The following is a 56,579-nucleotide window of genomic DNA, read 5'->3' as shown; positions in this document are numbered from 1 at the left end:
TCGTGATCGGCTGGGTGATCATCGGACCCGCGCTGCTCGATCTGGACGTCGCCGCGCCCGCGGCCGCGATGTTCGTCTTCTACTTCTCGGTGCTCTCGGAGGTGACGCCGCCGACCGCGCTGGCCGCCGTCGGCGCGGCCGCCGTCACCGGCGCGAAGGCGATGCCGACCATGTGGGCGGCCCTGCGCTACGCGCTGCCCGCGTTCCTGGTGCCGCTGATGTTCGTGCTCACCGACGCCGGTCAGCACCTACTCGGGCGCGGCGCGCTGATCGACGTGCTGTGGGTGAGCGCGGCCGCCTGTGTCGGTGTCGCGGCGCTGGCGGCGGCCACCGGGGGCTGGTTGTTCGGGGTCGGCGCGGTCGGGCCGGTGCCGCGCGGCCTGGCCGCCGCGGCGGGGCTGACGTTGCTCTACCCGGACCCGACCGCGACCGTCCTCGGCCTCGCGGTGCTGCTCGTCGCCGTGCTCGCGGGCGTCGTCGACCGGCGGCGACGCCGAACAGCCACGGCCACACCGTGAGTCGTGGATCCACGCAGACGAGAGGGGACCTCATGGTCAGAACAGTTGTCGCCGTGGTCGCGGTGTCCGCCGCGGCCGCGCTGCTCACCGGATGCGGTGGCAGGCAGGACGCCCCGACCACCGACGCGGGCGGCGCCGTCACCTGTGAAGTGACGCAGGACACCAGGATCGGCATCGCGACCGGCAATGCCACCGGCGTCTACTTCGCGCTCGGCAATGCCTACGCGGAGCAGATCTCCGCCGCCACCGACGGCAAGGTCAAGGCCACCGCCGCCGAGACCGGCGCCTCGGTGCAGAACATCCAGCAGGTGGTCGGCGGCACCTACCAGGTCGGCTTCTCGCTGGCCGACTCCGCGGCCGACGCGGTGGCGGGCAAGGGCAGCTTCACCAGCGCTCAGCCGATCCGCGCGCTGGCCCGCCTCTACGACAACTACACCCAGGTCATCGTGCGGTCCGACGCCGGGATCAACTCGCTGGCCGACCTGCGCGGCAAGCGGGTCTCCACCGGTTCGCCGAAGTCGGGCACCGAGGTCATCGCGCAGCGGGTCCTCCAGGCGGCGGGGCTCGACCCGGACAAGGATGTCGCCGCCCAGCGTCTGGATCTCACCAAGACCGTCGACGGGCTGAAGGACGGTTCGATCGACGCGATGTTCTGGTCCGGCGGCCTGCCGACCCCCGGCATCACCGACCTGTTCACCACCGCCAAGGACAAGGTCCGGTTCCTCGACATCACCGGGGTACTGCCGAAACTGAAGGAGATCAACCCGGTCTACGAGACCGCGCCGATCCCCGCCGCCACCTACGGCCTGGCCGCCGATGTGCCGACCATTGTGGTGCCCAACCTGCTCGTCGTCCGCGACGACCTCGACGCGAACCTGGCCTGCGTGCTGACCGAGACCCTGCTCGAGCGCAAACCGCAACTGGTCCAGGCGAATCCGGCCGCCAAGGGCATCGACGCCGCGACCGCGAGCAAGACCGCGCCGGTGCAGCTGCATCGCGGATCGGAGGAGGCGCTGCGCTGAGCGGGCGGCCGCCCGTCGCGTGTCGTGGCACCGTCGGCGGGTCCGGCGCACCGCGACAGCGGACAATCACGGCATGAGGCAGTGGTGCCGGGTGCTCGCGGCAGTGGTGGTGCTGGTCGGCGGGGCGCTCGTGAGTGGGCCGGACGCGCTCGCGCAGCCGGTGTGCGCGCCGGCGGTGAATGTCGTGCCGGTGGCCATCACCGTCGACGGCGAGCGCGCGACCGGGCGGGTGTACGAGCCGTATCGCTGTGCGCCGGGCGACATCTCGGACGACCAGCTGGTGGTCGCCGTGCACGGGCACGGCGGCTCCGCGGCCGACTTCGCGCCGTACATGACCTCGCTGGCGCTGGTCGGCGGCTCGCCGATCCTGCTGATGGACCTGCGCAGCGCCGACGGACCGTGGCGGGCCGGGGAGTGGAATCTGTGGGCGGGCTGGCACGATGTGGTCGCCGCGACCCGGTGGTACCGCGACACCCACCCCGCCGTGGCGACCACGGTGCTGTGGGGCTGGAGCCAAGGCGGCATCACCAGCGGCCTGGCCGTCGCGCACGGGCCCGCCGGACTGTTCGACTACTGGGTCGACAACTACGGTCCCGCCGACGATTTCACGATGTGGGCCCAGGGCGCGGCGGTGGATCCCGCGCTGCCACGCCAGATCGAACGCGACGCGGGCGGGTGCACCCCGATCCGCTGCCCGCTCGCCTACGCCGAGCGCTCACCCGCCCTGCTCGCCGACCGCATGAGCATGCGCCGGGCATTCCTGATCCACGGCACCGCCGACACCGTCATCCCCTTCACCAGCAGCGTGGAACTGCGCGACGCGCTGACCGTGGCGGGCAAGCCGTTCTCGTTCTACACCGTCGTCAGCGGGCGTGACCTGTCCGGCGCGGTCGTGCCCGGCAACCACGACATCGGGCCCGCGTTCTTCGAGGGCGGGTGCGTAGTGCTGCGCCTGCTCGCAGGCACCGAACCGCTCACGCCCGCGGTCGGCGACTACGTCGTCGACGTGGCGGCGGGGGTGGTCACCGCGCCCGCGACGCCCGCGGGCGCGAAATGCGCGGCCTGACCCGCGCCGCGGTCGGCGGTGGAACACCGGGCCGGGCCGGCGCGTTGTCGGGGAAGGTGCCGAACGGATGTCGACCGGAAAGAAGGACATGGTGACCGAACCGACGCAGCGGGCCGACCGCTGGCAGGGCGAAGACCTGGATCTGGACGCCTACCTGGCCCGGATCGGCTACGACGGGCCACGGACACCGACCGTCGACACCCTGCGCGCGCTGGTCGCCGCCCACACCACGGCCATGCCGTTCGAGAACCTCGAGATCATCCTCGGGCGCGGCATCCCGCTCGACCTGGCGACCCTCCAGGACAAGATGGTGGCCCGGCGCCGCGGCGGCTACTGCTACGAGAACGTCACCCTCTTCGCCGCCGCCCTGGAACGGCTCGGTTTCGGCGTCACCGGGCTCAGCGGCCGGGTGACGATGGGCTCGCTCGACTCGGGCGCCATCCGGCCCGCCACCCACGCCCTGGTCCGGGTCACCACCGCCGACGACGAGCGGGTGTGGATCTGCGACGTCGGTTTCGGCCACGGGCCGCTCGCCCCGTTCGAGCTGACCGACGCGCACGGTGAATTCGCGCTGGGTGCGTGGCGCTTCCGGCTCGAGCGCCGCACCGGCGCGCTGGGCGCGGACCTGTGGGTGCTGCACCAGTTCGGCCGCGACGGCTGGCAGGATCGCTACGCCTTCACCCTGGAACCGCAGTACCGGATCGATTACGCCGTCGGCAATCATTTCGTGTCGACCTCGCCACGCTCGCCGTTCACCACCCGGCCGTTCGTGCAGCGTTTCCTGCCCGACACGCATCACGTCCTCGACGACCTGACGCTGACCACCGAATACCCGGACGGCACCTCCGCTGCGCGCGAGCTCGACCCCAGCGACCTGCCGAAAGTCCTGACCGAGGTGTTCGACATCGACCTCGACGACACCGACGCCGCGGTCCTGGCGACCGCGCCCTGGCGCATCGACTGACCCCTCACATCGACGACCCCGCGCACGGCTCGGCGGTTTGCTTCCACGGTGTCGCTACGGCAAATTGATGGTTACTTGCCGGGAAACACACCCCTGCGCTGTGGTGTGGGGACGAATCTGTGGGGTCGTTGGTGCCGAAGGTGCAATCCGCGTTGCCGGTTCAGCCGGAGGCGACAGTTCAACCCGGACCGCTCGCCGGTCCGGCCGTCCGGCGTCAGGATCTGGACGGACTGCGCGGGGTGGCGATCGCGCTGGTCGTGGCCTTCCACGTGTGGGCGGGCCGGGTGTCCGGCGGCGTCGACGTGTTCCTGGTGCTGTCGGGATTCTTCTTCACCGGAGCGGTGGTCCGCGGCGTCGAACGGCGCGGCGGGGTGGCCGCGGGCGCGACCGCGCGCCGGACCGCCCGCAGGCTGATGCCCTCGCTGGTCGTCGTCCTGGCGGCGATCGCTGTCGCCACCGTGGCCCTGCGGCCCTACACCCAGCTGGGCGAGACCGCGGCGCAGACGCTGGCCTCGATGTTCTACGCGCAGAACTGGTATCTGGCCACCGCCGAACTCGACTACCTCGCGCCCGACCCCTCGGTCAGCCCGCTCCAGCATCTGTGGTCGATGTCGGTGCAGGGCCAGTTCTACGTGGTGATCCTGGCGGTCCTGGCCGGGTGGGCGTGGCTGCGCCGCCGGGGCGGGGCGGGGCGGCCCACCCTGCTGATCGCGCTGACCGGACTCGGCCTGCTCTCGTTCTGGTACGCGGCGTTCGGCACCGCGCAGCATCAGGCGTGGACCTACTACGACAGCGTCGCGCGCGGCTGGGAACTGCTGGCGGGCGCCGCGCTCGCCGTCGCCGCGCCGTACCTGCGGGTGCCGCGCGCGCTGCGCGGACTCGCGGCCGCGGCCGGGCTGCTGATGGTGCTGTCGTGCGGCCCGATGTTCGACGGGGCCAACCAGTTTCCCGGCGTCGCGGCGCTGTGGCCGGTGGCCGCGGCCTGCCTGGTGATCGCCTCCGGCTTCGGTGCCGCGACGGTGACGGCCTGGCCGAACCGCCTGCTGGCCGGGCGGGTCTGCACCGAACTCGGTGCGCTGGCCTATCCGCTGTACCTGTGGCACTGGCCGATCCTGATCTTCTACCTGGCCGAGACCGGCCGCGCGCACGCCGGACTCGTCGACGGGCTCGTGGTGATCGGCGTCTCGCTGGTGCTGGCCTACCTGACGACCCGGCTGATCGAGACACCGCTGCGGCTGCCCGCGAGCGGGCAGGCGATCGCGGCGGGCGGGCACCGGGTGACCGGTCCGCTGGTCACCGCGCTCGCCGTCGCGGTGCTGATCTCGGCGGCGGGCTGGCAGGTGGTGCTGCGGGCCAATCCGGCGGTGCCGCCGCAGGCGCTGGACATCGCGCGGTACCCGGGGGCGGCGGCCCTGCTCTCGGGCGCGGAGTACTCGCCGGAACCGATGCGCCCCACCGTCTTCGAAGGCCAGGCCGACACGCCGCCGCCGACGACCGACGGCTGCATCACCCCCAACCGGGAGGTCCGCACCTGTGTCTACGGCGATCCCGACGCGGCCCGCTCGATCGCGGTCGTCGGCGGATCGCATTCCGAGCACTGGATTCCCGCGCTGGAACTGCTCGGCGCCGAACACGGCATCCGGGTGATCTCCTATCTCAAGGAGGGCTGTCCGGTCACCCTCGCCGACCAGCCGTCCTACGCCGAATGGCCGTTCCCCGAGTGTCACGAGTGGTCGCAGGAGGTGCTCGACCGGCTCGCCGCCGAGCCGCCGGACTGGGTGCTCACGCTCTCGACCCGCTACCGCAAGGACGGGCTCGGCGACGAGGTGCCCGGCGAATACCTCGAGGTGTGGTCGGCGTTGCAGGATCGCGGGCTGAATGTGCTTGCGCTGCGCGACACTCCGCGCCTGCGCCGCGACGGCGTGCTCTACCGCGCCACCGACTGCCTGGCCCACCGCGGCGATCCGGACAGCTGCGGGCTCGATCGCGCCGCCGCCCTCGACGCCCGCGACCCGGCCGAGGAACCGGCGGCGGGTTATCCGAATGTCTACCTGCTCGACCTCTCCGATGCCGTCTGCCGGCCGCAGCGCTGCCGGGTGGTGGAGGGCAATGTGCTGATCTACCGCGACGAACACCACCTCACCGCCAGCTACGCGCGCTCGCTCGCCCCCGAACTCGGTCGTCAGATCGGCGCGATCACCGGCTGGTGGTAGCGCGAGCCAGCTACGGCCGCCGCGACTCCGGCTACCCTCGGTCGCGTGCGCCTCTCCCGCAAGACACCGGTCCTGCTCCTCGCGCTCGCCCTGCTGCCCGTCGCGTGCTCGTCCGGACCGGATCAGCCGCAGACCGTCGCCGAGTCCTTCGCCGCGGCGCTGAGCAGCGGTGACGCGGCCGCCGCCGCGGCGCTCACCGACGCGCCCGACCAGGCCCGCGCGACGCTGACCACCCTGTTCGACAACCTCGGCAAGAACGACACCGTCCGCGTCACGGCCACCGACGACACCACCTTCACCCTCGAATCCACCTGGAAATTCGGCCCCGAGGGCCGCAACGAGTGGACCTACACCAGCAGGGGCGCCGCGGCCGACGCCGACGGCTGGAAGATCACCTGGAACCCCGCCACGGTCGCGCCCGGCCTGGAACTCGGCCCGCTCGGCTACAGCCCGGTCTACCCGAAACCCGCGCGGGTGCTCGACGCCTCCGGCGGTGACCTGATGACCCAGCAGGTGGTGACGCTGGTGAACGTCGCCCCCGACGCCGATCTGCCCGCCGTCGCCGCGCTGCTCGCGCCGCAGGGCGTCACCGAGGCCACGCTGCGGGCGGATCTGGCCGCCGCGCAAGGCAAACCGGTGGTCGCGGTCGCGCTGCGGGACGCCGACATCGCCCCGGTACAGCAGGCGCTGACGGGCGTGCGCGGGGTGACGCTCGCGCCGCAGACCCGGCTGCTCACCGTCGACAAGAGCCTGGCCGGACCCACCACCGCCGGCCTGGCCGACCTGTGGCAGCAGCAGGCCGACAGCGCGGCGGGCTGGGCGATCCGCGCGCAGACCGCCGAGGGCACCCAGCGCATCGCCGGACCCGACGCGACCCCGACCGCCGACATCGCGACCACCGTCGACATCGACCTGCAGAACGCCGCCGAGGCCGCGCTGACCCCGCTCGCGCAGCCCGCCGCGATCGTCGCGCTGCGTCCGTCGACGGGGGAGGTGCTCGCCGTCGCGCAGAACGCCCCCGCCGACGCGCAGGGCCCGATCGCGCTCACCGGCCTCTACCCGCCGGGCTCGACCTTCAAGACCGTGACCGTCTCGGCCGCGCTGCAGGCGGGCGGGGTCTCCGTCGACACGGTGCTGCCCTGCCCGGGCCGCGCGACCATCGAGGGCCGCACGATCCCCAACGACAACGGCTTCGATCTCGGGCAGGTGCCGCTGCACACCGCCTTCGCGCGGTCCTGCAACACCACGATGGCCGAGCTGGGGGTGCGCATGCCCGCCGACGGGCTCACCGCGGCGGCCGCGCAACTGGGTCTCGGGGTGGATTATGTGACACCCGGGTTGACGACTGTCACCGGGAAGGTTCCGCCCGCGCAGAATCCCGCCCAGCAGGTCGAGTCGAGCATCGGGCAGGGCAGCGTCACCGCCTCGCCGTTCGGGATGGCGCTCGTCGCCGCCTCGCTGGCACACGGTTCCGCGCCCGCGCCCGCCATCGTGCGCGGGCGTCCCGGCACGGCCGACCGGGCCGCCGCGCCGGTGCCCGCGACGGTGACGTCGCAGATAGAGACCATGATGGGCGAGACGGTGACCGCCGGAACCGCGACCGCGCTGCGCGATATCCCGGGGCTGCTCGGCAAGACCGGCACCGCCGAATACCTCGACGACAAGCACGCGCACGGCTGGTTCGTCGGCATCGACGGCGACCTCGCGTTCGCCGTCTTCGTCGCCGACGCCGGCAGTTCGGGCCCCGCGGTCGAGGCCGCCGGACGGATGTTACGAGCCAAACGATGATCTATGTCACGCTCTGTGGGCGAGCAATACCCACTCTGCCGCACGCGGTCCGCACCGGGCCAGCTACACTCGTCGACGGACCATATCCATGGTCAATACGCGGGATGTCACAATTTCGAGAAGGTTCGGAGTAGGCGCCATCGATACCGGTCAGAAGATCGCGGAGCATTACCGCCTGGTCGAGCGTATTGGTAGCGGCGGCACAGGCGTTGTATGGCGCGCTGTCGACGAACGCCTCCAACGCTCCGTGGCTGTGAAGCAGATCCACATCAAGCCCAGCCTGCCCGAGGGCGAGCGGGATGTCCTGCGCCAGCGCGCGATTCGGGAAGCCCGCAACGCGGCACGCTTCCAGCATCCCAACGCCATCGTGGTTTTCGACATCACCGAGCACAACGGTGATCCGTGCCTGGTGATGGAGTACCTCAAGTCGGTCAGCCTGGCCGCCGAACTGGGGCAGAAGGGTCCGCTGCCGCTGACCGAGGTCGCCCGCATCGGCGAACAGGTCGCGTCCTCGCTGATCGCCGCCCACCAGGCCGGCCTGGTGCACCGCGACGTGAAACCGGGCAACATCCTGCTCGGCGACCACGGTGAGGTGAAGATCACCGACTTCGGCATCTCCCGCGCCGCCGGTGACGTCACCCTCACCGAGACCGGCTTGATCTGCGGTACCGCCGCCTACCTGGCCCCCGAGGTCGCGCGCGGCTCCGATCCCACCCCGGCCGCCGACGTGTTCGCGCTCGGCGCCACCCTGTTCCACGCGCTCGAGGGCGAGCCGCCCTACGGCGCCAACGCCAACCCGCTGGCGGTGCTCTACGCCGCCGCCAACGGCCAGGTGCGCGAGCCGCGCAACGCGGGCCCGGCGACCGACTTCCTGCTCGACCTGCTCAGCCCGGACCCGCTGGACCGGCCGACGATGACCGAGGCCCGCGACGCACTGGCCGCGTTCGCCGACGCCGACGCGGTGCCCGCCGGCTTCGTGCCGGCCAGCGAGGCCTACGGCCGCCGCAACTCCGCGGCCGCGACCCAGGTCATCCGGCAGTCCGGCAACCGGACCTCGCACGCGGGCGCGTCCACCGCGACCACCCGTCAGATCCGGTCCAACCCGCGTCCGCCGGTGCGCCACGACACGGCCGCGCATCCGCCGACCGCGGCCCAGCCCGCGCCGCTGCCGCGCAAGCAGGCGGGCAAGGGCCGGGCGGTGCTGATCGGTTCCGGTGTCGGCGCCGTCGTCGCCGCGATCGCCGTCGCGGTCAGCGCCATGAGCAGCTCGGACTCGGATTCCCCGCAGGTGCAGGCGAATCCGTCGACCTCGGTGCAGTCCTCGGCCGGTCCGGCGTCGAGCAGCGCGCCCTCGGTCGCGCTCGGGCAGACCGCTAATGTGGGCACCGTCGACATCGGCTCGGCGGGCCTGCTGGTCGAGGACTTCTTCAGCAACCCGGCCGGGTCCTGGTCGCTGCTGACCCCGGCCGCGCAAAAGGTCTACGGCAGCGAGGCCGCGTTCCGGCAGTACTGGAACGACCGCACCGTCGACACCTTCGCCAGCATCACCGCGGTCAAGGGCAACAACGCCGACGGCTCGACCGACATGCGCCTGGCCAGCATCACCATCAACGGCCAGACCAAGGCCATGGTCATGCGCGTGGTCAACGCCGGCGGCAGCCTACGCATCGACGGCGACACTCGCTGAGGACGGTCGTCCGGTGGTCGGGCCCGCGTCGGGCACGGTCGCCGGAGGGCCGCACGGCGGCGCCCGCCTGAGCGACAGGCGTGATCCGAGCTGTGGTCCAGCACGGCCGGGTGCACGCTCGCGGACGGGTTGATCCGGTACCGTCTCGGTAGCTGATGGATTGCTCTTCCGATTCGGGCCGGGCCCTGAATTCGTAGTGGCCTCGTGCACCGACTTCCGCGACGGAGGTGTGGGTCATGGCGACGACGGTGATCACCGGGGCGACGGTATGGGACGGTCTGTCCGAGTCCGCCGTGGCGGGCACGATCGTGGTGAGTGGTGACCGGATCGTCTCCTGCGGTCCCGCGGTCGACCTGCCGGACGGGGCGGAGGTCGTCGACCTGTCCGGTCACACGGTGACACCGGGATTCATGGACTGCCACACGCATGTCACGATCAACCCGGACATCGGTCCGTCGGCGTTGATGCGGGGCAGCGCGCAGAAGGCGCTCGGCGCGCTGCCGGTTCTGAAAGAGTTGCTGGGCAACGGTTTCACCACGATTCGTGATCTCTGCGGGACCGATGTCGATCCGACGACGCTGTATCTGCGTGACGCGGTCGCCGCGGGACTGATCGAGGGACCGCGGATGCTGGTCGCGCCGCATCTGATCTCCGCGCGCGGCGGACACGGTGATTTCAGCGGGGCGATGGCCGGGGAGTTCCAGTGTGATCACCGGGCGCTCGAGCTCGCCGCCGCGGACGGTCCCGACGAGATCCGCACCCGGGTGCGCCAGCAGATCCGCTACGGCGCGGATTGGATCAAGTTCGCCGCGTCGGGCGGGTTCAGCACCCCGTCCGACGATCCGGCCCTGCCGACCTACAGCCAGGACGAGATGAACACCCTCGTCGCCACCGCGAAGGACCTGGGCGTGCCGGTCACCCCGCACTGTGTCTGCGACGAGGGCGTCAAGCGGGCGGTGCGCGCCGGCGTGCGCAGTATCGAGCACGGCAACCTGGCCTCCGCCGAGGCGTTGACGATGATGCAGGACCACGGCGTGTTCCTGGTCCCGACGCAGTACACGATGCTCGACGACGCCCGCCGCGTCGACGACGACGCGTACTGGAAGGGCCAGCCGGTGTACAAGCGCCGCAAGTATCAGCGGTATGCGAAGGATTTGCTCGACTCGGCCGAACTGGTCGCCGACAGCGCGATCAAACTGGCGTTCGGCACCGACGCGGGCATGTTCCCGCACCGCGACAACTGGCGGGAGTTCCCGATGCTGGTCGCCAACGGCATCAGCGCCCACCGCGCCCTCACATCCGCGACCAGTGTCGCGGCCGAACTCCTCGGGCTCGACGACCTGGGGACGATCGCGCCCGGCAAGATCGCCGACCTGGTCGCGATGCCCGGCGACCCGTTCACCGACATCGCCGTCACCGGGCAGGTCGATTTCGTGATGAAGGAGGGCGTGATCCACAAGCGTCCGCCGTCCCCGGCGGGATCTGCCGGATAACCGGTGGCGGGTGACCGATAGGCTGGTAGCTGACCTGAGCCCAGCACAGACAGGACTGCACCCCGATATGACTCCCCGCATCGAGCTCGCCCGCGTCGATCTGCGCGGTCGTACTCCTTCCGCTGCCGAGCTGCGCACCGCGCTGCCGCGCGGAGGAGTCGACGTGGACTCGGTGCTGCATCACGTGCGGCCGGTCGTCGAGGACATCCGCGACCGGGGTGCCGAGGCCGCGCTGGACTACAGCGAGAAGTTCGACGGTGTGCGCCCGAGCGTGGTGCGCGTGCCGGTCGCGGAGCTGGCCACCGCGCTCGCGGAGCTGGACCCGGCCGTGCGCGCGGCGCTCGAGGTCGCGATCGAGCGGACCAGGAAGGTGCACGCCGATCAGCGCCGCACCGACACCGTCACCGAGGTGGTGCCGGGCGGCACCGTCACCGAGAAGTGGGTGCCGGTCGAGCGGGTGGGCCTCTACGTGCCCGGCGGCAATGCCGTCTACCCGTCCTCGGTCGTGATGAACGTCGTCCCGGCCCAGGCCGCGGGCGTGGAGTCGCTGGTGGTCGCTTCGCCGCCGCAGGCCCAGTTCGGCGGTCTGCCGCACCCGACGATCCTGGCCGCCGCCGCGCTGCTCGGGGTCGACGAGGTGTGGGCGGTCGGTGGCGCGCAGGCCGTGGCGCTGCTGTCCTACGGCGGCACCGACACCGACGGCGCCGCGCTGGCGCCGGTCGACCTGATCACCGGTCCCGGCAACATCTACGTCACCGCGGCCAAGCGGCTGTGCCGTGGCCTGGTCGGCATCGACGCCGAGGCCGGCCCCACCGAGATCGCGGTCCTGGCCGACGCCACCGCCGACCCGGTGCACGTGGCCGCCGACCTGATCAGCCAGGCCGAGCACGACGTGCTCGCCGCCAGTGTGCTGGTCACCGACTCGGTGGCGCTCGCCGACGCGGTCGACGCCGCGCTCAACGCCCAGCTCGCCGTCGTCAAGCACGACGCCCGGGTGCGGGAAGCGCTGAGCGGCAAGCAGTCCGGGACCGTCCTCGTCGACGACATCGCCCAGGGTCTGCGCGTCGTCGACGCCTACGCGGCCGAGCACCTCGAGATCCAGACCGTCGACGCCGCCGCCGTCGCCGCGCGGGTGCGCAGCGCGGGCGCGATCTTCGTCGGGCCGTGGGCGCCGGTCAGCCTGGGCGACTACTGCGCCGGGTCCAACCACGTGCTGCCCACCGCCGGCTGCGCGCGGCACTCCTCTGGCCTGAGCGTGCAGACCTTCCTGCGTGGCATCCACATCGTGGAGTACACCGAGGCCGCGCTGAAGGACGTCGCCGGACACGTCGTCGCCCTGGCCAACGCCGAGGACCTGCCCGCGCACGGGCAGGCCGTGCAGGCGCGTTTCGAGGCACTGTCGTGAGCACTCCCACCGTGCCCGGCGCCTCGGCGACCCTGGACCAGCTGCCGCTGCGCGACAACCTGCGCGGCAAATCCCCGTACGGCGCACCGCAATTGACCGTGCCGGTGCAGCTCAACACCAACGAGAACCCGCACCCGCCGAGCACGGCGCTGATCGACGACGTCGCCGAATCGGTGCGCGCGGCCGCCGCCGACCTGCACCGGTACCCGGACCGCGACGCCGTCGCCCTGCGCGCCGACCTCGCCGCGTACCTGACCCGGCAGACCGGCGTCCCCGTCGACGCCGCGAACGTGTGGGCGGCCAACGGTTCCAACGAGATCCTGCAGCAGCTGCTGCAGGCCTTCGGCGGACCCGGCCGCAGCGCACTGGGTTTCGTGCCCTCCTACTCGATGCACCCGATCATCTCCGAGGGCATCGACACCGAGTGGATCGAGGCCAAGCGCAGCGGCGACTTCTCCCTCGACATCGACTACGCCGTCGTGCAGATCACCGAGCGCCGCCCCGACGTGGTGTTCGTGACCAGCCCGAACAACCCGACCGGGCACAGCATCCCGATCGACGAGCTCGAGCGGATCCTCGACGCGGCGCCCGGCATCGTCGTCGTGGACGAGGCGTACGGCGAGTTCTCGGCCGCGCCGAGCGCGATCACGCTGATCGACCGGTTCCCGACCAAGCTCGTGGTCACCCGCACCATGAGCAAGGCCTTCGCCTTCGCGGGCGGTCGCCTCGGCTACCTGGCCGCCTCGCCCGCCGTGATCGACGCGATCCTGCTGGTACGGCTGCCGTACCACCTGTCGGTGGTCACCCAGGCGGCCGCGCGGGCGGCGCTGCGGCACGCCGACGAAACCCTCGGCAGCGTCGCGGAACTGGCCGCCCAGCGCGACCGGGTCGCCGCCGCGCTGACCGCGCAGGGCTTCGAGGTGATCCCCAGCGACGCCAACTTCATCCTGTTCGGCCGGTTCACCGACGCCGCGCGCGCCTGGCAGCACTACCTCGACGCCGGGGTACTCATCCGCGATGTCGGCATCCCCGGCTACCTGCGCGCCACCGTCGGCCTCGCCGCGGAGAACGACGAGTTCCTGCGGGTGAGCGCCGGTATCGCGGCGACCGACCTGACCCACTGACGAATCCCCCTGTGGAGGAACACATCATGAGCAGAACCGCACGGGTGGAACGGGTCACCAAGGAATCGTCGATCCTGGTGGAGCTGAACCTCGACGGCACCGGGCAGACCGAGATTTCCACCGGCGTCCCGTTCTACGACCACATGCTGACCGCGCTGGGCCAGCACGGCGGGTTCGACCTGGTCGTGCGGGCCGAGGGCGATATCGAGATCGAGGCGCACCACACGGTCGAGGACACCGCGATCGTGTTCGGCCAGGCACTGGGCAAGGCGCTGGGCGACAAGAAGGGCATCCGCCGCTTCGGCGACGCCTTCATCCCGATGGACGAGACCCTCGCGCACGCCGCCGTCGACGTGTCCGGGCGGCCCTACTGCGTGTTCACCGGCGAACCGGAACACCTGGTGCACACCATCATTCCCAGCGCGGGACCCGGCGCGTCGTACTCGACGGTGCTCAACAAGCATGTCTTCGAGTCGATCGCGCAGAACGCGCGGATCGCGCTGCACGTGCGCGTGCTCTACGGCCGCGACCAGCACCACATCACCGAGGCCGAGTTCAAGGCGGTCGCGAGGGCGCTGCGAGCCGCGGTCGAGATCGACCCGCGGGTGAGCGGCGTCCCGTCCACGAAAGGCGTGCTGTGAGTTCGAAGGTCGTCCTGCTCGATTACGGCTCCGGCAACCTGCACTCCGCCGAGCGCGCGCTGGTGCGCGCCGGTGCGCAGGTGGAGGTGACCGCCGACCCGCAGGCCGCGCTGGCCGCCGACGGGCTCGTCGTTCCCGGTGTCGGCGCGTACGCGGCGTGCATGGCCGGGCTGCGCGCGGTGCGCGGTGAACGGATCATCGGTCAGCGGCTGGCCGGTGGTCGTCCGGTGCTCGGCATCTGCGTCGGCATGCAGATCCTGTTCGATCGCGGTGTCGAGTTCGGTGTGGAGACCGAGGGCTGTGGCGAGTGGCCCGGCACGGTGGCCCGCCTCGACGCGCCGGTGCTGCCGCACATGGGCTGGAACACGGTGAAGGCGCCCGCCGACAGCACCCTGTTCGCCGGTCTCGACGCCGACACCCGCTTCTACTTCGTGCACTCCTACGCCGCGCAGCAGTGGGAACTGCCGGAGAACGAGCACATCGCGCCCCCGAAGCTCACCTGGGCCGATCACGGTGTGCCGTTCCTGGCCGCCGTGGAGAACGGGGCCCTCTCGGCCACCCAGTTCCACCCGGAGAAGTCCGGCGACGCGGGCGCCCAGCTGCTGCGCAACTGGCTCGGGTCGCTGTAGCCGGAGGTCGTCGGGCGACCGGATCCTGACCATACACACTGTGCCTGATGTGTATGGTCAGGGGATGACCGCCGTACCGCCGCGCCCGAAACACCTCGACTCCCCGAGCCTGCCCACGATCTTCAAGTACATGGGCAAGACGCAGGTGTGGGTCTACCGGCGCACCGGCGGCCGGATCGGCGCGAAGTGGCGGGTCGGCGCGGGCTTCCGCAAGCCGGTCCCCACCCTGTTGCTCGACCACCGCGGCCGCAAGTCCGGCGTCGCCTACACGACGCCGCTGCTCTACCTCGTCGACGGCCCCGACACCGTCGTCGTCGCCTCCCAGGGCGGCCTGCCCAAACACCCGCAGTGGTACCACAACCTGCGCGCGGCCCCCGACACCCACATCCAGATCGGCCGCGACCGCCACCCGGTCCGCGCGCGCACCGCCGACCCCGCCGAACGCGCCCGCCTGTGGCCCCTGCTCGTCGACGCCTACGCCGATTTCGAGCACTACCAGGCCTGGACCGATCGCGAGATCCCGGTCGTCATCCTCGAACCCCGCTGATCGCGGGGGCGATCGGAACCTTCCCGGCTACCCGCGTCCGGCGCGGGCACTGGCGGCGTGGACAGCGGCGAGGTAGCCGAACACGATCGCGGGACCGATGGTCGCGCCGGGGCCCGCGTAGGTGTGACCCATGACCGGTGCGCTGGTGTTCCCCGCCGCGTAGAGGCCGTCGATGGCCGCGCCGTCGTCGCGCAGGACCCGGCCGTGGGTGTCGATGCGCAGGCCGCCCTTGGTGCCGAGGTCGCCGGGGACGAGCTGGGCGGCGTAGAAGGGGCCGGTGTCGAGGGCGCCGAGGTTGGGATTCGGGCGCTGACGGGGGTCGCCGTAGTAGCGGTCGTAGGCGCTGGTGCCGCGGCCGTAGTCCGCGTCGACGCCGGTGCGGGCGAATTCGTTGAACCGGGTGACCGTGGCGTCGAGGCGGTCGGCCGGTACCCCGATCTTGTCCGCGAGTTCGCCGATGGTGCCTGCGCGGGTGAGGATGCCGGTGTCGAACCAGCGCCGGGGCAGCGGTGCGCGCGGGGGAAGGCCGGCGAAGAGATAGCGATTGCGGTAGCGCTGGTCGAAGATCAGCCAGGCGGGCAGATTCTCGGCCGGGCCGTCGCCTCGGCCGTGGGGCCCGCCGTACATACGATGGGTCGCTTCGACGTAGGGCAGGGACTCGTTCATGAACCGCTCCGCGCGGTCGTTGACGATGAGGCTGCCCGGCAGATTGCGTTCGGACACGCAGAAGAACGGCGTGCGTGGCAGCGGTATCGACGGACCCCACCAGGCATCGTCGAGGAACGCGGTGGCCGCTCCGACGGCTTGGCCGGCGCGGATGCCGTCGCCGGTGTTGGCGGCCGCGCCCACGGTCCAGTCCGTGCCGATGGGCTCGCGCTGGTACTGCTTGCGCATGGTGTCGCTGTGCTCGAAACCGCCACAGGCGAGAATCACGCCACAGCGCGCACCGATCACCTGTTCGGTGCCGTGGCGGTGGACGACGGCGCCGACGACCCGGTCATCGGCGACAGCCAGCTCGACCAGTGCGGTATCCAGGAACAGGGGTACTCCGGCGTCGCGCATCCCCTGGCGGAGCATCGCGCTCAACGCCTGACCACGGGCGAGCAGATGCCGACCGCGCAGCAGACCACCGAGCCACCTGGCCCCGATCCGGGCCGCGCGGAACGGACTTCGCGGATTGCGCAGGCCCAGATGGATCTGCCGGAAATCGGCTTGGGTCAGGACGACGTTGCGGGGAGCTCGAAGATAGTCGGGCTCCATGGTGGCCAGCTCGGCGCCGAGACCCCGTGCGTCGAAGGGCTTCGGCTCGACCGACCGGCCACGGGCTCGGCCGCCGGGCGCTTCGGGGTAGTAGTCGCTGTAGCCGGGCACCCAGCGCATCGCCAGTGGCGTGTGGCGGGTCAGGAAGTCGAAGGCCGTCGGCCCGTGATCGAGGTAGGTGTCGAGCATCTCCGGTGCGACGGCGTCCCCGACGATGTCGGCGAGGTAGGCGCGGGCGGCGTCGATATCCTCGGGCCCGGCCAGCCGGCCCAGCGCCGAGTTGCCCGGAATCCAGACGCCGCCACCGGAACGGGCTGTCGAACCACCCCAGCGGCTCGCCTTCTCGACCATGACGACCGACAGGCCGTGGCGCGCCGCGGTGATCGCGGCGGACATGCCCGCCGCGCCGGATCCGACGACCACGACATCCACGGACTCCGGGATTGCCTTGTCCTGCTGCATGTTTGCCTTCTTCTGTTCGATACGGCGAGGGGTCAGCGCGGCGCTCGCCAGCGGTCGTCGAGAACGGCGGCCACCGCCGCTTCGACGCAGACCGGCAGCGAAGCGGAGGGATTCTGCGCGATCCGCAGCCACTGCAGGTATCCGAACTCCGCGGCCGCGAGCATCAGATGCACCAGCAGTCCGGGGCCGCTGTCGGTCCCGGGGTCGGTGTCCATCCGGTGCGCGGCCAGCTCGACCAGGCGTGCGCGATGGTCCGGCGGAATCAGCGCGACCCGGTCGAGCAGATGGGGTGCCGTGGCGAACGCGGCCCGCCACTGCTCCAGCTCCTCGATTCCCAGGGCTGTCGAGCGAGTCAGGATCGCCTGGGCCAGTGCGATATCGGCGGGCTCCTCGGCGGGGCGGCCCTCGAGCAGCGCGGCGATCCCGGCGCCGCCCTCCCGCACCGGGTCCAGCAGCAGATCCTCCTTGCTGCGCACGTGCCGGAAGTACGTGCTCGGTGAGATCCCCGCGGCCGCCGCGATCTGCTCGGTGGTCACCTCGTCGAATCCGGACTTCGCGAACAACGCGAACGCCGCGTGCTGAATCTCGGCTCGCACCTGCTGCCGCTGCCGCTCCCGCAAAGACACCCCACACCTCCGTATCGCCGGACGATCCGTCCATCGACAGTATCAACCTAGTTGACAGAGACTGTCAACTAGGTTGTAGCTGTCGATTCAGGGTCTGGGTGGGGGAAGGGACAGAACGGTATCGATCACCTGACGCGGGGGTCCTCGGCGGTGGATTCGATGGTGGTGCCCGGGGTGTAGAACATTTCGACGAGGTGGTCGACGTCTAGATGGCGGTGCCAGTGGCCCTTCGGGACGATGGCGAATTGTCCTGCGGTGAGCGGGATCCGGTGCCGGTCGGTGTCGGTGAGGATCTCGACGGTGACGCTGCCGCGCAGCACCATCAGCAGTTCGTCGGTGTCGGGATGGAGTTCCCAGTCGGAGGACGCGAGCCCGTCGCCGTGGAACACGCAGAACTCGCCGTCGTTGAACGCGGTGATCGGGCGGAAGTCGAACGGGGGCAGGGCCGTCGCGAGGGCGAGCGGGTCGTGATTACGCATGGTGCTTCCTGTCGGTGGCGGGGAGGTCGGATTCGGTGATCAGCTCGGCGCATCCGGGTGGGTCGTCGAGCCAGGGATTGTGGCCGCCGGGCACAACGGCCAGGTGCGCGCCGGGGATCATCGCGACGGATCGACGGGCGCGATCCGGTGGGCAGAAGACGTCGCGCGCACCCCAGACGAACAGGGCGGGAACGTCGATCCGGGCGAGCTCGGCATCGGTGAGCACGGCGTCCGGCCTGGGCACGCGGCCCTGGATGAGACGGCGCAGCAGCGCTCGGTAGGACGCGGCCTTACCCGGGAGCCGGAGCGGGAGGCGATGCAGATCGAGCAGGTCGTCGGACATGGCGCGCGCGGTCTCCGGTCCCAGCGCCGTGGCCAGGGCGGCCCGGGCGACGAACCGCGGCGACGGCAGCCGCATGGACCATTCGTCCACCCGGCCGCGCACGGCGGCGGCCGTCGACGCCATGGCCGGGGTGGCCCTGGTGCCGGGCAGCGCGGTCGCCGGTGCGCCGAGCAGAACCAGGCGCGTGCACCGGCCCGGCGCGTCCAGCGCGGTCCACAGCGCGAACAGGCCACCCAGCGAACAGCCGACGAGCTGGGCGCGCGCGAGCCCGAACTCGTCCAGCACACCGGTCAGTACCGCCGCCGCCACCTCACGGACCGGTCGGTCACTCCAGTCGTACGCGGGCGCGAGATGGTGGCCGGGCAGATCGATCAGGAGGTGGTGCCGGTCGGGGAACCGGGCGAGCAGGGGTGCGAAGGCCAGCGCCGGGGCCGCGAGGCCGTTGACCCACAGGATCGGTGGGCCGGAGCCGGGGATCTCGACCGTGCGCACGGTCGGGCCGCGGTCGCGCAGCGCGAAAGTCCGTTCGGTGATCCGTAGTCCGTAGGTGGCTGCGACGCGGTGCTCGGTCGCGCGGAGGCGGGCGGCGAGTGCGGTGGACGTGGTCATGACGCCACTGTCACAGGCGCCGGGGTGCGGTGTCTTGGACGAAATTTCCCGCTCAGCGCGGGGCCAGGGCGCCCGGGGTGGTTCCGGCGAACATCGCGATGTCGCGGTGGAGGTGGGACTGGTCGGTGTAGCCGCACGCGGCGGCCGCGGCGGCCGCGGATTCGCCCGCGACGAGCTGGTCGAACGCGCGGCGGAAGCGCACCACCATCGCCGCGCGCTTGGGGGTCACGCCGATCTGGGCGGTGAACCGCGTCCAGAGTCGCTTCTGACTCCAGCCGGTCAGGTCGACCAGCTCCCTGACCCGGACCCGGCCGCCGTGGGCGACGATCCGCTGCCAGGTCGCGGCGACCTCGGCATCCGGGTGCCTGGCCGTCGCGTGGTCGGCGAGGAAGCGGGTCGTCAGCTCGAATCGGGCGGGCCAGGTGGATGTTTCGGCGAGCTGCGCCCGCAGCCGGTCGACCGACGACCCCCAGAGGTCCTCGATGCCGAGCACCGTGCCGGTGATGTCGGGTGGCGCGATGCCGAGCAGGGAGTAGGCGAGGGTCGGCGGCATGCGGAGCTCGACACAGTCGACCCGGTCCGACCGGACCTGGTGGGTACCCGGCGCGATCCCGGCGACGAGGCCGTCCACACCGCGCGCGTCCGCGGTGGTGAATCCGCTCTCGCCGATCTGGACGACCACCGTGACCGCGGGGAGCGCGACGATCCGCAGGTCCGGTCCGCCGCCGCCACCGTCACGAAAACCGGACAGCGACAGCCCTTTCCACACCGGCGAGGCGGCCCGCACCAGCTCCCAGCCCCCGTCCAGCTCGTGGTCGGACATGATCGGTCGCACCCGTCGAGCGTAGGAGCGCGCTTCGGCTTCCCGCAACGGTGCCTGGCCGGCGGGCGCCCGCGTCATCCGGTGAACGGTGTCCGGCCGTTCGCGCAGGTCGTCCCGGCTGCCGGGAGCTGGAGGTCGACGAGGTAGCGCTGGGTCAGGTCGGTGACGCAGTCGCCGTCCGGTTCGTGTCCGTAGCCGTCGGTGACCACGACCAACCGCGCGTCGCCCATCGCCGCGGCGGCACGCTGGGCGCCGGGGAGCGGCGTGGCCGGGTCGAAACGGTTGTTCACCAGCAGTGGCGGGACGGTGGCGCGCTGGGTCCACGGGCCGGTGTAGCGCTGGGGGTAGCCGTCGGCGGGGGCGGGCCAGGTGGCGCACGGCTGGCGGAGATAGAGCCAGAACGGACCGTAGACGGGCGCGGTTTCGGCGAATTCGGCGGCGAATTCCGGCCAGCGCAGGGGTTGCCGGGGGAGGGCGTTGTCGGCGCAGGAGATGGCGACGAACGAGTCGAGGAAGTCACCGGTCGAGGCGATCGCGGTCAGCACCTGCCGCACCACGGCCGGGTTCCCGGCGGGGCCCCGCTCGAGCTCGTTGAGCAGTGCCGCGAGGGCGGGCCATCCCAGGCTCGCGTCGTAGAGCAGCATGGCGTGTGCCTGGACGAGCTCGCTGTAGGTCACCGGCACGGTCGCCTCCCCCTCGCCGACCCGGATCGGCGCCGCCTTCGCCCGATCGAGCAGGGCCGTGTCACGGGCGCGCAGGTCCGCGATCGAGGACGCGTCCGTGGCGAAGGCGCAGCGCCGCGGACCGGCCGCCGCGCACAGGCGCAGGAATTCACCGAGCACCTCCTCGGTGCCGGTCGCGGTGGCGTCGATGACGGCGCGGGTGTCGGTGGTGTACGGCGCGGGGTCGAGGATCGAGGAGAGTTGCAGCGCGCGAACGCGATCGGCGAACAGCGCGCCGTAGACCGTGCCGAGGTAGCTGGCGTAGGAGCCACCCTGGTAGGTCAGGGTCGGGTCGCCGACGGCGCGCCGGAGGAGATCGAGGTCGCGGGCGGCGTCCACGGTGGTGAGGTGGGCGATCAGCTCGCCGTCGTGGCGCAGGCATCCTTCCGCGAGGCGCCCGCTCGCGTCGGTGGTGGCCGCCTGCTGTGCGGTGCCGACGGGCGGCAGCGCCAGGGTGTGCCAGAAGTCCTGCTGGGCAGTGGAATCCGGGAAACAGCGGACCGTGGAACTGCGCCCGACTCCGCGCTGATCGAAGGTGACCACATCGAAGCGCCTGCTCACCTCGCCGGGGAACATCTCACCCTTCGCCGCCCACTCGACGCCGGACCCGCCGGGTCCGCCCGCGGCGGTGAACAAGGTGCCGATGCGGTGGGCGGGGTCGCCCGCGGGTTGGCGGACCACCGCCAGTTCCAGGTGCCGTCCCGTGGGGTTCGCGTAGTCGAGCGGCACCGCCACCAGGGCGCAGTCCTTGCCCTGCAGCGACTCCTCCGCGCACGGCGCCCACGCGATCCGGGGCGTCGGCACGGCATCGGCCTGCGCCACCAGCTCGGTGACCGCGGCGACCGGCTCGGGCGGCCGCTCGGCGGCGACGCAGCCGCCCACAACGGGAGCCAGCGCGACCAGGACACCGCAGACCAGCGATTTCGACGTGACCATACCGATCATCTTCACGGCGTCCCGGGCGTGGCGTCGTCACCCGTTCGATGGAGGCGGACCCTGAAACCGGTCAGGGTTCAGCCGTCGAGGCGGGCGCGATCGGCGGCCTCGGTGCCCGCCTCCCAGCCTTCGGCGCTGCGAATGGTGATGCCGCGCGAGCGGGTGGTGGGGAAGTAGGTCGACAACGCCGTCTCGACGCGGTGATCGTGGGTGGCCAGCAGCGGGAGCAGGGTGGCGCGGTCGGCGGCTTCGGCGACAGTGGCGGCCGCGGCGGTGGTGAGGCGGTCGCCGATCCGGCTGGCGTAGGCGGTGAGGAAGGCCTTGCGATAGGCGCGGGAGCGGGAGTCACCGGCCGTCGACGGGGTGTCGATCATCGCGCGGGTGGCTTGGACGAGCAGCGAGGTCGACAGGAGTTCGACGGCGTCGAGGTCGGGGTCGTCGCCGACGACGGTGACGAAGTCCCAGTCGGCGACGAAGATGGCGCGGCAGCGGTTGGCCCGCGCGACCAGGTCGATGAGCAGGGCTTTGGCCTCGGTGTAGGGGGTGTCGAGCCAGAGGCGGCGGGCGCCGGGCAGGTCGACGTCGACGGTGGGCGCCGCCAGCAGGACGCGGTCGATCGCGTACTTGGTCATCAGTTCCTGGGCCTTGGCCGAGAGGGTCTCGGCCTCCTCGGGGAAGGCGGTGGACTCGGCCTTGGCGAGCAGGCCGCGGACCCGGCCGAGGGCCTTCTCGTCGACGGCGGGTTGCGCGCCCCGGTGCCGGTGCGCGGTGCCGGGCAGCGGGCGGATGGGCTCCAGTTTCGGCAGCCGCAGCAGGAGTGCGAGGGCGTCGAGGACGGTGGTCACGGCGTCGGCGCCGGTGAGCAGCGCGCGGTCGGCCCAGGGGATCAGGTGCGGCGGCGTCCACCAGACGGTGGCGCCGAGGTCGTCGAGCTGGGCCTGCCAGATCTCGTCGACGGTGTCGTCGGCGAACGGGGCGCGATGGTCGGCCATCAGATCGGTCAGATAGCCGACCGCGAACTCGTCGAGGCGGCGCCGCGCGGCCTGGTGGACATCGCTCGGCAGCCAGCCGAAGTCGAAGGCGTGGGCGATGATTCGCCGGCTCGCCCGCTCGACCCCCGCCGCCACCTCCGGGCGCAGCCGGTCCGGGCCCGCCAGCTGCTCGGCGAAGTGCCGGGCCCCGGCCGTGTCGCCCTGGGCCGCGGCCACGGCGGCCGTCGCGATCGCCTCCGCGAGCCGCTCCGGATCGGTCAGCGTGTCGGCGTCGAGCACCGGCCCGGTGGCGGGCACGGCCCGGCGTCCGGTGCGGCGTCGCCGATTCTGTTTGCCCACGGTGTCCGGGCGTCCTCTCCTTCGTGGCGCCGCTCGGGCGGCGCGCGGTGACGGTGCGGCCGGTCGGCGGCCATCGTCCCATTGTCCCGGCGTCCCGACGGGCCGGACGGCACGGGCTGCGCCCCGGTGTGCCGATCGATTGCGGGGCCACGAGCGGACAGACCCGTCGGAATGTATTTCGCTCCCGTGCACCGGAATCCGGGAACCCGGCGTCGGATCGGGCCCTACAGTGATCGACATGAGCTATCGGGGGATGCTGGCCGCGGAACGTGCCGAGCTGATCGAACTCCTACGTGGACTGACCGAGCAGGAGTGGGAGACGCCTTCGCTGTGCGCGGGGTGGCGGGTGCGCGACGTGGTCGGTCACCTGCTGACCGACACGCTCGGCCCACTCGACTACGCGGCCGCCGCGGCCCGCCATCGCGGGTCGGTCGACCGGATCAACAACGCGCTCGCGGCCTCGTTCGCTGGCCTGCCGACCGCGCAGCTGGTGCACATGTTCGAGCACGAGTCGGGCAGGCTGTCGCGGTTCTCGCCGCGCCTGATGCTCTCGGACCTGCTGGTGCATCAGCAGGACATCCGGCGGCCGCTGCGCCGCCCGCGCACCATCGCCCCCGATCGCCTGATCGCGGTGCTGTCCTACCCGGATCCCTTCGCCTTCCCGGGCAAGCGGACCAAGGGGCTGCGGTTCATCGCCACCGATGTGGACTGGGCCTGGGGTGACGGACCCGAGGTCCGCGGGCCCGGCGAGGCCATCGCGCTGGCCGTGGTCGGTCGCAGCGTCGTCCTCGACGAGCTCACCGGCGGTGGCGTCCCGGAACTGCGTCGCCGCTGTCGCTGAACCCGGTCGGCGTGACACGGGCCTCAGGGGCGTGGACCGGTGCGGAGATCGACAGTCCGGACCTACTAGTCTGATCCCGTGAGTCTTGTGCTGTTGCCCGCCGTCGATGTCGCCAATGGGGAGGCCGTGCGCCTCGTGCAGGGAGAGGCCGGTAGCGAAACCAGCTACGGGTCGCCCCGGGACGCGGCGCTGGCGTGGCAGCAGGCCGGCGCCGAGTGGGTCCATCTGGTCGACCTGGACGCGGCCTTCGGCAAGGGCAGCAACCGGGAGCTGATCGCGCAGGTCGTCGGGGAACTCGACGTCAAGGTCGAACTGTCCGGCGGCATCCGCGACGACGCCTCCCTGGAGGCGGCGCTGGCCACCGGGTGCGCGCGGGTCAATATCGGCACCGCCGCGATCGAGAACCCGCAGTGGTGCGCCCGCGTGCTCGGCGAGTACGGCGACCGGATCGCGGTCGGGCTCGACGTCAAGCAGATCGACGGGGAATGGCGGCTGCGCGGCCGCGGCTGGGTCACCGACGGCGGTGACCTGTGGGAGGCGCTCGAGCGGCTCGAACGCGACGGCTGCGCGCGCTACGTGGTGACCGACGTCTCCAAGGACGGCACGCTGACCGGCCCCAACCTGGAACTGCTGAGCGAGGTCGCCAACGCCGCCGACGCGCCGGTCGTCGCCTCCGGCGGCATCTCGGTGCTCGACGACCTGGTGGCCATCGCCGGGCTGGCCGAGGAGGGCGTGGAGGGCGCGATCATCGGCAAGGCGCTGTACGCGGGCCGGTTCACGCTGCCCGAGGCCCTGGCCGCGGTGCGCTGACACCGACGATGACCGCCGCACCGAGCACCGCCGAACTGACCGACCTGCTGGCCGTCGCCACCCAGGTCCTGGACGGGGTCGTCCCGCGCTTCGTCGAGGGCATCGGTGCGCCGAGTGCGGTCGCCAAGGGCCGCAACGACTTCGCCACCGAACTCGACCTGGAGCTGGAACGCACCATCTCCGCCGAACTCCAGCAGCGCACCGGGATCGCCGTGCACGGCGAGGAATTCGGCGGCCCGGCGCTCACCTCCGGCACGGCCTGGGTGCTCGACCCGATCGACGGCACCTTCAACTACTCCTCCGGCCACCCCATGTCCGGCACCCTGCTGGCGCTCGTGCACGAGGGCGAACCCGTGCTCGGCCTGACCTGGCTGCCGCTGCTCGGCCGCCGGTACGCGGCGGTCCAGGGTGGCCCGGTGTTCCTGGACGGCGTCGCGTTGCCGCCGCTGCGCCCCGGCAGGCTGGCCGACGCGATGATCGGCTTCGGCGCGTTCAACGTCGACTCGGCGGGCCGCATCCCCGGCCAGTTCCGGTTCGACCTGCTCGGCGCGCTCAGCAGGCTGTCCTCGCGGGTGCGCATGCACGGCTCCACCGGCATCGACCTGGCCTTCACCGCCTCCGGCGTGCTCGGCGGCGCGGTCGTGTTCGGGCATCATCCGTGGGACAACGCGGCCGGTGTCGCGCTGGTGCGGGCCGCGGGCGGCGTGGTCACCGACCTGGCGGGCGCGCCGTGGACGATCACCTCGGGGTCGGTGCTGGCCGCCGCACCCGGCGTCCACGCCGAACTCCTGGAAATGATTTGCACGGTCAGCGAAGAGGAACGAGGCTGAACACCATGACACCGCGCACCGACGAACGGCCGGACACCGCGGCGCCGAGCACGCTGGCCGTCCGGGTGATCCCGTGCCTGGACGTCGACGCGGGCCGGGTGGTCAAGGGCGTCAACTTCCAGAACCTGCGCGACGCGGGCGACCCGGTGGAACTGGCCGCCACCTACGACGCCCAGGGCGCCGACGAACTCACCTTCCTCGACGTCACCGCCTCCACCGGCGATCGCGGCACCATGCTCGACGTGGTGACCCGCACGGCCGAGCAGATCTTCATCCCGCTCACCGTCGGTGGCGGCGTGCGCACCGTCGAGGACGTCGACCGGCTGCTGCGCGCCGGCGCGGACAAGGTGTCGGTGAACACCGCCGCCATCGCCCGCCCCGAGGTGCTCTCGGAGATGTCGCAGCGGTTCGGCTCGCAGTGCATCGTGCTCTCCGTCGACGCGCGCACCGTGCCGGACGGTCAGCCCGACACCCCGTCCGGCTGGGAGGTCACCACCCACGGCGGCAAGCGCGGCACCGGCATCGACGCGGTCGAATGGGCCATCCGCGGCGCCGAACTGGGCGTCGGCGAGATCCTGCTGAACTCGATGGACGCCGACGGCACCAAGGCCGGATTCGACCTGCCGATGATCGCCGCCGTCCGGGCCGCGGTGCGGGTGCCGGTGATCGCCAGCGGCGGCGCAGGCGCGGTCGCGCACTTCCCGCCCGCCGTGCACGCGGGCGCCGACGCGGTGCTGGCCGCGAGCGTCTTCCACTTCGGCGATCTCACCATCGGCCAGGTCAAGGACGCCATGCGCACCGACGGGATCACCGTCCGCTGAGCTCGTGACCGCGGGGGCGTGCTCGGTCGGGATCGCGGTTCGCTGAGGTCGAGACCGCGTTCGGATGCAGTTGGAATCAGCGTGCGCGGATCGCGATGAATTCCGTTGCGGCCCTGGTTGTTCCTCGGGTGAGCATCGGAATCGCGTTGTCCCCGTTCGCCCTCGACCAGTCCGGCAATGCCGTGGACGCGGCCGTCGACCTGGGCCGCACCGCCGCCGCGGCCGGGCTGAGCTCGGTGTGGCTCGGCCAGACCTTCTCGCACGACTCGCTGCTGGTGGCGGCGCTGATCGGCCGCGAGGTCCCCGGGCTCGAGGTCGGCACCTCGGTCGTTCCGGTGCCGGGCAGGCACCCGCTGCTGGTGGCGAGTCAGGCGCAGACCGCGCAGGCGGCCACCGGCGGACGATTCACGCTCGGCCTCGGCCTGGGCGCCAGGGAACTGTCCGAGCGCGCGTTCGGCGGCCCGTTCGATCGCCCCGCGACCCGGCTGCGGGAATTCCTCACGGCGCTGCGCTCGGTCCTCGACACCGGCGCGGTCGACTTCCAGGGCGAGACTCTGACTGCGGCCACCCCGATGCCCGCCGCGGTCGCGGGCGCCACGCCCACCGTGCCGGTGTTGGTCGCTGCCATGGGACCGCGAGCGTTGCGGGCCACCGGCGAACTGGCCGACGGATCTCTGCCGTTCCTGGTCGGCCCCGAGGCGCTGGCCGAGCACATCGTCGCGCCGCTGACGGCCGCGGCGGCGGGCGCGGGCAGACCGCGGCCGCGCGTCGTCGCCCTCGTCCCCGGCGTGGTCACCTCGGATCTGGCCGCCGCCCGTGCCGCCGCCGAGGCGAAAACCGTGTTCTACGACAGCATTCCGTCCTATCGCCGGGTGATCGAGCTGTCCGGCGCGCAGCGCGCGGCCGACCTGGTGGTGTACGGCGACGAGGAGACCGTCGCCGCGCGGGTGGCCGCGTACTTCGCGGCGGGCGCGACCGAGGTGGTGTTCTCCCAGACCGACCTGACCACCCCCGAGGACCAGCAGCGCACCTGGCGGCTGCTGGGCGAGCTCAACCGGGCGCGCTGACCAGCCCCGAGTGTCGGTCTACAGGCCCATCTCGGCGGCGATGATCGTGCGCAGCACATCGCTGCTGCCGCCCTGGAGCCGATCGATGCGATGGTCGGCGTAGAGCCGGGCGATCGGGGAATCGGTGAGATAGCCAGCGCCGCCGTGCAATTGCAGGCAGCGGTCGATCACCCGGCCCGCCGTCTCGGTGGCGAACAGTTTGGCCGAGGCGGCGTGCGCGGCGCCGAGTTCGCCCCGGTCGTGCGCGGCCAGCGCGCGATCGACCACCGCCTCGACCGCGTCGACCTCGCTCTGACAGGCGGCCAGCTCGAATTTCGTGTTCTGGAAGGCCGACACGGGCTGGGTGAAGGCGACGCGTTCGGTGGTGTGCAGGCGCGCGAAGCGGATCGCGGCCTTGGCCTGGGCATAGGCGCCGACGGCGATCCCGAGGCGTTCCCGCGGCAGCTGCCCGGCGAGGTGGGCGACGGCCAGGTGCGGTGCGCCGAGGACTTCGGCGGCGGGCACCCGCACATCGGTGAAGGTGAGTTCGGCGGTGCCGCTGAGCTTGCGGCCCAGCGTGTCGAGCCGGCGGCCCACCCGGAAACCCGCCGCGGCGGTGTCGACGACCAGCAGCGACAGGCCGTAGGACGGATCGTCGGGGCGCGGTGCCGCGGTGCGCGCACAGACGATCACCCGGTCGGCGTGCACACCACCGGCGACGTAGGTCTTCGAGCCGTTCACCACGTAGGTGGACCCGTCGACCGACAGCGGCGCGGTGGTGCGCATGTCGGCCGGTTCGGCGCCGGTGCCCGGCTCGGCCACCGCGAGCGCGAACATGGTGTCGCCGGTGACGATGCCGGGCAGCCACCGCGCCCGCTGCGCCGGGCTCGCCAGCGTCGTCACCAGCGGCAGGCACCGGGCGACGTGCGCGCTCGCGCCGCCGAACGACACCGCCGCCCTGGCGATCTCCTCCGCCAGCACGGTGCGGAAGCCGAACGAGGACCGCCCCGCCCCACCGAACTCGACCGGTGCCTCCAGCCCGAAGACGCCGAGTTCGCCCAGCCGGTAATAGAATTCGCGCGGCACCTGCCCGTCGTCGTACCACTTGGTGAAACAGGGCACGACCTCGGCACCGATGAACGCGCGCATCGTCGCCCGGAACGCGGCGTGCTCGGCGTCGAAAACTGTTCTGTGCATACGGAATTCCTAACCGGCCTGCGAACGGCCACGAGCCGGCCCACCCGAGCGTGGTGCGGGCGGACCGGCGAAGCGGTGGGACGGACTACTTCGCGGGGGCGGGTACCGCGGGATCCTTGCAGTACGCGCCGAGCTCGGCCGGGCACGGCGCCGTGATCGTCGAGAAGTACTGGTAGGCCGAGAACAGGGCCAGTGGCCCGCCGACCGTGATCAGCCCGACCATGGTGCCGACGGCGCCGAGGGTGGCCGCGCCGAGGACGCAGCCCGCGACGGTCGCGCCGACCCACGGGACCAGCAGCACGATCACCGGGCTGGCGATGGTCGCCCCGGCCGCGCCGCCCACCAGACAGCCGACGCCACCGCCGATCACCGCGCCGACGATCGCGGCGACCGCGCCGCCGATGCCGACCCGCTGGCTGAACGCGCCCAGCGCCGCCTGATCGCGCGGGGTGAACGACTCGGCGACCTGCTTGACCGCGGCGTCGGTGCTGACCAGCTCGGTCGCCGCGGCCACCGGCGTCGCGCCCTCGCGTGACGGGGTCAGGGTGGCCTTGCCGCCGTCGATGGTGGCGGCGATCGGGAAGAGCTTGTCGTCCATCCGGTAGGACAGCGGCAGCGCGGCGACCGGGACGTCGGCGCCGGTGGTGAGCACCAGCTGATCGCCGACGACCTGGAGCTTGCCGTCACTGGTGGTGACGACCGCGGCGTCGCCCTGCCTGCTGACCTCGTAGTGCACGTCGGTCTGCGCCGCCGGGTCGGCGTGGCCGGTGCCCGTGCCGACGCACAGGGCCAGCGCCGTGAGGGCGGCGGTCGCGAGAGTGGTGGACATCTTCATCGGTGATCCTCATCGATCGGGGGTGTACTTCGGGGGTTTCGCGGCGGGCCGCGGAACGTGGGGGAGCTACTTGCTCGTGGTGATCAGGCCGTCGGTGAGCGACCAGTGGGTGCCCGCGAAGGTCTGGATGCCGACGGTCTCGAGCGGATAGCCGTCGCTCGCACCGGTTTTCATGCTGATGCCGGGCAGCAGCAGGTCGACGGCGACGTTGTCGAGGGAGCGCATCGCGTCGCGCAGGCCCTCGCGGGTCGGGCACTTCGCCGACTCGAAGGTCTTGCGGAAGCTCTCGGCCATCGCCCAGCCGGCCATGGCGTGCTGGTTCTCCGGGTCGGCGCCGGGCGCGTACTGGGCCAGCTTCGTCTTGTAGGTCCGCATGCCCGCGTCCTGGGCCCAGCGCGGGTCGGCCGGGTCCTTGAGGAATGCGGCGCTGACCGCGCCCTGCACGTTCTCCAGGCCGACCGGTCGCAGCGTGGCCATGGTGTTGGACACCTGGGTCAGCACGTGCAGCGGATTCCAGTCGGTGTTGCGCACGTCGGCCGCCAGCGCCTGCGAGGCGAACTTCGGGGTCGAGAAGTTCAGCAGCACATCGGCTTTCGAGTTCGCCAGATTGCGGACCTGCGCGTCGACCGTGGGGTCGGTGACCTCGAAGCTCTGCTGCGCGACCACCTTCACCCCGCTCCCCGCGATGCCCTCGGTGAACGCGGCGAGCAGATCCTTGCCGAAGTCGTCGTTCTGGTAGAGCACGGCCACGGTCGCGGTCGGGCGCTGCGCCTTGACGTACTGGGCGTACGCGAGGCCCTCGGTGCGGTAGCTGGGCTGCCAGCCGATGGTCCACGGGTGCTCGGTGTCGGCGCCGAACTTGGTCGCGCCGGTGGCCACGAACACCTGCGGCACCTTGCGCTGGCCCAGGTAGTCCCAGACCGCCGAGGAGGTCGCGGTGCCCAGGGTCTGGAAGACCGCGAACACCTGGTCCTGCTCGACCAGCCTGCGGGTCTCCTCGACCGTCTTGGGCGGCTGGTAGCCGTCGTCGCGCACCAGGTACTCGACCTTGCGTCCACCGATGCCGCCCTGCTCGGCGTTGACGTAGTCGAAGTAGGCCTTGATGCCCTTGGGCACCTCGCTGTAGGCCGAGGCCGGACCCGACAGCGGGTACACCCCGCCGAGCTTGATGGCGGTGTCGGTGATGCCGACGGTCTGCTGGCCCCGGCAGTCGCCGACGGCGGCGGTGCCGGTCTCCTCGCCGCGCCCACCGCAGGCGGTGAGCGTCGCGAGCAGCGCCGCCGCGAGGCCGAGAGTGTGGATCGCCTTAGTGCGCATGTGTTTTCCCTTTCCGAACCAGATGGCCGAGCCGTTGCGCCAGCCGGCCGGTGAGTCCGGCCAGGCCCGTGGGCGCGAGGTACATGACCGCGATGATCAGCAGTCCGAAGATGACGCCGGGCGCCGCCTGATTGACGTCCTGGGCGAAGCTGGGCACGAACATCACGAACAGACCGCCGAGCAGCGGACCCCAGGTGGTGCCGAGCCCGCCGACGACCAGCCCGGCCAGCAGCGTCACCGACAGGGTCAGCGCGAACGAGTCGGGGGAGACGAAGGCGATCACCCAGGTGTAGACCGCGCCCGCGACACCGGCCAGCAGGGCGCTCCAGGCGAAGGCCAGGGTCTTGTAGTGGGCCAGGTTCACCCCGAGCACTTCCGCCGCGATCTCGTTGTCGCGCACCGCGTGCAGCGCGCGCCCGACCCGGGACCGCAGCATCCCGGCGACCAGGACGAAGGCGGTCACCGTCGTCGCCAGTGCCAGGAAATACAGCCACTGGTCCTCGGCGAGCCCGGTCCACGCGGGCGGCACCGGCTTGTCGACGGTGAGCCCCATCGAGCCGCCGGTCAGGCCGTCGAACCGCTTGAGCAGCGGGACCAGGAAGATCGCGATCGCGAGGGTGACCAGTGCCAGGTACAGACCGCGCAGCCGCAGCGCCGGGATGCCGAGCGCGAAGCCGAGGACGAAGGTCACCGCGGCCGCGAGCGGGATAGTCGCGACATACGGTGTGTCCCAGCGTTCCATCGTCACCGCGGCCGTGTAGGCGCCGACCGCGAAGAACGCGCCGTGGCCCAGCGAGATCTGGCCGGTGTGGCCGACGAGCAGGTTCAATCCGAGCAGGGTGACCGCGTAGACCATGGCCATGGCGAGCTGGAAGGTGTGGAAGGGCACCAGCTGGAAGGGGGCGGCACAGGCGAGCACCAGCAGTGCCGCCGTCGCGAGCAGCGGCCACCGGAAGGCGCTCACCCTGGTCAGCACGGAAGTCGCCGGTGGGACAGCGGAAGTGGCTGTCACCGTCTTGTCGGAGAGTTCTACTTCGCTCATACCCGTTCCACCGCCGCGTGTCCGAACAGACCTTGCGGGCGCAGCAGGAGCACGCCCAGGATGATCACCAGCGGCACACCGATCTTGAGTTCGGTGCCGATCGCGTCGACGTAGGCGCCGGTGAGGGTTTCGGCGACGCCGACGATCAGGCCGCCCGCCACCGCGCCGCCGGGGGAGTCGAAGCCGCCGAGGGTGGCCGCCGCGAAGGCGTAGATGAGAACGCCGCCCATCATGTTGGGCTCGAGGAACAGCAGCGGCGCCGACAGCACCCCGGAGACCGCGCCGACCAGCGCGGCCAGCCCCCACCCGAGCGCGAGCACCGTGCCGACCCGGATGCCGACCAGCCGGGCGGACTGCGGATTACAGGCCACCGCCCGCATGGCCAGACCGATCCCGGTGAACCGGAACAGCAGGTACAGCAGTGCCATCACCACCGCGACGACGGCGAGAATGCCGAGGCTGCCGTAGCCGACGCTCACGCCCGCGGTGCGGAAAGCGCCGTCCGGGAACGGATTCGGGAACGACTTCACCTGATACGACCAGATCCAGCCCGCCACCGCGTGCACGGTGAAGAACAGGCCGACCGTGACGATCACCAGGGTGATCTCGGGCGCGCCCTCGACCGGGCGGATGACCACCCGTTCGATGAGCATCCCCGCGACGAAGGAGATGGCCAGGGTGAGCGGCAGCGCCGCCCAGAACGGCATGGTCTGGCTCAGCTGCCAGGCCAGGAACGCCGAGAACATGGCCAGCTCGCCCTGGGCGAAGTTGACGATCCCGGTGAACCGGTAGATCAGCACGAGGGCCAGCGCGAGACCGGCGTAGATCGCGCCCGCCGAGAGTCCCTCGACGAGCTGCTGGACGAATTCGGTCACGGCCGCACCCGGATTCCCAGATAGGAGCGGGTGACCTGGTCATCGGCCCTGATCTCGGCGGCCGTGCCGGACAGCGCGATGCGCCCGGACTCCAGCACGTGCGCCTGGTGGGCGATGCCAAGGGCCAGATGAGCGTTCTGCTCGACGACGATCACGGTGGTGCGTTCCTCTTCGTTGATGGTGTGCACGATCCCGAACAGCTCCTGGGTGACCAGCGGGGACAGCCCCAGCGATGGCTCGTCGAGCAGCAGCAGCCGCGGCCGCAGCATCAGCGCCCGGCCGATGGCGAGCATCTGCTGCTGGCCGCCGGACAGACCGCCCGCCGGTTCGCGCCGCTTGTCGCGCAGGATCGGGAAGTAGTCGTGGATGCGGCGCAGGTCGGCCTCGACGCCGGCGCGGTCACGCCGGGTGTAGGCACCCAGGCGCAGGTTCTCCTCGACGGACAGCGGCGCGAAGGTGCCACGGCCCTCGGGCACGTGGGCGACGCCGAGGCGCGCCATCGCCTCCGGGGCGCGGCCGGTCACCTCGGTGCCGCCCAGCCGCAGCGCGCCGCGCACCTTGACCATGCCGCACAGGGCCCGCAGCAGCGTCGTCTTGCCCGCGCCGTTGGGCCCGAGGATCGCGCACACCGCGCCCTCGGCGACCGAGAAGCTCACGCCGTGCAGCACTTTCGCCGCGCCGTACCCGGCGTGCAGGTCGGTGACGGCAAGGAACTCACTCACGAAGCGGCTCCCAGGTACGCGCGGACGACGGCCGGATCCTGTTGCACCGCGGCGGGTTCGCCCTCGGCGATGACCTGCCCGAACTCCAGGCACACCACCCGGTCGCAGGTGCCCATGACGAATCCCATGTGGTGTTCGACCACCACGACGGTGAGGTCGAGATCGGCCTGCAGCGCGCGCAGGCGCTCGGCGAACTCGTCGACCTCACCGTGGCTCAGGCCGTTGACCGGCTCGTCGAGGAGCAGCAGCCGGGGCCGGACCGCGAGCGCCCTGGCCAGTTCGATGCGCTTGAGCGTGCCGAACGGCAGGCCCGCCGCCGGATGGTCGGCCACCGCCGAGAGTTCGAGGCGGTCGAGCAGCTCGTCGGCCTCCTCGCGCAGCATCCGCTCCTCGCGGCGGACCTTCGGCAGGCGCAGACCGGCCGAGACGAAGCCGGCGCAAGCGCGATGATGGGCACCGACCAGGACGTTGTCGCGGACCGAGAGCCGGGGGAACAGGCCGAGGTTCTGGAAGGTGCGGGCGATGCCGAGCCCGGCCAGTGCGTCGGGCCGGACCGTCGACAGATCGGTGTCGCGGTAGCGCAGGGTGCCCGACGTCGGCCGGTGGCGCCGGGTCAGGCAGTTGAACAGGGTGGTCTTGCCCGCGCCGTTCGGTCCGATCAGGCCGACCATCTCCCCGGGAGCGACCGCGAACCCGACCTCCCGCAGCGCGGTGATGCCGCCGAAGCGCACCGTCAGGTTGGTTATCTCGAGCATGCGACGAACAGTAAGTTCGCAGGTCACGGGCCACATCGGACGTTGCGGACCAACTTTCGCGCACGGCATCGTCCGCTGCGGACAGGGCGGCAGACGGTTGACACTGCGAAATCGGACATGCAAACTCCCCGGACATGTCGGCTGGATCACATCTGCTCACCGCGTCGATCTCGGATCCGGTGCACGCCGAGCGCGCGCGCATCGTCGGCTGCGCCTACGACCACGCCGACGACATCGCCGACGACGTGATGGCCAAGCTGCGCACCGAGCTGCCCGGCTACGGCACCGCCGACCCCGGCTTCCTCGCCGACGTGCACGACCAGCTCGCCCGGCTCAGCCGGACCGGCCTCGGCGCGCTGCTCGAACGCAAGCGGGTCACCCCGGCCGATGTCACCTACGCCCGGCAGGCCGCGGCCCGGCGGGCGCGCTCGGGTCTGCCGCTGGTCGACTACATCGCCGCGTTCCGGCTGGGGCAGCGCGCCATCTGGAAATCGCTGCTCGCCCACGCCGGCGACACCGAGGCGGGCCGCGAGGCCGTGCTCTCCCTGGCCGGGCCGCTGGCCCGCTACACCGACCTGATCAGCACCCAGGCCACCGACGCGTATCTCGAGTTCCAGCAGTACGTGGCCGCCGAATCCGGCCGCGACAGCCAGGCGCTGATGGACACCCTGCTCGACGGCACCCTGCCCGCGGGCGGCCCGCACCTGTCGGTGGCCACCGCGCACGGGATCGGCGCTGACCGCACCACGCCGCTGGTGGTGGTGACGGCCGTGGTTCTCGACGGCTCGGCACGCACCGACTCCGCCGACGGGCTCGGGGAGACACGGCAAATGGTGTCGGCCGCCGCGGCGCGCGTCGGCGTCAACGGGCTGCGCACGCTGTCGGTGGTGCGCGGCGGGGAGATCGTCGCGATTCCCGCGCTGGGCCGCGACGGCTCGGCCGAGCAGCTGTGCGAGCGGCTGCGCGCGATGCGCGAGGAACTCGCGGCCGAGGGCATCGCCCTGGCCGTCGGCGTGAGCACCGCGGTCACCGAGGTCGCCCAGATCCCGCGCGCCTACCGGCAGGCGCAGGCCGCGCTGGCCCTGCTGCCCGAGGACGGCGGCGTGCTCGCGCTCCCGCAGCTCACGCCGTTCCGGTACCTGCTGCTGCGCGCCGACGACACCACCCGCCAGCTCGTCGACCCGCGTATCGGCGCCGCGCTGGCCGACGACCGCGCCCGCGGCGGCTCGCTGGCCGAGACCATCCGCGCCTTCGCCGCCGCCGACATGAACCTGCGCGAAGCCGCCGACACGCTGCGCATCCACCTCAACACCGCCAAGTACCGGCTCGGGCGGATCCAGGAACTGACCGGGCGCAATGTGCGCAGCGTCAACGACCTGGTGGAACTGCTGGTGGCGATCGAGCTGCAGACCGGGCAGTCGGCTCGTCCCGGCACGGCTGTTATAAACGAGGCATGAGCCTGGATCCCGCCATCGCCGCACGCCTCAAGCGCAACGAGGCGGGTCTGGTCGCCGCCGTCGCCCAGGAGAAGTCGACCGGCGACGTGCTGATGATGGCCTGGATGGACGACGAGGCCCTGGCCAGGACCATCGAGACCCGCAAGGGCACCTACTACTCGCGCTCGCGGCAGCAGTACTGGGTCAAGGGCGAGACCTCGGGCCACACCCAGTACGTGCACGAGGTGCGCCTGGATTGCGACGGCGACACCATCCTGCTGATCGTCGATCAGGAGGGCGCGGCCTGTCACACCGGCACGCACACCTGCTTCGACACCGACGTGCTGCTGGCCGCCGACTAGTCCCCGTCCTCGGCCAGCACGCTGTGCAGCCGGGCCGACAGTGCCTCGCCGAGCTCGGCCAGCTGGGCGGTCTGCTCGTCGTCGAGTCCGTCGAGCACCAGCCGGCGCACCGCGTCCACGTAGCCCGGCGCGGCGGCGAGCACCTTCTCGAATCCCGCGTCGGTGAGTACCGCGTGCACGCCGCGCCTGCCCGCGGTGGAGTCGCGCCGGGCCCAGCCCAGTCGCTCCAGCTTGGACACCACATGCGACAGTCGCGATAGCGACGCGTTTGCTTTGTGGGCGAGATCACTCAACTGCAGGCGATGGCCCGCTTCCTCGGACAGCAGGCTCAGTACCCGGAACTCGAAATGGGTCAGCCCGGCCTCGCGCTGCAGCCGCGTATCGAGCGCACCCGGGATCCGGGCCATGAGCGCCACGATCGCCTGCCAGGCACGCTGTTCGACGGGGTCGAGCCACTGGGTCATCGCCGGCACAGCCTCACGGCCGGGCGACAGGGCGGGTGAACTGGAGCGCGCACCGAACAGAGTTTGCCACGACGTCGCTGTGTCGTCCGCGAGTTGGCCGCGGTCGTGAGGTCACTCACAGCAAGGCGAGTGCCCTATCGCGAAAAGCCCGTCGCCCCAGGGGCTGTCGCGTCCGCGCGCACCGGCGATGCGCGCGGACGCGGCGCCGCGCTGGTCAGGTGCCGGTGTGCCGGGCCTGCAGCAATGCGAAGCCCAGCGGCAGGTCGTCGTGCCCGATCAGCTCGAGTCCGGCCGACCGCAGCACCGCGCGATAGTGGCTGACGGTGCGCTCGCGCCCGCCGACATTGCACAGCATGTGCAGGTCCCACGCGGGGGCGAGGGAACGGGACCCGTCCTCGGGGAGCAGCCGTTCGACGATGTAGAGCCGGGAATGCTCGGACATCGCCGCGGCGCACCCACGCAGAATCGCGCGGCAGTCCGCGTCGTCCCAGTCGTGCAGGATCCGCGACAGCAGATAGACGTCACCCCCGGTGGGCACCTCGGCGGTGAAGAAGTCACCGCCGACCAATTCGCAGCGGGACAGGCAGCCCGCCGCCGCCAAGGTGGTGCGCGCCCGGGGCAGCGTGGTCTCGCGTTCGAACAGGATGCCGCGCAGCTGCGGGTGCGCCGCCACCACGCGTGCCAGCAATTCGCCGGTGCCGCCGCCGACGTCGACCACCGTGCGCGCGGTGGCGGCGCCGACGAGCCCGGCGACCTGGCCGAAGATCGACGCGCTCGCCGCCATGGCCCGGTCGAACAGGCTCGCCCGCTCCGGGTCGGCGCGGAAGTAGTCGAAGTGGTGCGCCCCGAAGTGGTGGTCGAAGGCCGTGCGGCCGGTGCGCACGGCGTAGCCGAGCTCGCCGAACGACTCGTAGAACGCGCCGCCGTAGAGGCAGGCCAGCGGATGCAGCGACGGCTGTGCGTCGGCGACGAGCAGCCTGCCGGTCTCGGTGAGCGTGTAGCCGGCGCCGAGCGGCTCGACGACCTCGAGCTGGGCCAGGTAGCGCAGCAGTCTGCCGAGCGCGTCGAGGTCGGTGCCGGTCGCCGCGGCGAGCTCGTCGAGCGGGCCACCCGGGGCCGCGGCGAGCCGGTCGGCGATGCCGGACCCGGCGGTGACGGCCAGCGCCTGGGTCGCCCAGGCGCCGGTGAGCAACCCGAGCAGCCGGGTCGCCGGGTCGGCGGATTCGCGGGTGTGCCGCGCGAGTTCGCGCGGGTGCGCGCCGGCGACATAGAGCTCCACCCGCCGGTCGGTCCGCGCGCCCGGCCTGCGGAAGTAGAAGCTGGTCGCGTCCTCGCGGTCGTTGTAGCCGCCCTGGTCGGGGCGCAGCCCGCCCGGGCCGGTGAGCAGCGCGCGCAGTCCGGCGAGCGTCACGGGGTCGACAGGGCCGGTGGCCAGCGCGATGTGGGCCTCGTTCGCCTCGGCGCGTTCGACGGCGGCCACCTCGGCGGGCGCGGCGGGCAGCGCGAAGATCTCGATCGCGCAGGGTGTTCCGTCGGCGGCCGGGAGCGCGGCGCGCACGATCCGGACCGGGACCCGCTGGGGGTCGAGGCCGTGCCGAGCGGCCAGGCGCTGCCGGACCACCACGCTGGGCTCGTTCGAGGCGATCGTGAGGTCGTGCGCCGCGAGCAGGTCGTCGAGGGCGGCGAGATCGGGCGGGAACACCATGACCGCGGCGTGCGCGAACCGGCAGCGCTCGGCGATCGCCGCGCGTTCGGCCTCGCCGAGGCGGGGCAGCAGCCGGGCGAGCACGCTGTCGGTGTCATGGGTGGCGACGAACTGCACGGCCGCGGCGACGCGGTCGTGATCGAGCGGGTCGATCCTGGATCGCACTGCCGGCGAGCGGGTCACGCATCCTCCTGGATTCAGATACCGACGTAGTTCTCCGCGAAGAAATCCTGATGTGGTCGTGAGGTGGCCAGACTGTGCAGCCGGGCCTGCTGGAGCTCGCGTTCGAAGCCCGCGTGCGGGCCGGTCGGTGGATGCAGCAGGCCGATCATCCAGTGCGAGAACTCGTGCGCGCGCCGGATGCGCGGGACGCAGTCGGCCGAATGCCTGCGCAGGGCCGACTCGTCGCCGTCCGCGATCGCGGCGATCAGCGCCGCCGCGAGCGACCGCGCGGTGAGGATGGCCAGATTGGCGCCCTTGGCCGCGGACGGGCTGATCGTGGAGGCCGCGTCGCCGGCGAGGAACAGCCGCCCCTGCTGGATCGGGTCGAGGATCTCCGACCGCAACCGGACCAGTCCGCGCTCGATGATCGGGCCCGTCCGCAGCGGGCCGTACCGGTCGGCGCGCAGCCGGTCGGACAGCGCGCTCCAGACCCGGTCCTCGCTCCAGCGCAGGGCGTCCTCGCCGGCGCACTGCAGGTAGTAGCGGGTCACCTCGGGGCTGCGCGGCATCTGGCCCGCGAAACCGTCGGGGTGGACGCCGTAGGCGACGGTGTCGGTCGTCGGCGGGGCCTGGGCCAGCAGCGCGAGCCAGGTGATGGCGTAGTCGTGGGTGGATCGCGGGCCGCGTACCGTCCGGCGGGCCGCGCCCTGCGCGCCGTCGCAGCCGACGAGGTAGCGGGCGGTGATCCGGGAGCTCGCACCGTCGGCGGTGCGGGCGAGCACCCACGGCCGGTCGCCGTGCTCGTCACCGATCTGCTCGGCGGTGGTCGCGCACCGCAGCTCGCCGCCGCGGCGCAGGTACTCGGCGACCAGATCGGTCACCAGCCGCTGTTGCGGGTAGACGGTGTGCGCCTCGCCCCGCCCGAGTCCGCCGTAGGTCAGCTCGATCCGGCCGCCCGCGCTGCGGAACTCGCAGGTCTGGTGGGTGTGCCCGCCGGTGCGCAAGCCGGTGTCGAGTCCGTGCTCGGCCAGCACCGCGACACTGGCGGGGGCGAGGAAACCGGCGCGGGCGCGCTGCTCGATGTGCGCGCGGTCGCGCCGTTCCAGGATCAGCACGTCGATCCCGGCCGCGCGCAGAATATTGCCGAGGACGAGCCCCGCCGGTCCCGCGCCGAGCACCAGGACGGTGGTCGACTCGCTGCTCCCCATCGGCATGGGATCGGAGCTTAGGTCACCGCGGCGGCACCGGCCGTCCGTCGCGGTGGCGTGTTGCTGGGATTATGTGGAAAAGCTATTGCGCTCCGGTCATCGGTGGCGTCTGCGCGGGTGGGTTCTCCGCGGCCTTGGCGGCCTTGCGGCGGGTGAGACCGCGCTTGCCCATCAGCGCGAGGACGAGCGCGAACACCACCGCCGCCACGATCGCGCCGACCAGGCAGGCGCCGCGGAAGGCGGGGGCGTCGACGTCGAGGATGCGCTGGCCCGCGTGCGCCGCGTTGTTGCCGCCGAGCACGATCGTCAGCGTCATCAGGTTGGGCAGCGCCAGCAGCAGCGCGATGATCACCGCCGCGCCCGCGATGAACTTGCCGCCCTTGCGATTCCACACGCGCACCGCCAGCAGCACCAGCAGCAGCGGGACGAGGGTGAACACCAGTCCGTAGACCAGGCCCCACCAGATGCCCTGGGTGAAACTGCCGTGCACCATGCTCGCCAGTCGCTGCGCCCACCAGCGCGGGATGAACGAGGACAGGATCAGATAGGCGATCACCAGCACCACGGCCGTGGCGACCGTGATGATCGCCCGGTTGCGCCACACGGTCATCGTGGACTTCTGACCGCTCGACTGCACCTCGCCGGTTGTCATCTCCCCAGCGTAGAGGCGCCGATGACGCCGGACGCCGATCCGGCGCCCGGCGTTTCGCCGGTTACTCCGCCGCGGTCGCGCGGGCGCGCAGGAAGGCCAGCGCCTCGTCGGCGTGCACCGCAGCGCGGAGCTCGCCGGTGACGACCTTCAGGATGGTCCGGTCGGTATCGATGACGAAGGTGTGGCGCTTGACCGGGGCGAGTTTGCCCAGCAGCCCGCGCTTGACCCCGAACGCCGCGGCCACCGCGCCGTCGGCGTCGGAGAGCACCGGGTAGTCCAGCCGCTGCTTGGCGGCGAAGCCGGCCTGCACCTCGGCGCTGTCGGTACTGATGCCGGCGCAGGAGGCGCCGATGGCGGCGAACTCCGCGCTCAGATCGCGGAAGTGGCAGGCCTCGGCCGTGCACACGGGGGTATTGGCCGCCGGGTAGAAGAACAGCACGAGCGGGCCGTCGGCGAGCAAGCCGTCGAGCGTGCGGAGCTGGGCGGACTGGTCGGGGAGCGCGAACTGGGGGGCGTGCTGGCCTGGCTGCATGATTCGACCCTATCGACCGGGCCGGAGGTACGGAAGATCCCCGCCCGCGCACGCGAACGGGGACATCTTCGGTTCGACCGGCGCCGCCCCCGACGGACCGCACCCGTCGAACGGGCGCGTCAGCGCTTGAGCAGGGCGGCGATCTCCGGGTTGCGGATCTCCATCACGTCGAGGATGCCGTGCACGCGCAGCATCGGCTCGAGTTGCCGGATCCGATCGCAGTGCGCGGCGTATTCGTCCGGGTAGGCCTTCTCGTCCAGATCCTGCATCTCTTTGGCGTAGGTGACGAACGACGTGAGCGCGCTCGCCGCGGACAGCTGGCCGGGACCGTAGTGCTGCTGCGACGGGGCGGCCAGCCGGCCGTCCTGAGCGCCCTGGTGCGAGGGGTACAACATTGCTCCTCTCGGAAAGGGGGGATACCGCATGCGACATGGAACGCGCGCGAGTGTAGTGATGCCGATCACCCCTTGTCGCGTCACGGGGTCGGGTCAGCGCACAGGTGTCGCGACCCGCCTGGGATGATGGGGTCATGCAGGGCGCGTCGACATCAACCACCACGACCCGCGACCAGTTCCGGGTGCTCGCCGCCGAGCACCGGGTGGTCCCGGTGACCCGAAAGGTGCTGGCGGACTCCGAGACTCCGCTCTCGGCCTACCGGAAGCTGGCCGACGACCGGCCGGGCACCTTCCTGTTCGAGTCCGCCGAGAACGGTCGCTCGTGGTCGCGCTGGTCGTTCATCGGCGCGGGCAGCCCGTCGGCGCTGACCGTCGTCGACGGCGAGGCGGCCTGGCTCGGCGTCGTCCCCGCCGACGCGCCGTCGGGCGGCGATCCGCTGCGCGCGCTGCACGAGACTCTCGAACTGCTGCGCACCGAGCGGCTGCCCGGTCTGCCGCCGCTGACCGGTGGCCTGGTCGGCTACCTCGGCTACGACGCGGTGCGCCGGATCGAACGGCTGCCCGAGCTGGCCGCCGACGACCTCCAGCTGCCCGAACTGGTGCTGATGCTGGCCACCGACCTGGCCGCGTTCGACCACCACGAGGGCGCGATCACCCTGATTGCCAACGCGGTGAACTGGAACGGCACCGACGAGAACGCCGACGCCGCCTACGACGACGCCGTCGCCCGGCTGGACCGGATGACCGCCGCGCTGGCCGCGCCGGCGCCCTCGACCGTGTCGGTCTTCGACCGGCCCGAACCGGAGTACCTGCGCAGGCGTACCACCGAGGAGTTCGGCGCCGGCGTGCGCCGCCTGATCAAGGAGATCGAGGCCGGCGAGGCGTTCCAGGTGGTGCTCTCGCAGCGCTTCGAGATGGACTACACCGGCTCGCCGCTGGCGGTCTACCGGATGCTGCGGGCGTCGAACCCGAGCCCGTACATGTATCTGATGCACATCCCCGACGGCGACGGCGGCACCGCGTTCTCCATCGTCGGCTCCAGCCCCGAATCGCTGGTCACCGTGAAGGACGGCGTCGCGACGACGCATCCGATCGCGGGGACCCGCTGGCGCGGGGAGAGCGCCGAGGACGACATCCTGCTGGAGAAGGACCTGCTGGCCGACGACAAGGAGAACGCCGAGCACCTGATGCTCGTCGATCTGGGCCGCAACGACCTGGGCCGGGTCTGCCGCCCCGGCACCGTGCGGGTCACCCAGTACCGCCACGTCGAGCGCTACAGCCACGTCATGCACCTGGTCTCGACGGTGTCCGGCCAGCTCGCCGAGGGCAAGATCGCGCTCGACGCGGTGCAGGCATGCTTCCCTGCGGGCACGCTGTCGGGCGCGCCGAAGGTGCGGGCGATGGAGCTCATCGAGGAACTCGAACCGACCCGGCGCGGCGTCTACGGCGGCGTCGTCGGCTACCTCGACTTCGCCGGTGACGCCGACACCGCCATCGCCATCCGCACCGCGCTGCTCAAGGACGGCACCGCCTACGTGCAGGCGGGCGCCGGCGTGGTCGCCGACTCCGACCCGGTCTACGAGGACACCGAGGCCCGCAACAAGGCCATGGCGGTGCTCAAGGCGATCGCGGCCGCGCAGACCCTGCGAACCTACGAGGACGGCGCCTCGTGACCGACGCGCCCGCCGACACCGCGAAGGCCACCAAGCCCATCGTCCCGGTGGCGCTGCTGGCCCTGGCCGCGGCGGGGCTGTGGGCGTCGTCGCGGATGACCTGGGTGACGGTGCACTCCGCCGACGGGCTCACCGAACCGCGCACCGACGAGCTCGACGGCGCCACCTGGTTCGGCGCGCTCACGCCGCTGGCCCTGGTGCTGGTCGCCTCGATCGCCGCGGTGTTCGCGGTGAAGGGGGCGCTGCGCCAGCTGCTGGGTGTGGTCGTCGCGGTCGTCGCCGCGGTCGCGGCGGTGCCCGGGTTCGCGCTGGTGGTGGGGGAGGGCCGGACCGCGGAGCGGGCGGGCACGCTGGCCGAGCTGCCGGTGCGTGCGGTCGTCAGCGGTGCCGACGCGCATGTCGGCCCCGCGCTGCTGTCGATCGTGGCGGCGGTGCTGGCGCTGATCGCCGGGGTGCTGCTCACCCGCCGCACCGACGGAAGTTCGCAGCTGTCCGGCAAATACGACAACCCCGTGTTCCGCCGGGCCGACGCCAGCGCGGAGGTGACCAAGCAGCGCGAGGAGACCGGCACCGCCGCGCCGCTGTCGGACCGGGTGCTGTGGGACGCGCTCGACGCGGGCACCGATCCCACCGACACCGCCGAGGGGCCGGACGGCGACGACAAGTCGACCGGCCGCGCACCGTGACCCCCGGCACCCCCGCCGCAGTGACACGCGCGGCAGCCATTTATTGTTGTCAAGCATCGGTGAGACAGCGCCTGAGGGGACTCTCAGGTGAGAAGTTCGTCTCCCCAGAAAGGATTCGAGCCAGATGACGGTACTCGACTCGATTCTCGACGGGGTTCGGGCGGATGTTGCCGCTCGCGAAGCCCTCCTCGATTTTCAGGCGATCAAAGCCGCAGCGGCCGCCGCCAAGGCGCCGCTGAACGCGAGCGCCGCGTTGCACGAGGACGGGATCGGTGTCATCGCCGAGGTGAAGCGTGCCAGCCCCTCCAAGGGCGCGCTGGCCGACATCCCCGATCCGGCCGTCCTGGCCAAGGCCTACGAAGACGGTGGCGCGCGCATCATCAGCGTGCTCACCGAGGGCAGGCGGTTCGGTGGGTCGCTCGACGATCTCGATGCCGTCCGCGCCGCCGTGAACATCCCGGTCCTGCGCAAGGACTTCGTCATCGGCCCGTACCAGATCCACGAGGCCCGTGCCCACGGCGCCGACGTGATCCTGCTGATCGTGGCCGCGCTCGAGCAGGACGTGCTGTCCGCGCTGATCGACCGCACCGAATCCCTCGGCATGACCGCCCTGGTGGAGGTGCACACCGAGGAGGAGGCCGACCGCGCGCTGGAAGCGGGCGCGTCGGTGATCGGTGTCAACGCGCGCAACCTCAAGACCCTCGAGGTCGACCGCGACGTGTTCGCGCGGATCGCCCCCGGCCTGCCGTCGGAGGTCATCCGGGTGGCCGAGTCCGGCATCCGCGGCACCGCCGACCTGCTGGCCTACGCCGGCGCGGGCGCCGACGCGGTGCTCGTCGGCGAGGGCCTGGTGACCAGCGGAAACCCGCGGGCCGCGGTGTCCGAGCTGGTGACCGCCGGTACCCACCCGTCCTGCCCGAAGCCGGCCCGGCGGAGCATCCGGTGACCGCGCTGCCCCAGGCCAGCGCCGGTGTCGCCCAGCACAGCGACTACGAGCCCGACGCGGGCGGCCACTTCGGCGTCTACGGCGGACGGCACGTCCCCGAGGCGCTGATGGCGGTGATCGAGGAGGTCACCGCCGAGTACGACAAGGTCCGCACCGACCACACCTTCCTCGACGAGCTCGACCGGTTGCAGCGCGACTACACCGGCCGTCCGTCGCCGGTGTTCGAGTGCGCCAACCTGGCCCAGCACGCCGGCGGCGCGCGGATCTTCCTCAAGCGCGAGGACCTCAACCACACCGGCTCGCACAAGATCAACAACGTGCTCGGCCAGGCGCTGCTCGCCAAGCGGATGGGCAAGACCCGGGTCATCGCCGAGACCGGCGCGGGCCAGCACGGTGTGGCCACCGCGACCGCGTGCGCGCTGCTCGGTCTGGACTGCGTCATCTACATGGGCGCCGTCGACACCGCCCGCCAGGCGCTGAACGTGGCCAGGATGCGGTTGCTCGGCGCCGAGGTCGTCTCGGTGACCACCGGTTCGCAGACCCTCAAGGACGCCATCAACGAGGCGCTGCGCGACTGGGTCTCCAACGCCGACGACACCTACTACTGCTTCGGCACCGCCGCTGGCCCGCACCCGTTCCCGCTGATGGTGCGCGATTTCCAGCGCATCATCGGGATCGAGGCGCGCCAGCAGATCACCGAGCGCGTGGGCAGGCTGCCCGACGCGGTCGTGGCCTGCGTCGGCGGCGGCTCCAATGCCATCGGCATCTTCCACGCCTTCATCCCCGACGCGGGTGTGCGGCTGATCGGCTACGAGGCGGCCGGTGACGGCGTCGAGACCGGCAGGCACGCGGCCACCTTCACCGGCGGTACGCCCGGCGCGTTCCAGGGCGCGTACTCGTACCTGCTGCAGGACGAGGACGGCCAGACCATCGAGTCGCATTCGATCTCGGCCGGTCTGGACTACCCGGGCGTCGGCCCCGAGCACGCCCACCTCAAGGACATCGGGCGCGCGGAGTACGCGCCGATCACCGACACCGAGGCGATGGACGCGCTGCTGCTGCTGTCCCGCTCGGAGGGCATCATCCCGGCGATCGAGTCCGCGCACGCCGTGGCCGGCGCGCTGCAGCTCGGCAAGGCGCTCGGCGAGGGCGCGATCATCCTGGTCAACCTGTCCGGTCGCGGCGACAAGGACATGGACACCGCGGGTCGCTGGTTCAATCTGTTCGACGACGACGCCGCCGAGGAGAACGCTCAGTGAGTCAGCAGTCCCGTCTGGCCAACACCTTCGCCGCCGCGCGCGCGGAGAACCGGGCCGCCCTGATCGGCTACCTGCCCGCGGGCTACCCCGATCTGGCCGGTTCCATCGAGGTGTGCAAGGCCATGGTCGAATCCGGCTGTGACATCGTCGAAGTCGGCGTCGCGTACTCCGACCCGGTGATGGACGGACCCACCATCCAGGCCGCCGCCGAGCAGGCGCTGCGCGGTGGCGTCCGGGTGCGCGACGTGTTCTCCGTCGTCGAGGCGATCACCTCGGCCGGTGGGCAGGCCGTGGTGATGAGCTACTGGAACCCGGTGCTCCAGTACGGCGTCGACACCTTCTCCCGTGACCTGGCCGCGGCCGGTGGCGCCGGCATCATCACGCCGAACCTGATCCCGGACGAGGCCGACGACTGGTTCATCGCCTCGGCCACGCACAACCTGGATCGCATCTTCCTGGTCGCGCCGTCCTCGACCGAGGAGCGCCTGGTGAAGACACTCGAGGCCTCGCGCGGATTCATCTACGCCGCCTCGACCATGGGTGTGACCGGTGCGCGCGACGTGGTCTCCTCGGCCGCGCCCGCGCTGTGCGCCCGCGTCCGCGCGCATTCCGACATCCCGATCGGCGTCGGTCTGGGTGTCCGCTCGGGGGCCCAGGCCGCCGAGATCGCCGCCTACGCGGACGGCGTCATCGTCGGATCGGCGCTGGTCTCGGCCGCCGCCGAGGGTCTGGGCGCGGTCCGGGCGCTGACGTCGGAACTCGCCGACGGCGTACGGTCGGCGACCGTCAGCTCCTAGTGGTGCGCCGATGGGCCCGTCCGCCGACGCGCGGCCGGGCCCATCGGCTGTCACCGGCCCGGCATGTGCTGTCAGGGCCGCGGCAACGTGGCGGTACCGGATTCCACTAGCCTGGGGGCCGTGAACTCAGTCCTGGCCTACATACCGAGTCCGCCGCAGGGTGTCTGGCACCTCGGACCCTTCCCGCTCCGGGCGTACGCGCTGTTCATCATCCTCGGCATCGTCGTCGCCATCTGGTGGGGTGAGCGCCGGTGGCAACAGCGCGGCGGTCAGCAGGGCGCCGTCCTCGACGTCGCGATGTTCGCGGTGCCGTTCGGCCTGGTCGGCGGGCGGCTCTACCACGTGGCCACCGACTGGCAGAAGTACTTCGGCCCCGGCAAGCACCCGATCGAGGCGCTCTACATCTGGCAGGGCGGCCTCGGGATCTGGGGCGCGGTGTTCCTCGGCGGCATCGGCGCCTGGATCGGCTGCCGCGTCTACAAGATCCCGCTGCCCGCGTTCGGTGACGCCATCGCGCCCGCCGTGCTGCTCGCGCAGGCGATCGGCCGCCTCGGCAACTACTTCAACCAGGAGCTCTACGGCCGCACCACCGAGGTGCCGTGGGGCCTCGAGATCTACGAGCGGTTCGACCCGGAGACCGGCGCCAGGGACATGATGAACGGGGTCTCGACCGGGCGGGTGATCGAGGTCGTGCACCCGACGTTCCTGTACGAGCTCGTGTGGAACGTGCTGGTCGTCATCCTGCTGGTGCAGCTGGACAAGCGTTTCAAGATCGGCCACGGCCGCCTGTTCGCGCTCTACGTCGCCGGCTACAGCTTCGGCCGCTTCTTCGTCGAGCTGATGCGCAACGACGAGGCCACCCACATCCTCGGCATCCGGATCAACTCGTTCACCGCCGCGCTGGTCTTCCTCGCCGCCATGGCCTACTTCGCGCTGGCGACCAAGGGCCGCGAGACACCCGCGCAGCTGCAGCCCGGTGGTGAGCCGCGGCCGTGGCCGTGGCAGTTCTCGGCGCTGCGGGCCGCGGGCGCGGCCGACAACGCCGCCGCCGTCGACCTCGACAAGACCGCCGAGGCAACCGATTCCGCCGACGACCCGGCCGATCCCGCGGATTCCGCCGACGCGAAGCCGACCGGCGCCGCGCAGGACGATGCCGAGCAGGAGCCGGAGGCCGCCGAGGCAACGGCGACCGCGGAGCCGGAGCAGTCGGGCGCGAAAAAGGCCTGATCAGCGACCTCCAGCACGAAGTGAACGGGCGTCCGGCAACATTCCGGGCGCCCGTCGCGATATTGCGAACGAGTGTCGAGCGCAGTTCCGTGGGGCACCCGAGGAGACAACGGCCGGTCGGTATGACCACAATGACCGGTGATCGTCGGTGGCGCATCGCTGTTCGGCAGATCGCCACACCGGCCGGGGGCCACGACGGGTACCCGCACGAATGATGGAGGACATGAGTGACCGACCCCTACAACCCCAATCCCCAGTACGGGCCCGACCTGAACAAGCAGCCCGACTCCGGCTCGCACTCGCAGCCGCAGTACGGTCAGCCCGCCTACGGCCAGCCGTCCGATCCGTACGCCCAGCAGCCCGGGTACGGGCAGCAGCAGCCGCAGCCGGGATACGGCCAGCCGCAGTACGGCCAGCCGCAGCCGCAGTACGGTCAGCCGGCCGACCCGTACGCCCAGCCGCAGCCCGCCTACGGCGCCGCGCCCTACGGCGGCATGCCGCAGGGCTACAACCCGGCCGACCCGGAAGCGCCGTACGGCCGTGACATGTACGGCGTGCCGTTCTCGGACAAGCAGAAGCTGATGGCGGGCCTGCTGGAGATCTTCCTCGGCAGCTTCGGCGTCGGCCGCTTCTACCTGGGCTACACCGGTCTGGGTATCGCCCAGATCGCGGTGGTCTGGCTGACCTGTGGCATCGGCGCCATCTGGCCGCTGATCGACGGCATCATGATGCTCACCGGCAAGGTGCCCGACGCGCAGGGCCGCCCGCTGCGCGACTGATCGCCCGCCACGCACCACGAACGGGTGCTCCGCGTCTCGCGGAGTACCCGTTTCGCGTTTCCCGGCCGGGATTGCGATCACCGTGAGCGATACTCTGTGTCGGTCCAGGGCGGCGCCGTAGCGTCGCTTGGCCTGCGCGTGCCCGATGCGCGCAGCGGAGAAAGGGATGTCCGTGCGCAAACTGCTTGCCGCCGCCGTACTCGCCGTCGTCGCCGCGACGGGCCTGTCGGCCTGCTCGTCCGACGCCGACCCGAACGTGCTGAAAGTCGGTACCGAGGGCACGTACGCGCCGTTCAGCTACCAGGAGAACGGCACCCTCACCGGCTACGACGTCGAGGTCGCGCGGGCGGTCGGTGAGAAGCTCGGCAAGCGGGTGGAATTCGTGCAGACGCCCTGGGACTCGATCTTCGCCGGACTGGAGTCCAAGCGCTTCGACCTGGTCGCCAATCAGGTGACCGTCAACCCCGAGCGCGCCGCCAAGTACTCCCTGTCGCAGCCCTACACGACCTCCGAGGGCGTGATCGTCACCAAGGCCGACAACACCACCATCACCTCGCTGGCCGACCTGTCGGGCAAGACCACCGCGCAGTCGGCCACCAGCAACTGGGGCAAGGTCGCCGCGGCCGCCGGCGCGAAAGTCGAAGCGGTGGAAGGGTTCGTGCAGGCGGTGCAGCTGCTGAAGGCGGGCCGCGTCGACGCGACCGTCAACGACACCCTCGCCGTCGGCGAGTACACCAAGAAGACCGGCGACACCGGCATCAAGATCGCCGGCAAGACCGGCGAGACCAGCAAGCAGGCGCTGGCCGCCCGCAAGGACGACGCCGCGCTGATCGCCGACATCGACGCCGCGCTCGCGCAGCTGCGCGCCGACGGCACGCTGACCAGGCTGTCGGAGAAGTACTTCGGCACCGACGTCAGCAAATAGCGGATGGATCCCGCGACCAGGGAGCTGATCTGGCACAACCTGTGGCCGATGCTGAAGGCCACGCTGACCGCGACGCTGCCGCTGACGGCGATCAGTTTCGTCATCGGCCTGGCGATCGCGGTCGGCGTCGCGCTGGCCAGGATGTCGTCGAAGCGGGTGCTGTCGCTGCCCGCCCGCTTCTACATCTCGATCATCCGCGGCACCCCGCTGCTGGTGCAGTTGTTCATCGTGTTCTACGCGCTGCCGCAGTTCGGCATCGTCATCGACCCGTTCCCGGCCGCGGTGATCGCCTTCAGCCTCAATGTCGGCGGCTACGCCGCGGAGGTGGTGCGCTCGGCGATCATGAGCGTCGCCCACGGGCAGTGGGAGGCGGCCGAGTCGCTGGGCATGACCTACCCGCAGACGCTCTGGTACGTCGTGTTCCCGCAGGCGTCCCGGATCGCGGTGCCGCCGCTGTCGAACACGCTCATCTCCTTGGTCAAGGACACCTCGCTCGCCTCGACCATCCTGGTCACCGAGCTGCTGCGCACCGCCCAGCTGGCCGCCGCGCCCACCTTCGACTTCTTCGCCCTCTACGGCGTCGCGGCCGTCTACTACTGGGTGATCTGCCTGATCCTCGGCTTCTTCCAGACCCGCCTGGAAACGCGGCTGTCGAGGCACGTCGCCGTTCGGTGACAACTGATTTCGTGAACACATGGGTAACTCGCCGGGAACGCCCGGCCCATGCCCCGCCGATATCCGCCGGTCCGGTCGAGTAGGGGCCTTGCACCCTCCGACCGGCAAAGTACGCGGGGAGGCGGGACAGTACTAGGCTTGCCGGTGTGATGCGACGGACGAAGATTGTGTGCACCCTCGGACCGGCTACGGCCACCCAGGACCGTATTCGTGAGCTCGTCGAAAGCGGCATGGACGTCGCGCGGCTGAACTTCAGCCACGGCGAACACGCCGACCACGCCGACAACTACAAGATGGTCCGCGCGGCCTCGGACGAGACCGGCCGCGCGGTCGGCATCCTCGCCGACCTGCAGGGCCCCAAGATCCGCCTCGGCCGGTTCACCGACGGCCGGACCACCTGGGCCAACGGCGAGCAGGTCCGGATCACCGTCGACGAGGTCGACGGCACCCACGACCGGGTCTCCACCACCTACAAGCAGCTCGCGCAGGACGCCAAGGCCGGTGACCGCCTGCTCGTCGACGACGGCAAGGTCGGCCTGACGGTCGAGAGCATCGACGGCAACGACGTCGTCTGCCGGGTCACCGAGGGTGGCCCCGTGAGCAACAACAAGGGCCTGTCGCTGCCCGGCATGGACGTGTCGGTGCCCGCCCTGTCCGAGAAGGACATCGAGGACCTCGAGTTCGCCCTGAAGCTGGGCGTCGACTTCATCGCGCTGTCGTTCGTGCGCTCGCCGTCCGACATCGAGCTCGTGCACGACATCATGGACAAGGTCGGCCGCCGGGTGCCGGTCATCGCCAAGCTGGAGAAGCCGGAGGCGATCGACAACCTCGAGGCCATCGTGCTCGCCTTCGACGCGGTCATGGTCGCCCGTGGTGACCTGGGTGTCGAGCTGCCGCTCGAGCAGGTGCCGCTGGTGCAGAAGCGGGCCATCCAGATGGCGCGCGAGAACGCCAAGCCGGTCATCGTCGCGACCCAGATGCTGGAGTCGATGATCGAGAACTCCCGCCCGACCCGCGCCGAGGCCTCCGACGTCGCCAACGCGGTGCTCGACGGCGCCGACGCGGTGATGCTCTCGGGCGAGACCTCGGTCGGCGCCTGGCCGATCGACGCCGTGCGCACCATGAGCCGCATCGTCACCGCGGTGGAGTCCGAGACCAACCGGGTCCCTCCGCTGACCCACGTGCCCCGCACCAAGCGCGGCGTCATCTCCTACGCGGCCCGCGACATCGGCGAGCGGCTCAACGCCAAGGCGCTGGTGGCCTTCACCCAGTCCGGTGACACCGTGCGCCGCCTGGCCCGGCTGCACACCCCGCTGCCGCTGCTGGCGTTCACCCCGCTGCCGGAGGTGCGCAGCCAGCTTACGCTGACCTGGGGCACCGAGACCTTCATCGTGCCGATGGTGGACAGCACCGACGCGATGATCCATCAGGTCGACCAGGCGCTGCTGTCGATGGATCGGTACCGCAAGGGTGACCTGGTGGTCATCGTCGCCGGTTCCCCGCCGGGTACCGTCGGTTCCACCAACCTGATCCACGTTCATCGCATCGGCGAGGAGGACCACTAGTCGTGAGTAGTTCGGCAGGCGGATCGACCGAGGTGGAGACAGTGCACGACGAGCAGTCACCCGATCTGCGGGTGCTGCTCGACCTGCTCGACCTCGAGCCGATCGGTGAAGACGTCTTCCTCGGCAACCATCCCGAGAAGGTGTGGAGCCGCACCTTCGGCGGGCAGCTGGTGTCGCAGGCGATCGTCGCTGCCGGACGCACCGCCGGGGAGCGGCCGCTGCACGCGATCAACGCGCACTTCGTGCGCGGCGGCGACGTGAAGAAGCCGATCGAATACCACGTGCAGCGGCATCGCGACGGCCGCGCGCTCGCGAACCGGACGGTCACCGCCAGCCAGGACGGCCAGGAGCTGTTCGTCATGCTGGCGGCCTTCCAGGACTGGGGCAAGGGCCTCGAGCACGCCCACGAGGGCCCCCAGGTGCCCGATCCGGAGACGCTGCCCCGGATCGAGGAGAGCTTCGCCGGCTTCGAGGACAAGCTGGAGATGTTCATCAACGCGCCGCACCCGATCGACATGCGCTACACCAACGATCCGGCGTGGATCCTCAAGGGCACCGGCGAGAAGCTCAACCACAACCGCGTGTGGATGCGCACCGACGGCACGCTGCCCGACGATCCGCTGCTGCACGTGGCCGCCCTCGGCTACTCCTCGGACACCACGGTGCTGGATTCGATCATCACCACGCACGGTTTGTCGTGGGGCCTGGACCGGATTCTCGCGGCGACGGTGAACCACTCGATCTGGTTCCATCGCCCGTTCCGCTTCGACGACTGGACGCTCTACGCGACCGAGTCACCGGTGGCCGCCGGTTCTCGCGGACTGGCGACGGGCCGGTTCTATTCGCGCAGTGGCGAACTGCTCGCCACCACCGTCCAGGAAGGCGTCATCCGGCACTTCCCGGCCCGCTGAGCGGGGTCAGCGCCGCTCGACGTCGAGTTCCCATTCGAGGTCGGTGCGCTGATCCGCGCGCAGGACGAAGGGTACGGCGTGGCTGGCCGCGCCGTACACCGCCAGGGCCAGCCCGTGCTCGAGGTCGGCGATATCGGCATCGGTGAGATCGGCCGGATCGCCGACCAGGCTCAGCGCGATCTCGAACGCCGCCTCGGTTTCCGGCGCCGTATCGGGATGCGTTGCGCGCCACTGTGATTCGAGTTCCCGATGGAGCGGATCGGCGGCGTCGACCGGCAGGGTGAATCGCCAGGCGAAGGCCTCACGGTCCTGGAGGTGGTCGTCGAGAACCGTCCGCACGCTGGCGACGATGCGGTCGAGGATTTCCGGGGTCACATACACATGGAGCGAAACATCCGAAATGCGTTTCGGCAAGTCTCCAGTCCTGTCGTGTCGAACCTGCAAGGGGAACTTCCACGTCCGCCGAAGTCTAGACCGTCGGCGGCCCGGCGAACAGCCTTGCGCTCAGCGTCTGCGCTGCGCGGCCAGAAACGCCGAGAGCGGCCGGGCCGGGGCGGGTTCGATGACCAGCCCGGGGCGCGCGTCCTCGCTGAGCTTGGCCTGCTCGTGCGGTGCCAGCGCGGCCAGCAGCGGGAACAGCAGCTCGGCGATCCGGTCGCCGACCTCGAGAAACGCCTCGGGGGACAGCCCGATCGGGTCGGCGATGTTCTCCCGGCCGACGTAGGCCAGGTCGTTGCGGGCCTGGTGCAGCGCGGCAATGGATTTCGCGCCGGTGACCTTGGCGATCCGGTGCGCCTCGCCGAGGGTGAAGGTGCGCGGCGCGGCGCCGAAGGCCAGCTCGCTGACCTGGTCGCGCAGTGATTCGGTCATCGCCAGCACCAGATCGGCGCGATCGACCATCTCGGGCTTGAGCTTTCGGGCCTTGAAACCGGTGGGGTCGCCGCCGAGGCCGGCGACGGTCTCCGCCGCCATCGGTTCGGGGGGAAACCCGACCAGGGCGCGGGTGCCCGCGCTCTCCGCGGTCAGGCCGGCCAGGCCGTTGTCCGTCGCGAACGCCCGGGTGAGCCGTTCGGCGATCACCGACCGGCAGACATTGGAGTTGCAGACGAACAGCACGTGCATACCGACACCGTAATCGGGTCGATTGTCGCGCAGAAGGCCGGAATTGTAACCATCACAGGCGCGGTGCTACTTATTCACCTCTCGGTTGAATGCTGTACACGAATCGCAATGCGCAAATCCGTTGTGTGTGACCGTGATACCCGCGAGATATGGTCCGGAAACCTCCCGATGATATGTGTCGACCATCACTCTTTCGCGTCGTAATAATTCGATTCGGTAATAACCGGCGGCACGGTGGGTGGCGCGCCGTGTACCCGCCCCCGGGTGGAGAACATCCGGCCGCGCGCCGGGACGGTGGGCGCGAAGGCGGCCAGGCCGGTCGGCTTGGTCATGTCGTCGTAGACGGCGTCGATGCCGCCGCGCCGGAAGTACGCCTCGTGCCAGAAGCCGGTGCCGCCGGAATCGCGCAGGAACTCCCGCCACCACTGCCGGTGCGGGTCCGAGCGGGTCCAGCGCTCGAGCGAGTCCAGGTCGCGCCAGTACTGCCGGGCGCCCCAGTGCGGCGGCAGCATCGACCAGACCACGTCTTCGTGCAGGATCAGGCCGTCGGGGCGGTCGGCGTGCGAGCGGTAGAGCTTGGGCCCGACGCCGAGCAGGCGCAGCATCCCGCGCGGGGTGCGCACGCGCATACCCAGCAGGATCATCACCAGGTCGGGGTAGGCGTCCAGATCCACCGTCATCCTGTTCACCCGCATGTCCGCGCCCTTCTGTCGTGCCCGCTCTCCCGGTACTACGACGTGGGCGTTCCCCCGGTTCGACCGGCGGTTCGCGTCCCGGCGCGCCGAGACGCTATAGTGACCGCGGTGCGCCGGGTTGGCGGAACTGGCAGACGCGACGGTCTCAAAAACCGTTGTCCGAAAGGACGTGTGGGTTCGAGTCCCACACTCGGCACCACGGCGGAAGCGCGGCATCGGCCGCGCTCCGCGGGGGAGTATCGGTCGCGGGGTGTGCGCGACGTCTCCGCGCTTGCGTTCACCGGCGGTTTCCGACCGCTCAATGCATTCTGTGCGGAAGCGAAAGGTACTCTTTACATCACTCGGTCACCCACGACGGGTTTTTCGGCCGGCTCGCCCGGTGCCGTCGTCTGTCGTGGTGTGATCGACAGGCATCGGAATCCAGAGGGGTCGAACCTATGAGCACGAATGCAGGGGGCGCTGGCGCCACGCGTGAGGCCGCGGCCAAGCGTGTCGTCGTCGCCGAGGACGAGGCCCTCATCCGGATGGATCTCGTGGAGATGCTCAAGGAAGAGGGCTACGAGGTAGTCGGTGAAGCGGGCGACGGGCAGCAGGCCGTCGAGCTCGCCGAGGAGCTGCGCCCCGATCTGGTCATCATGGACGTCAAGATGCCGCGCCGCGACGGGATCGACGCTGCCGCCGAGATCGCGTCGAAACGTGTTGCGCCCGTGGTGATCCTGACCGCGTTCAGTCAGCGCGACCTGGTCGAGCGGGCCCGCGACGCGGGCGCCATGGCCTATCTGGTCAAGCCGTTCACCAAATCCGATCTGGTGCCCGCGATCGAACTCGCGGCGAGCCGTTTCCACGAAATCACCGCGCTGGAAACAGAAGTCGCGAATCTGTCGGATCGTTTGGAGACGCGCAAACTGGTCGAGCGCGCCAAGGGTGTGCTCATGCAGACCCAGGGTCTGTCCGAGCCGCAGGCGTTCAAATGGATTCAGCGCACCGCGATGGATCGCCGGACGACGATGAAGGCGGTCGCCGAAGTCGTGCTGGAGAACCTCACCCCGCAGTGAGCTGGAACGCGTCGCTCCGTGTCTCGCGTCGAAAGCCGAAAAACTTTACGTAAGCGAAACAATAATGTGAACTACGACTGGACACGGAGCGTCCGACATGATGCGAATGTGATGCGGATCTAACAAACCGACGATATGTTCTGTCCGGGCTGAACGTGGTCGGCCCCCTCGGTGACCCCGGGGAGCACAGGACATAGAGGTGAGACGTGCTCAGTTCGACATGGCGCAGTCGTTCGACGCGAGGAGTTCTGGTAATCGGAGCTGCCGCGTCGTTGGTGTTGTCCGGATGCAGCGACAAGTCGTCCGACGGCGGCGGTGGCGGCAACACCGATCTCTCCATCCAGCCGGTCGTGCAGCTCGATACCCAGGGTAAGGCTGTCGCGGCGACCGACGCGGGCACCGCCGCCGACCCGGCGGGCGACGGCAAGGCCAAGTGCGCGCCCCAGACCATCGCGATGGCGGGCCCGCTGACCGGCGGCAACGCCGCGCTCGGCATCAACATCATCGACGGCGTCAAGCTCGCCCTCGACAAGCACAACAAGGCCAACCCCGACTGTCAGGTCTCGGTCAAGCAGTTCGACACCGAGGGCAAGCCGCAGATCGCGAGCCAGGTGATCCCGACGATCGTCAGTGATCCCAGCATCGTGGCGCTGGTCGGCCCGACCTTCTCGGGCGAGACCAAGGCGACCGGCCAGATCCTCAGCGAGGCGGGCATGCCCACGCTGACCGCCTCGGCCACCAACCCGACCCTGACCCAGAACGGCTGGAAGACCTTCTTCCGCGGCCTGGGCAACGACAACTCGCAGGGCCCGGCCGTCGCCAACTACCTGACCGGCGAGAAGGGCTACAAGAAGATCTGCGTCGTGCAGGACAACACCGACTACGGTGCCGGTCTGGCGCAGGCGTTCATCACCGCCGCGGGCCCGGCCGCCGACGCCTCCTGCGCGGTCAGCGTCAAGGAAGGTGACAAGGACTTCTCGGCCGCGGTGTCGAAGCTGTCCGCCGCCAAGCCCGACGCCATCTTCTACGCCGGCTACTACGCCGAGGCCGCGCCGTTCGTGCAGCAGCTGCGGTCCGGCGGCGTGACCGCGGCCTTCGTCTCCGCCGACGGCAGCAACGATCCCGAGTTCGTCCGGCAGGCCGGTAGCTCGTCCAAGGGCGCGCTGCTCTCCTGCCCGTGCAGCCCGGCGCCGGAGAAGTTCGCGACCGAGTACAAGGCGCTCAACGGCCAGGCGCCCGGCGTCTACTCCGTCGAGGGCTACGACCTGACCACGATCCTGCTCAAGGGCATCGACTCGGGCAAGGTGACCCGCGCCGAGCTCGTGGACTACGTCCGTAACTACAACGGCACCGGCGTCGCCCGCCAGTACAAGTGGGGCGAGACCGGCGAGCTGGCCAACATCCAGATCTGGATGTACGAGGTCAAGTAGTCCCCACGAAAGCGTGTAGCGGTGGGGGGGGGGGGGGGGGGGGCCCCCCCCCCCCCCCCCCCCGGGGAAAAATGAAATAATGGAGTAGGGGGGGGGGTTGGCGGGTGTGGGGGGGGGGGGTGGGTTTTAAAAAATAAGG

The 56,579-nt window shown here is 71.1% G+C and carries 56 protein-coding genes and 1 tRNA gene (1 of these 57 running past the window's edge); 34 read left to right on the top strand and 23 right to left on the bottom strand.

Annotated features, from left to right (window positions below; translation table 11 throughout):
* The 13 genes from ACFVW6_RS34285 to ACFVW6_RS34225 all read left to right on the top strand — a co-directional run.
* Positions 1-518, top strand: partial view of a TRAP transporter permease gene (locus ACFVW6_RS34285; RefSeq protein ID WP_378832564.1) — the final stretch only. Its footprint begins 1,576 nt before the window's first position; 518 of the gene's 2,094 nt are visible here — the last part of the coding sequence; its start codon lies beyond the left edge, outside the window; the stop codon is at positions 516-518.
* Between the two features lie 32 nt (positions 519-550).
* On the top strand, positions 551-1,540 hold the full coding sequence (locus ACFVW6_RS34280) for a TAXI family TRAP transporter solute-binding subunit (protein WP_355283204.1): 990 nt from the start codon (positions 551-553) through the stop codon (positions 1,538-1,540).
* A gap of 73 nt (positions 1,541-1,613) precedes the next feature.
* The gene (locus ACFVW6_RS34275) at positions 1,614-2,606 is read left to right on the top strand and encodes an alpha/beta hydrolase family protein (protein WP_378832567.1); all 993 of its coding nucleotides are present in this window, start codon (positions 1,614-1,616) and stop codon (positions 2,604-2,606) included.
* A 67-nt stretch (positions 2,607-2,673) separates the two neighbouring features.
* A complete protein-coding gene (locus tag ACFVW6_RS34270) occupies positions 2,674-3,570 on the top strand; it encodes an arylamine N-acetyltransferase (RefSeq protein WP_378832569.1) in 897 nt (298 codons plus the stop codon).
* Positions 3,571-3,722: 152 nt separating this feature from the next.
* Positions 3,723-5,783: an acyltransferase family protein gene (locus tag ACFVW6_RS34265; protein WP_378832572.1), complete on the top strand. Its 2,061-nt coding sequence runs from the start codon at positions 3,723-3,725 to the stop codon at positions 5,781-5,783.
* 45 nt (positions 5,784-5,828) lie between these two features.
* Positions 5,829-7,571 carry a penicillin-binding transpeptidase domain-containing protein gene (locus ACFVW6_RS34260; RefSeq protein WP_378832574.1) on the top strand — a complete coding sequence of 581 codons (1,743 nt, stop codon included), beginning with the start codon at positions 5,829-5,831 and terminating at the stop codon, positions 7,569-7,571.
* Between the two features lie 88 nt (positions 7,572-7,659).
* Positions 7,660-9,258: a serine/threonine-protein kinase gene (locus ACFVW6_RS34255; protein ID WP_378832576.1), complete on the top strand. Its 1,599-nt coding sequence runs from the start codon at positions 7,660-7,662 to the stop codon at positions 9,256-9,258.
* Between the two features lie 236 nt (positions 9,259-9,494).
* Positions 9,495-10,751 (top strand): amidohydrolase family protein, encoded by a 1,257-nt coding sequence (locus ACFVW6_RS34250; protein ID WP_378832578.1) that lies wholly within the window; start codon positions 9,495-9,497, stop codon positions 10,749-10,751.
* Between the two features lie 67 nt (positions 10,752-10,818).
* Positions 10,819-12,156 (top strand): histidinol dehydrogenase, encoded by a 1,338-nt coding sequence (hisD, locus tag ACFVW6_RS34245; protein WP_378832581.1) that lies wholly within the window; start codon positions 10,819-10,821, stop codon positions 12,154-12,156.
* On the top strand, positions 12,153-13,280 hold the full coding sequence (locus tag ACFVW6_RS34240; RefSeq protein ID WP_378832583.1) for a histidinol-phosphate transaminase: 1,128 nt from the start codon (positions 12,153-12,155) through the stop codon (positions 13,278-13,280). The genes hisD and ACFVW6_RS34240 overlap by 4 nt, the downstream gene beginning before the upstream one ends.
* Before the next feature lie 26 nt (positions 13,281-13,306).
* Positions 13,307-13,921, top strand: coding sequence for an imidazoleglycerol-phosphate dehydratase HisB (gene hisB, locus ACFVW6_RS34235; RefSeq protein WP_030203827.1), 615 nt, complete (start codon positions 13,307-13,309; stop codon positions 13,919-13,921).
* Entirely contained in the window at positions 13,918-14,550 is a 633-nt protein-coding gene (gene hisH, locus ACFVW6_RS34230) for an imidazole glycerol phosphate synthase subunit HisH (protein WP_357350836.1), read from the top strand. Before hisB ends, hisH begins: the two co-directional genes overlap by 4 nt.
* 64 nt (positions 14,551-14,614) lie before the next feature.
* Positions 14,615-15,097, top strand: coding sequence for a nitroreductase family deazaflavin-dependent oxidoreductase (locus tag ACFVW6_RS34225; protein WP_378832586.1), 483 nt, complete (start codon positions 14,615-14,617; stop codon positions 15,095-15,097).
* 27 nt (positions 15,098-15,124) lie between these two features.
* Here the strand turns inward: ACFVW6_RS34225 and kstD are convergent, their stop codons facing one another.
* The 7 genes from kstD to ACFVW6_RS34190 form a co-directional block, all read right to left on the bottom strand.
* Positions 15,125-16,819: a 3-oxosteroid 1-dehydrogenase gene (gene kstD / locus ACFVW6_RS34220; protein WP_378832589.1), complete on the bottom strand. Its 1,695-nt coding sequence runs from the start codon at positions 16,817-16,819 to the stop codon at positions 15,125-15,127.
* A gap of 32 nt (positions 16,820-16,851) precedes the next feature.
* Entirely contained in the window at positions 16,852-17,445 is a 594-nt protein-coding gene (locus tag ACFVW6_RS34215) for a TetR/AcrR family transcriptional regulator (protein ID WP_378832591.1), read from the bottom strand.
* Between the two features lie 125 nt (positions 17,446-17,570).
* Positions 17,571-17,924: a cupin domain-containing protein gene (locus ACFVW6_RS34210; RefSeq protein ID WP_378832593.1), complete on the bottom strand. Its 354-nt coding sequence runs from the start codon at positions 17,922-17,924 to the stop codon at positions 17,571-17,573.
* Positions 17,917-18,876: an alpha/beta fold hydrolase gene (locus tag ACFVW6_RS34205; RefSeq protein ID WP_378832596.1), complete on the bottom strand. Its 960-nt coding sequence runs from the start codon at positions 18,874-18,876 to the stop codon at positions 17,917-17,919. Before ACFVW6_RS34205 ends, ACFVW6_RS34210 begins: the two co-directional genes overlap by 8 nt.
* Before the next feature lie 52 nt (positions 18,877-18,928).
* Complete coding sequence (locus ACFVW6_RS34200) at positions 18,929-19,777, bottom strand: helix-turn-helix domain-containing protein (protein WP_378832598.1); 849 nt, start codon at positions 19,775-19,777, stop codon at positions 18,929-18,931.
* Positions 19,774-21,357 carry an alpha/beta hydrolase gene (locus tag ACFVW6_RS34195; RefSeq protein WP_378832600.1) on the bottom strand — a complete coding sequence of 528 codons (1,584 nt, stop codon included), beginning with the start codon at positions 21,355-21,357 and terminating at the stop codon, positions 19,774-19,776. The genes ACFVW6_RS34200 and ACFVW6_RS34195 overlap by 4 nt, the downstream gene beginning before the upstream one ends.
* 77 nt (positions 21,358-21,434) lie before the next feature.
* Entirely contained in the window at positions 21,435-22,688 is a 1,254-nt protein-coding gene (locus ACFVW6_RS34190) for a DUF2786 domain-containing protein (RefSeq protein WP_378832602.1), read from the bottom strand.
* Positions 22,689-22,926: 238 nt separating this feature from the next.
* Here ACFVW6_RS34190 and ACFVW6_RS34185 point away from each other — a divergent pair, with 238 nt between their 5' ends.
* The 5 genes from ACFVW6_RS34185 (at position 22,927) to ACFVW6_RS34165 (ending at position 27,057) form a co-directional block, all read left to right on the top strand.
* Positions 22,927-23,529 (top strand): maleylpyruvate isomerase family mycothiol-dependent enzyme, encoded by a 603-nt coding sequence (locus ACFVW6_RS34185; protein ID WP_355283252.1) that lies wholly within the window; start codon positions 22,927-22,929, stop codon positions 23,527-23,529.
* Positions 23,530-23,607: 78 nt separating this feature from the next.
* Positions 23,608-24,339 (top strand): bifunctional 1-(5-phosphoribosyl)-5-((5-phosphoribosylamino)methylideneamino)imidazole-4-carboxamide isomerase/phosphoribosylanthranilate isomerase PriA, encoded by a 732-nt coding sequence (gene priA, locus ACFVW6_RS34180; RefSeq protein ID WP_357350817.1) that lies wholly within the window; start codon positions 23,608-23,610, stop codon positions 24,337-24,339.
* An 8-nt stretch (positions 24,340-24,347) separates the two neighbouring features.
* Complete coding sequence (locus ACFVW6_RS34175) at positions 24,348-25,169, top strand: inositol monophosphatase family protein (protein WP_355283257.1); 822 nt, start codon at positions 24,348-24,350, stop codon at positions 25,167-25,169.
* Positions 25,170-25,174: 5 nt separating this feature from the next.
* Positions 25,175-25,990 carry an imidazole glycerol phosphate synthase subunit HisF gene (gene hisF, locus ACFVW6_RS34170; protein ID WP_355283260.1) on the top strand — a complete coding sequence of 272 codons (816 nt, stop codon included), beginning with the start codon at positions 25,175-25,177 and terminating at the stop codon, positions 25,988-25,990.
* A gap of 128 nt (positions 25,991-26,118) precedes the next feature.
* Complete coding sequence (locus ACFVW6_RS34165) at positions 26,119-27,057, top strand: TIGR03564 family F420-dependent LLM class oxidoreductase (protein WP_378832607.1); 939 nt, start codon at positions 26,119-26,121, stop codon at positions 27,055-27,057.
* Positions 27,058-27,075: 18 nt separating this feature from the next.
* Here the strand turns inward: ACFVW6_RS34165 and ACFVW6_RS34160 are convergent, their stop codons facing one another.
* The 7 genes from ACFVW6_RS34160 to ACFVW6_RS34130 all read right to left on the bottom strand — a co-directional run bounded on the left by ACFVW6_RS34160 (position 27,076) and on the right by ACFVW6_RS34130 (position 33,779).
* Positions 27,076-28,233, bottom strand: coding sequence for an acyl-CoA dehydrogenase family protein (locus ACFVW6_RS34160; protein ID WP_378832609.1), 1,158 nt, complete (start codon positions 28,231-28,233; stop codon positions 27,076-27,078).
* A gap of 85 nt (positions 28,234-28,318) precedes the next feature.
* Positions 28,319-29,062, bottom strand: a complete 744-nt coding sequence (locus ACFVW6_RS34155) for a hypothetical protein (RefSeq protein ID WP_378832611.1) — start codon at positions 29,060-29,062, stop codon at positions 28,319-28,321.
* Positions 29,063-29,134: 72 nt separating this feature from the next.
* Positions 29,135-30,385 (bottom strand): ABC transporter substrate-binding protein, encoded by a 1,251-nt coding sequence (locus tag ACFVW6_RS34150; RefSeq protein WP_378832614.1) that lies wholly within the window; start codon positions 30,383-30,385, stop codon positions 29,135-29,137.
* Positions 30,375-31,427: a branched-chain amino acid ABC transporter permease gene (locus ACFVW6_RS34145; protein ID WP_378832616.1), complete on the bottom strand. Its 1,053-nt coding sequence runs from the start codon at positions 31,425-31,427 to the stop codon at positions 30,375-30,377. The genes ACFVW6_RS34150 and ACFVW6_RS34145 overlap by 11 nt, the downstream gene beginning before the upstream one ends.
* A complete protein-coding gene (locus ACFVW6_RS34140; RefSeq protein ID WP_355283276.1) occupies positions 31,424-32,302 on the bottom strand; it encodes a branched-chain amino acid ABC transporter permease in 879 nt (292 codons plus the stop codon). The genes ACFVW6_RS34145 and ACFVW6_RS34140 overlap by 4 nt, the downstream gene beginning before the upstream one ends.
* On the bottom strand, positions 32,299-33,024 hold the full coding sequence (locus ACFVW6_RS34135; protein WP_378832618.1) for an ABC transporter ATP-binding protein: 726 nt from the start codon (positions 33,022-33,024) through the stop codon (positions 32,299-32,301). Before ACFVW6_RS34135 ends, ACFVW6_RS34140 begins: the two co-directional genes overlap by 4 nt.
* Complete coding sequence (locus ACFVW6_RS34130) at positions 33,021-33,779, bottom strand: ABC transporter ATP-binding protein (RefSeq protein WP_378832620.1); 759 nt, start codon at positions 33,777-33,779, stop codon at positions 33,021-33,023. The genes ACFVW6_RS34135 and ACFVW6_RS34130 overlap by 4 nt, the downstream gene beginning before the upstream one ends.
* 134 nt (positions 33,780-33,913) lie before the next feature.
* Between ACFVW6_RS34130 and ACFVW6_RS34125 the strand changes: the two genes are divergently transcribed.
* Together ACFVW6_RS34125 and hisI are read left to right on the top strand one after the other, a co-directional pair.
* On the top strand, positions 33,914-35,236 hold the full coding sequence (locus tag ACFVW6_RS34125) for a PucR family transcriptional regulator (protein WP_378832623.1): 1,323 nt from the start codon (positions 33,914-33,916) through the stop codon (positions 35,234-35,236).
* Entirely contained in the window at positions 35,233-35,577 is a 345-nt protein-coding gene (hisI, locus tag ACFVW6_RS34120) for a phosphoribosyl-AMP cyclohydrolase (protein ID WP_189033976.1), read from the top strand. Before ACFVW6_RS34125 ends, hisI begins: the two co-directional genes overlap by 4 nt.
* On the opposite strand, the gene ACFVW6_RS34115 is transcribed toward hisI, so the two are convergent.
* The 6 genes from ACFVW6_RS34115 to ACFVW6_RS34090 form a co-directional block, all read right to left on the bottom strand.
* Positions 35,574-36,041 carry a MarR family winged helix-turn-helix transcriptional regulator gene (locus tag ACFVW6_RS34115; RefSeq protein WP_378832626.1) on the bottom strand — a complete coding sequence of 156 codons (468 nt, stop codon included), beginning with the start codon at positions 36,039-36,041 and terminating at the stop codon, positions 35,574-35,576. The genes hisI and ACFVW6_RS34115 overlap by 4 nt on opposite strands.
* Positions 36,042-36,255: 214 nt before the next feature.
* A complete protein-coding gene (locus ACFVW6_RS34110; RefSeq protein ID WP_378832628.1) occupies positions 36,256-37,929 on the bottom strand; it encodes a methyltransferase in 1,674 nt (557 codons plus the stop codon).
* A 14-nt stretch (positions 37,930-37,943) separates the two neighbouring features.
* Positions 37,944-39,122 carry a 4-hydroxybenzoate 3-monooxygenase gene (locus ACFVW6_RS34105; RefSeq protein WP_378832631.1) on the bottom strand — a complete coding sequence of 393 codons (1,179 nt, stop codon included), beginning with the start codon at positions 39,120-39,122 and terminating at the stop codon, positions 37,944-37,946.
* Positions 39,123-39,198: 76 nt separating this feature from the next.
* Positions 39,199-39,768, bottom strand: coding sequence for a permease (locus ACFVW6_RS34100; protein ID WP_378832633.1), 570 nt, complete (start codon positions 39,766-39,768; stop codon positions 39,199-39,201).
* A gap of 61 nt (positions 39,769-39,829) precedes the next feature.
* Complete coding sequence (locus ACFVW6_RS34095) at positions 39,830-40,300, bottom strand: peroxiredoxin (RefSeq protein ID WP_355283302.1); 471 nt, start codon at positions 40,298-40,300, stop codon at positions 39,830-39,832.
* Between the two features lie 119 nt (positions 40,301-40,419).
* Positions 40,420-40,695: a hypothetical protein gene (locus tag ACFVW6_RS34090; protein WP_355283305.1), complete on the bottom strand. Its 276-nt coding sequence runs from the start codon at positions 40,693-40,695 to the stop codon at positions 40,420-40,422.
* Positions 40,696-40,829: 134 nt separating this feature from the next.
* Between ACFVW6_RS34090 and ACFVW6_RS34085 the strand changes: the two genes are divergently transcribed.
* The 11 genes from ACFVW6_RS34085 to ACFVW6_RS34035 all read left to right on the top strand — a co-directional run bounded on the left by ACFVW6_RS34085 (position 40,830) and on the right by ACFVW6_RS34035 (position 52,138).
* Complete coding sequence (locus ACFVW6_RS34085) at positions 40,830-42,368, top strand: anthranilate synthase component I (RefSeq protein ID WP_357350789.1); 1,539 nt, start codon at positions 40,830-40,832, stop codon at positions 42,366-42,368.
* On the top strand, positions 42,365-43,054 hold the full coding sequence (locus ACFVW6_RS34080) for a TIGR02234 family membrane protein (RefSeq protein ID WP_378832636.1): 690 nt from the start codon (positions 42,365-42,367) through the stop codon (positions 43,052-43,054). Before ACFVW6_RS34085 ends, ACFVW6_RS34080 begins: the two co-directional genes overlap by 4 nt.
* Before the next feature lie 124 nt (positions 43,055-43,178).
* The gene (gene trpC, locus ACFVW6_RS34075) at positions 43,179-44,000 is read left to right on the top strand and encodes an indole-3-glycerol phosphate synthase TrpC (protein WP_355283315.1); all 822 of its coding nucleotides are present in this window, start codon (positions 43,179-43,181) and stop codon (positions 43,998-44,000) included.
* A complete protein-coding gene (trpB, locus tag ACFVW6_RS34070; protein ID WP_378832639.1) occupies positions 43,997-45,259 on the top strand; it encodes a tryptophan synthase subunit beta in 1,263 nt (420 codons plus the stop codon). The genes trpC and trpB overlap by 4 nt, the downstream gene beginning before the upstream one ends.
* Positions 45,256-46,056, top strand: coding sequence for a tryptophan synthase subunit alpha (trpA, locus tag ACFVW6_RS34065; protein ID WP_378832642.1), 801 nt, complete (start codon positions 45,256-45,258; stop codon positions 46,054-46,056). Before trpB ends, trpA begins: the two co-directional genes overlap by 4 nt.
* 111 nt (positions 46,057-46,167) lie before the next feature.
* Complete coding sequence (gene lgt / locus ACFVW6_RS34060; protein WP_378832915.1) at positions 46,168-47,283, top strand: prolipoprotein diacylglyceryl transferase; 1,116 nt, start codon at positions 46,168-46,170, stop codon at positions 47,281-47,283.
* A 227-nt stretch (positions 47,284-47,510) separates the two neighbouring features.
* Entirely contained in the window at positions 47,511-48,062 is a 552-nt protein-coding gene (locus ACFVW6_RS34055; protein ID WP_355283323.1) for a TM2 domain-containing protein, read from the top strand.
* Positions 48,063-48,234: 172 nt separating this feature from the next.
* Positions 48,235-48,987, top strand: a complete 753-nt coding sequence (locus ACFVW6_RS34050; RefSeq protein ID WP_355283344.1) for a transporter substrate-binding domain-containing protein — start codon at positions 48,235-48,237, stop codon at positions 48,985-48,987.
* Positions 48,988-48,990: 3 nt separating this feature from the next.
* A complete protein-coding gene (locus ACFVW6_RS34045; RefSeq protein WP_355283326.1) occupies positions 48,991-49,662 on the top strand; it encodes an amino acid ABC transporter permease in 672 nt (223 codons plus the stop codon).
* A 146-nt stretch (positions 49,663-49,808) separates the two neighbouring features.
* Positions 49,809-51,227: a pyruvate kinase gene (pyk, locus tag ACFVW6_RS34040; RefSeq protein ID WP_355283328.1), complete on the top strand. Its 1,419-nt coding sequence runs from the start codon at positions 49,809-49,811 to the stop codon at positions 51,225-51,227.
* Positions 51,228-51,268: 41 nt separating this feature from the next.
* Positions 51,269-52,138, top strand: coding sequence for an acyl-CoA thioesterase II (locus ACFVW6_RS34035; RefSeq protein ID WP_357350907.1), 870 nt, complete (start codon positions 51,269-51,271; stop codon positions 52,136-52,138).
* Positions 52,139-52,144: 6 nt separating this feature from the next.
* Here the strand turns inward: ACFVW6_RS34035 and ACFVW6_RS34030 are convergent, their stop codons facing one another.
* The 3 genes from ACFVW6_RS34030 to ACFVW6_RS34020 form a co-directional block, all read right to left on the bottom strand.
* Positions 52,145-52,513 carry a hypothetical protein gene (locus tag ACFVW6_RS34030; protein WP_378832646.1) on the bottom strand — a complete coding sequence of 123 codons (369 nt, stop codon included), beginning with the start codon at positions 52,511-52,513 and terminating at the stop codon, positions 52,145-52,147.
* 129 nt (positions 52,514-52,642) lie between these two features.
* The gene (locus tag ACFVW6_RS34025) at positions 52,643-53,260 is read right to left on the bottom strand and encodes a low molecular weight phosphatase family protein (RefSeq protein ID WP_355283333.1); all 618 of its coding nucleotides are present in this window, start codon (positions 53,258-53,260) and stop codon (positions 52,643-52,645) included.
* 185 nt (positions 53,261-53,445) lie between these two features.
* Positions 53,446-53,955, bottom strand: coding sequence for a monooxygenase family protein (locus ACFVW6_RS34020; protein WP_378832649.1), 510 nt, complete (start codon positions 53,953-53,955; stop codon positions 53,446-53,448).
* Between the two features lie 112 nt (positions 53,956-54,067).
* Between ACFVW6_RS34020 and ACFVW6_RS34015 the strand changes: the two genes are divergently transcribed.
* The 3 genes from ACFVW6_RS34015 to ACFVW6_RS34005 all read left to right on the top strand — a co-directional run bounded on the left by ACFVW6_RS34015 (position 54,068) and on the right by ACFVW6_RS34005 (position 56,440).
* Positions 54,068-54,154 (top strand) — tRNA-Leu (locus ACFVW6_RS34015).
* A gap of 238 nt (positions 54,155-54,392) precedes the next feature.
* A complete protein-coding gene (locus ACFVW6_RS34010; protein ID WP_218716853.1) occupies positions 54,393-55,010 on the top strand; it encodes an ANTAR domain-containing response regulator in 618 nt (205 codons plus the stop codon).
* Positions 55,011-55,282: 272 nt separating this feature from the next.
* Positions 55,283-56,440 (top strand): branched-chain amino acid ABC transporter substrate-binding protein, encoded by a 1,158-nt coding sequence (locus tag ACFVW6_RS34005; RefSeq protein ID WP_365016111.1) that lies wholly within the window; start codon positions 55,283-55,285, stop codon positions 56,438-56,440.
* Positions 56,441-56,579 lie beyond the last annotated feature (139 nt).

This window comes from Nocardia sp. NPDC058244 (genome assembly GCF_042882065.1).
Taxonomy (GTDB): Bacteria; Actinomycetota; Actinomycetes; order Mycobacteriales; family Mycobacteriaceae; genus Nocardia.
The sequence above is the reverse complement of the archived record's forward strand: the minus strand, read 5'-3'. Positions and strand labels throughout refer to the sequence as shown.

What these genes read in the sequence shown, in the direction of transcription:
- hisF (WP_355283260.1), top strand. Translation starts at nt 25,175, where the DNA reads ATGACACCGCGCACCGACGAACGGCCGGACACCGCGGCGCCGAGCACG.
- ACFVW6_RS34160 (WP_378832609.1), bottom strand. Translation starts at nt 28,233, where the DNA reads ATGCACAGAACAGTTTTCGACGCCGAGCACGCCGCGTTCCGGGCGACG.
- trpC (WP_355283315.1), top strand. Translation starts at nt 43,179, where the DNA reads ATGACGGTACTCGACTCGATTCTCGACGGGGTTCGGGCGGATGTTGCC.
- ACFVW6_RS34145 (WP_378832616.1), bottom strand. Translation starts at nt 31,427, where the DNA reads ATGAGCGAAGTAGAACTCTCCGACAAGACGGTGACAGCCACTTCCGCT.
- ACFVW6_RS34250 (WP_378832578.1), top strand. Translation starts at nt 9,495, where the DNA reads ATGGCGACGACGGTGATCACCGGGGCGACGGTATGGGACGGTCTGTCC.
- ACFVW6_RS34155 (WP_378832611.1), bottom strand. Translation starts at nt 29,062, where the DNA reads ATGTCCACCACTCTCGCGACCGCCGCCCTCACGGCGCTGGCCCTGTGC.
- ACFVW6_RS34210 (WP_378832593.1), bottom strand. Translation starts at nt 17,924, where the DNA reads ATGCGTAATCACGACCCGCTCGCCCTCGCGACGGCCCTGCCCCCGTTC.
- ACFVW6_RS34085 (WP_357350789.1), top strand. Translation starts at nt 40,830, where the DNA reads ATGCAGGGCGCGTCGACATCAACCACCACGACCCGCGACCAGTTCCGG.
- ACFVW6_RS34010 (WP_218716853.1), top strand. Translation starts at nt 54,393, where the DNA reads ATGAGCACGAATGCAGGGGGCGCTGGCGCCACGCGTGAGGCCGCGGCC.
- ACFVW6_RS34255 (WP_378832576.1), top strand. Translation starts at nt 7,660, where the DNA reads ATGGTCAATACGCGGGATGTCACAATTTCGAGAAGGTTCGGAGTAGGC.
- ACFVW6_RS34020 (WP_378832649.1), bottom strand. Translation starts at nt 53,955, where the DNA reads ATGCGGGTGAACAGGATGACGGTGGATCTGGACGCCTACCCCGACCTG.
- ACFVW6_RS34185 (WP_355283252.1), top strand. Translation starts at nt 22,927, where the DNA reads ATGAGCTATCGGGGGATGCTGGCCGCGGAACGTGCCGAGCTGATCGAA.
- ACFVW6_RS34095 (WP_355283302.1), bottom strand. Translation starts at nt 40,300, where the DNA reads ATGCAGCCAGGCCAGCACGCCCCCCAGTTCGCGCTCCCCGACCAGTCC.
- ACFVW6_RS34025 (WP_355283333.1), bottom strand. Translation starts at nt 53,260, where the DNA reads ATGCACGTGCTGTTCGTCTGCAACTCCAATGTCTGCCGGTCGGTGATC.
- ACFVW6_RS34130 (WP_378832620.1), bottom strand. Translation starts at nt 33,779, where the DNA reads ATGCTCGAGATAACCAACCTGACGGTGCGCTTCGGCGGCATCACCGCG.
- hisB (WP_030203827.1), top strand. Translation starts at nt 13,307, where the DNA reads ATGAGCAGAACCGCACGGGTGGAACGGGTCACCAAGGAATCGTCGATC.
- ACFVW6_RS34275 (WP_378832567.1), top strand. Translation starts at nt 1,614, where the DNA reads ATGAGGCAGTGGTGCCGGGTGCTCGCGGCAGTGGTGGTGCTGGTCGGC.
- ACFVW6_RS34045 (WP_355283326.1), top strand. Translation starts at nt 48,991, where the DNA reads ATGGATCCCGCGACCAGGGAGCTGATCTGGCACAACCTGTGGCCGATG.
- ACFVW6_RS34225 (WP_378832586.1), top strand. Translation starts at nt 14,615, where the DNA reads ATGACCGCCGTACCGCCGCGCCCGAAACACCTCGACTCCCCGAGCCTG.
- ACFVW6_RS34125 (WP_378832623.1), top strand. Translation starts at nt 33,914, where the DNA reads ATGTCGGCTGGATCACATCTGCTCACCGCGTCGATCTCGGATCCGGTG.
- ACFVW6_RS34090 (WP_355283305.1), bottom strand. Translation starts at nt 40,695, where the DNA reads ATGTTGTACCCCTCGCACCAGGGCGCTCAGGACGGCCGGCTGGCCGCC.
- hisI (WP_189033976.1), top strand. Translation starts at nt 35,233, where the DNA reads ATGAGCCTGGATCCCGCCATCGCCGCACGCCTCAAGCGCAACGAGGCG.
- ACFVW6_RS34195 (WP_378832600.1), bottom strand. Translation starts at nt 21,357, where the DNA reads ATGGTCACGTCGAAATCGCTGGTCTGCGGTGTCCTGGTCGCGCTGGCT.
- ACFVW6_RS34280 (WP_355283204.1), top strand. Translation starts at nt 551, where the DNA reads ATGGTCAGAACAGTTGTCGCCGTGGTCGCGGTGTCCGCCGCGGCCGCG.
- ACFVW6_RS34150 (WP_378832614.1), bottom strand. Translation starts at nt 30,385, where the DNA reads ATGCGCACTAAGGCGATCCACACTCTCGGCCTCGCGGCGGCGCTGCTC.
- ACFVW6_RS34270 (WP_378832569.1), top strand. Translation starts at nt 2,674, where the DNA reads ATGTCGACCGGAAAGAAGGACATGGTGACCGAACCGACGCAGCGGGCC.
- ACFVW6_RS34200 (WP_378832598.1), bottom strand. Translation starts at nt 19,777, where the DNA reads ATGACGCGGGCGCCCGCCGGCCAGGCACCGTTGCGGGAAGCCGAAGCG.
- ACFVW6_RS34205 (WP_378832596.1), bottom strand. Translation starts at nt 18,876, where the DNA reads ATGACCACGTCCACCGCACTCGCCGCCCGCCTCCGCGCGACCGAGCAC.
- ACFVW6_RS34115 (WP_378832626.1), bottom strand. Translation starts at nt 36,041, where the DNA reads ATGACCCAGTGGCTCGACCCCGTCGAACAGCGTGCCTGGCAGGCGATC.
- ACFVW6_RS34100 (WP_378832633.1), bottom strand. Translation starts at nt 39,768, where the DNA reads ATGACAACCGGCGAGGTGCAGTCGAGCGGTCAGAAGTCCACGATGACC.
- hisD (WP_378832581.1), top strand. Translation starts at nt 10,819, where the DNA reads ATGACTCCCCGCATCGAGCTCGCCCGCGTCGATCTGCGCGGTCGTACT.
- ACFVW6_RS34175 (WP_355283257.1), top strand. Translation starts at nt 24,348, where the DNA reads ATGACCGCCGCACCGAGCACCGCCGAACTGACCGACCTGCTGGCCGTC.
- kstD (WP_378832589.1), bottom strand. Translation starts at nt 16,819, where the DNA reads ATGCAGCAGGACAAGGCAATCCCGGAGTCCGTGGATGTCGTGGTCGTC.
- ACFVW6_RS34105 (WP_378832631.1), bottom strand. Translation starts at nt 39,122, where the DNA reads ATGCCGATGGGGAGCAGCGAGTCGACCACCGTCCTGGTGCTCGGCGCG.